At 72.4% G+C, this 56,095-nt stretch carries 54 protein-coding genes and 1 rRNA gene (1 of these 55 cut by a window edge); 16 read left to right on the top strand and 39 right to left on the bottom strand.

Annotated elements, in window-relative coordinates; genetic code table 11:
- The 3 genes from AB0Q99_RS27180 to AB0Q99_RS27170 all read right to left on the bottom strand — a co-directional run.
- Positions 1-113, bottom strand: the beginning of a protein-coding gene (locus tag AB0Q99_RS27180) for a nuclear transport factor 2 family protein (protein WP_363576055.1). Its footprint begins 367 nt before the window's first position; 113 of the gene's 480 nt are visible here — the first part of the coding sequence; the start codon lies at positions 111-113; its stop codon lies off the left edge, out of view.
- Positions 114-141: 28 nt separating this feature from the next.
- The gene (folP, locus tag AB0Q99_RS27175) at positions 142-1,047 is read right to left on the bottom strand and encodes a dihydropteroate synthase (RefSeq protein WP_363576053.1); all 906 of its coding nucleotides are present in this window, start codon (positions 1,045-1,047) and stop codon (positions 142-144) included.
- Positions 1,048-1,130: 83 nt separating this feature from the next.
- On the bottom strand, positions 1,131-2,972 hold the full coding sequence (locus AB0Q99_RS27170) for a phosphatidylglycerol lysyltransferase domain-containing protein (RefSeq protein ID WP_363576051.1): 1,842 nt from the start codon (positions 2,970-2,972) through the stop codon (positions 1,131-1,133).
- Positions 2,973-3,352: 380 nt separating this feature from the next.
- Here AB0Q99_RS27170 and AB0Q99_RS27165 point away from each other — a divergent pair, with 380 nt between their 5' ends.
- Complete coding sequence (locus AB0Q99_RS27165) at positions 3,353-4,507, top strand: alpha/beta hydrolase-fold protein (RefSeq protein ID WP_363576049.1); 1,155 nt, start codon at positions 3,353-3,355, stop codon at positions 4,505-4,507.
- A gap of 118 nt (positions 4,508-4,625) precedes the next feature.
- A complete protein-coding gene (locus AB0Q99_RS27160) occupies positions 4,626-5,414 on the top strand; it encodes a ferritin-like domain-containing protein (RefSeq protein WP_363576047.1) in 789 nt (262 codons plus the stop codon).
- Positions 5,415-5,440: 26 nt separating this feature from the next.
- On the opposite strand, the gene folE is transcribed toward AB0Q99_RS27160, so the two are convergent.
- The 6 genes from folE to dacB form a co-directional block, all read right to left on the bottom strand.
- Positions 5,441-6,046, bottom strand: a complete 606-nt coding sequence (gene folE / locus AB0Q99_RS27155) for a GTP cyclohydrolase I FolE (RefSeq protein WP_030309924.1) — start codon at positions 6,044-6,046, stop codon at positions 5,441-5,443.
- Between the two features lie 106 nt (positions 6,047-6,152).
- A complete protein-coding gene (ftsH, locus tag AB0Q99_RS27150) occupies positions 6,153-8,207 on the bottom strand; it encodes an ATP-dependent zinc metalloprotease FtsH (RefSeq protein WP_363576045.1) in 2,055 nt (684 codons plus the stop codon).
- A 227-nt stretch (positions 8,208-8,434) separates the two neighbouring features.
- Positions 8,435-8,989, bottom strand: coding sequence for a hypoxanthine phosphoribosyltransferase (hpt, locus tag AB0Q99_RS27145; RefSeq protein WP_030059589.1), 555 nt, complete (start codon positions 8,987-8,989; stop codon positions 8,435-8,437).
- 71 nt (positions 8,990-9,060) lie between these two features.
- Complete coding sequence (tilS, locus tag AB0Q99_RS27140; RefSeq protein WP_363576043.1) at positions 9,061-10,188, bottom strand: tRNA lysidine(34) synthetase TilS; 1,128 nt, start codon at positions 10,186-10,188, stop codon at positions 9,061-9,063.
- 284 nt (positions 10,189-10,472) lie between these two features.
- Positions 10,473-11,645 carry a zinc-dependent metalloprotease gene (locus AB0Q99_RS27135; RefSeq protein WP_363576041.1) on the bottom strand — a complete coding sequence of 391 codons (1,173 nt, stop codon included), beginning with the start codon at positions 11,643-11,645 and terminating at the stop codon, positions 10,473-10,475.
- Positions 11,646-11,857: 212 nt separating this feature from the next.
- Positions 11,858-13,474, bottom strand: coding sequence for a D-alanyl-D-alanine carboxypeptidase/D-alanyl-D-alanine-endopeptidase (gene dacB / locus AB0Q99_RS27130; protein WP_363576039.1), 1,617 nt, complete (start codon positions 13,472-13,474; stop codon positions 11,858-11,860).
- A gap of 76 nt (positions 13,475-13,550) precedes the next feature.
- On the opposite strand from dacB, the gene AB0Q99_RS27125 reads away from it, so the two are divergent.
- Entirely contained in the window at positions 13,551-14,042 is a 492-nt protein-coding gene (locus tag AB0Q99_RS27125; protein ID WP_363576123.1) for an inorganic diphosphatase, read from the top strand.
- A gap of 208 nt (positions 14,043-14,250) precedes the next feature.
- Here AB0Q99_RS27125 and AB0Q99_RS27120 read toward each other — a convergent pair whose 3' ends face one another.
- The 3 genes from AB0Q99_RS27120 to AB0Q99_RS27110 all read right to left on the bottom strand — a co-directional run bounded on the left by AB0Q99_RS27120 (position 14,251) and on the right by AB0Q99_RS27110 (position 16,234).
- On the bottom strand, positions 14,251-14,460 hold the full coding sequence (locus AB0Q99_RS27120) for a dodecin (RefSeq protein WP_363576037.1): 210 nt from the start codon (positions 14,458-14,460) through the stop codon (positions 14,251-14,253).
- A gap of 118 nt (positions 14,461-14,578) precedes the next feature.
- A complete protein-coding gene (locus tag AB0Q99_RS27115; protein WP_363576035.1) occupies positions 14,579-15,538 on the bottom strand; it encodes an asparaginase in 960 nt (319 codons plus the stop codon).
- A gap of 75 nt (positions 15,539-15,613) precedes the next feature.
- Complete coding sequence (locus AB0Q99_RS27110) at positions 15,614-16,234, bottom strand: ABC transporter substrate-binding protein (RefSeq protein ID WP_363576033.1); 621 nt, start codon at positions 16,232-16,234, stop codon at positions 15,614-15,616.
- A 756-nt stretch (positions 16,235-16,990) separates the two neighbouring features.
- On the opposite strand from AB0Q99_RS27110, the gene dtd reads away from it, so the two are divergent.
- Positions 16,991-17,431 (top strand): D-aminoacyl-tRNA deacylase, encoded by a 441-nt coding sequence (gene dtd, locus AB0Q99_RS27105; RefSeq protein WP_360264052.1) that lies wholly within the window; start codon positions 16,991-16,993, stop codon positions 17,429-17,431.
- 70 nt (positions 17,432-17,501) lie between these two features.
- Here dtd and AB0Q99_RS27100 read toward each other — a convergent pair whose 3' ends face one another.
- The 3 genes from AB0Q99_RS27100 to AB0Q99_RS27090 form a co-directional block, all read right to left on the bottom strand.
- Positions 17,502-18,464 (bottom strand): folate-binding protein, encoded by a 963-nt coding sequence (locus AB0Q99_RS27100; RefSeq protein ID WP_363576121.1) that lies wholly within the window; start codon positions 18,462-18,464, stop codon positions 17,502-17,504.
- 19 nt (positions 18,465-18,483) lie between these two features.
- Positions 18,484-18,948 (bottom strand): Fur family transcriptional regulator, encoded by a 465-nt coding sequence (locus AB0Q99_RS27095; RefSeq protein WP_363576032.1) that lies wholly within the window; start codon positions 18,946-18,948, stop codon positions 18,484-18,486.
- Between the two features lie 111 nt (positions 18,949-19,059).
- A complete protein-coding gene (locus tag AB0Q99_RS27090) occupies positions 19,060-19,662 on the bottom strand; it encodes an FABP family protein (protein ID WP_363576030.1) in 603 nt (200 codons plus the stop codon).
- Positions 19,663-20,020: 358 nt separating this feature from the next.
- Here AB0Q99_RS27090 and AB0Q99_RS27085 point away from each other — a divergent pair, with 358 nt between their 5' ends.
- Complete coding sequence (locus AB0Q99_RS27085; RefSeq protein ID WP_363576028.1) at positions 20,021-20,383, top strand: DsrE family protein; 363 nt, start codon at positions 20,021-20,023, stop codon at positions 20,381-20,383.
- Between the two features lie 73 nt (positions 20,384-20,456).
- On the opposite strand, the gene AB0Q99_RS27080 is transcribed toward AB0Q99_RS27085, so the two are convergent.
- The 7 genes from AB0Q99_RS27080 to AB0Q99_RS27050 form a co-directional block, all read right to left on the bottom strand.
- Positions 20,457-20,729 (bottom strand): DUF3099 domain-containing protein, encoded by a 273-nt coding sequence (locus AB0Q99_RS27080; RefSeq protein WP_363576026.1) that lies wholly within the window; start codon positions 20,727-20,729, stop codon positions 20,457-20,459.
- 126 nt (positions 20,730-20,855) lie between these two features.
- On the bottom strand, positions 20,856-21,146 hold the full coding sequence (locus AB0Q99_RS27075; protein ID WP_030059605.1) for a DUF1416 domain-containing protein: 291 nt from the start codon (positions 21,144-21,146) through the stop codon (positions 20,856-20,858).
- Between the two features lie 39 nt (positions 21,147-21,185).
- Positions 21,186-22,022 (bottom strand): sulfurtransferase, encoded by an 837-nt coding sequence (locus AB0Q99_RS27070; RefSeq protein ID WP_363576024.1) that lies wholly within the window; start codon positions 22,020-22,022, stop codon positions 21,186-21,188.
- Between the two features lie 232 nt (positions 22,023-22,254).
- Positions 22,255-22,335 (bottom strand): Ms5788A family Cys-rich leader peptide, encoded by an 81-nt coding sequence (locus AB0Q99_RS27065; RefSeq protein ID WP_350517234.1) that lies wholly within the window; start codon positions 22,333-22,335, stop codon positions 22,255-22,257.
- 260 nt (positions 22,336-22,595) lie between these two features.
- Positions 22,596-23,330, bottom strand: coding sequence for a DUF2993 domain-containing protein (locus AB0Q99_RS27060; RefSeq protein WP_363576022.1), 735 nt, complete (start codon positions 23,328-23,330; stop codon positions 22,596-22,598).
- Positions 23,331-23,558: 228 nt separating this feature from the next.
- Complete coding sequence (locus AB0Q99_RS27055; RefSeq protein WP_363576020.1) at positions 23,559-25,007, bottom strand: hypothetical protein; 1,449 nt, start codon at positions 25,005-25,007, stop codon at positions 23,559-23,561.
- A 5-nt stretch (positions 25,008-25,012) separates the two neighbouring features.
- Complete coding sequence (locus AB0Q99_RS27050) at positions 25,013-25,306, bottom strand: MoaD/ThiS family protein (protein WP_363576018.1); 294 nt, start codon at positions 25,304-25,306, stop codon at positions 25,013-25,015.
- A 686-nt stretch (positions 25,307-25,992) separates the two neighbouring features.
- Here AB0Q99_RS27050 and AB0Q99_RS27045 point away from each other — a divergent pair.
- The 5 genes from AB0Q99_RS27045 to AB0Q99_RS27025 all read left to right on the top strand — a co-directional run bounded on the left by AB0Q99_RS27045 (position 25,993) and on the right by AB0Q99_RS27025 (position 31,660).
- Entirely contained in the window at positions 25,993-26,724 is a 732-nt protein-coding gene (locus tag AB0Q99_RS27045; RefSeq protein ID WP_363576016.1) for a response regulator transcription factor, read from the top strand.
- 124 nt (positions 26,725-26,848) lie between these two features.
- The gene (locus AB0Q99_RS27040) at positions 26,849-27,907 is read left to right on the top strand and encodes a LacI family DNA-binding transcriptional regulator (RefSeq protein WP_363576014.1); all 1,059 of its coding nucleotides are present in this window, start codon (positions 26,849-26,851) and stop codon (positions 27,905-27,907) included.
- A 225-nt stretch (positions 27,908-28,132) separates the two neighbouring features.
- Positions 28,133-29,329: a trypsin-like peptidase domain-containing protein gene (locus tag AB0Q99_RS27035; RefSeq protein WP_363576012.1), complete on the top strand. Its 1,197-nt coding sequence runs from the start codon at positions 28,133-28,135 to the stop codon at positions 29,327-29,329.
- Positions 29,330-29,411: 82 nt separating this feature from the next.
- Positions 29,412-30,182 carry a response regulator transcription factor gene (locus AB0Q99_RS27030; RefSeq protein ID WP_363576010.1) on the top strand — a complete coding sequence of 257 codons (771 nt, stop codon included), beginning with the start codon at positions 29,412-29,414 and terminating at the stop codon, positions 30,180-30,182.
- Positions 30,179-31,660 (top strand): HAMP domain-containing sensor histidine kinase, encoded by a 1,482-nt coding sequence (locus tag AB0Q99_RS27025; RefSeq protein ID WP_363576008.1) that lies wholly within the window; start codon positions 30,179-30,181, stop codon positions 31,658-31,660. The genes AB0Q99_RS27030 and AB0Q99_RS27025 overlap by 4 nt, the downstream gene beginning before the upstream one ends.
- 61 nt (positions 31,661-31,721) lie before the next feature.
- Here AB0Q99_RS27025 and AB0Q99_RS27020 read toward each other — a convergent pair whose 3' ends face one another.
- From AB0Q99_RS27020 to AB0Q99_RS26995, 6 genes are all read right to left on the bottom strand, one after another.
- Positions 31,722-33,521 (bottom strand): bifunctional metallophosphatase/5'-nucleotidase, encoded by a 1,800-nt coding sequence (locus AB0Q99_RS27020; RefSeq protein WP_363576006.1) that lies wholly within the window; start codon positions 33,519-33,521, stop codon positions 31,722-31,724.
- Between the two features lie 220 nt (positions 33,522-33,741).
- Positions 33,742-35,091: an ATP-binding protein gene (locus AB0Q99_RS27015; RefSeq protein WP_363576005.1), complete on the bottom strand. Its 1,350-nt coding sequence runs from the start codon at positions 35,089-35,091 to the stop codon at positions 33,742-33,744.
- 99 nt (positions 35,092-35,190) lie between these two features.
- Positions 35,191-36,780: an SCO6880 family protein gene (locus AB0Q99_RS27010; protein WP_363576003.1), complete on the bottom strand. Its 1,590-nt coding sequence runs from the start codon at positions 36,778-36,780 to the stop codon at positions 35,191-35,193.
- A gap of 7 nt (positions 36,781-36,787) precedes the next feature.
- Positions 36,788-37,909: a hypothetical protein gene (locus tag AB0Q99_RS27005; protein ID WP_363576001.1), complete on the bottom strand. Its 1,122-nt coding sequence runs from the start codon at positions 37,907-37,909 to the stop codon at positions 36,788-36,790.
- A gap of 157 nt (positions 37,910-38,066) precedes the next feature.
- Entirely contained in the window at positions 38,067-38,891 is an 825-nt protein-coding gene (locus tag AB0Q99_RS27000; RefSeq protein WP_363575999.1) for a hypothetical protein, read from the bottom strand.
- 166 nt (positions 38,892-39,057) lie between these two features.
- Positions 39,058-39,414: a hypothetical protein gene (locus tag AB0Q99_RS26995; protein ID WP_363575997.1), complete on the bottom strand. Its 357-nt coding sequence runs from the start codon at positions 39,412-39,414 to the stop codon at positions 39,058-39,060.
- 242 nt (positions 39,415-39,656) lie between these two features.
- Here AB0Q99_RS26995 and AB0Q99_RS26990 point away from each other — a divergent pair, with 242 nt between their 5' ends.
- A complete protein-coding gene (locus AB0Q99_RS26990) occupies positions 39,657-40,847 on the top strand; it encodes a bifunctional lytic transglycosylase/C40 family peptidase (RefSeq protein ID WP_363576119.1) in 1,191 nt (396 codons plus the stop codon).
- Positions 40,848-41,105: 258 nt separating this feature from the next.
- A complete protein-coding gene (locus AB0Q99_RS26985; RefSeq protein WP_363575995.1) occupies positions 41,106-41,828 on the top strand; it encodes a phosphatase PAP2 family protein in 723 nt (240 codons plus the stop codon).
- Between the two features lie 95 nt (positions 41,829-41,923).
- On the opposite strand, the gene AB0Q99_RS26980 is transcribed toward AB0Q99_RS26985, so the two are convergent.
- Entirely contained in the window at positions 41,924-42,112 is a 189-nt protein-coding gene (locus AB0Q99_RS26980) for a hypothetical protein (RefSeq protein ID WP_363575993.1), read from the bottom strand.
- Between the two features lie 162 nt (positions 42,113-42,274).
- Here AB0Q99_RS26980 and AB0Q99_RS26975 point away from each other — a divergent pair, with 162 nt between their 5' ends.
- Together AB0Q99_RS26975 and AB0Q99_RS26970 are read left to right on the top strand one after the other, a co-directional pair.
- Complete coding sequence (locus AB0Q99_RS26975; protein WP_363575992.1) at positions 42,275-43,168, top strand: hypothetical protein; 894 nt, start codon at positions 42,275-42,277, stop codon at positions 43,166-43,168.
- 196 nt (positions 43,169-43,364) lie between these two features.
- Positions 43,365-43,553, top strand: coding sequence for a hypothetical protein (locus AB0Q99_RS26970; RefSeq protein WP_363575990.1), 189 nt, complete (start codon positions 43,365-43,367; stop codon positions 43,551-43,553).
- A gap of 85 nt (positions 43,554-43,638) precedes the next feature.
- Here the strand turns inward: AB0Q99_RS26970 and AB0Q99_RS26965 are convergent, their stop codons facing one another.
- Positions 43,639-44,028, bottom strand: a complete 390-nt coding sequence (locus AB0Q99_RS26965; RefSeq protein ID WP_363575989.1) for a metal-sensitive transcriptional regulator — start codon at positions 44,026-44,028, stop codon at positions 43,639-43,641.
- 360 nt (positions 44,029-44,388) lie between these two features.
- On the opposite strand from AB0Q99_RS26965, the gene AB0Q99_RS26960 reads away from it, so the two are divergent.
- A complete protein-coding gene (locus tag AB0Q99_RS26960) occupies positions 44,389-45,009 on the top strand; it encodes a DUF47 family protein (protein WP_030059626.1) in 621 nt (206 codons plus the stop codon).
- A 5-nt stretch (positions 45,010-45,014) separates the two neighbouring features.
- Positions 45,015-46,010 (top strand): inorganic phosphate transporter, encoded by a 996-nt coding sequence (locus tag AB0Q99_RS26955; RefSeq protein WP_363575987.1) that lies wholly within the window; start codon positions 45,015-45,017, stop codon positions 46,008-46,010.
- 205 nt (positions 46,011-46,215) lie between these two features.
- Here AB0Q99_RS26955 and pstB read toward each other — a convergent pair whose 3' ends face one another.
- The 9 genes from pstB to rrf all read right to left on the bottom strand — a co-directional run.
- Positions 46,216-46,992 (bottom strand): phosphate ABC transporter ATP-binding protein PstB, encoded by a 777-nt coding sequence (pstB, locus tag AB0Q99_RS26950; protein ID WP_363575985.1) that lies wholly within the window; start codon positions 46,990-46,992, stop codon positions 46,216-46,218.
- 38 nt (positions 46,993-47,030) lie between these two features.
- The gene (pstA, locus tag AB0Q99_RS26945; RefSeq protein WP_363575983.1) at positions 47,031-48,101 is read right to left on the bottom strand and encodes a phosphate ABC transporter permease PstA; all 1,071 of its coding nucleotides are present in this window, start codon (positions 48,099-48,101) and stop codon (positions 47,031-47,033) included.
- Positions 48,098-49,075 carry a phosphate ABC transporter permease subunit PstC gene (gene pstC / locus AB0Q99_RS26940; RefSeq protein ID WP_363575982.1) on the bottom strand — a complete coding sequence of 326 codons (978 nt, stop codon included), beginning with the start codon at positions 49,073-49,075 and terminating at the stop codon, positions 48,098-48,100. The genes pstA and pstC overlap by 4 nt, the downstream gene beginning before the upstream one ends.
- A 150-nt stretch (positions 49,076-49,225) precedes the next feature.
- Complete coding sequence (pstS, locus tag AB0Q99_RS26935; protein ID WP_363575980.1) at positions 49,226-50,365, bottom strand: phosphate ABC transporter substrate-binding protein PstS; 1,140 nt, start codon at positions 50,363-50,365, stop codon at positions 49,226-49,228.
- Positions 50,366-50,593: 228 nt separating this feature from the next.
- Complete coding sequence (locus AB0Q99_RS26930; RefSeq protein ID WP_363576117.1) at positions 50,594-51,034, bottom strand: NUDIX hydrolase; 441 nt, start codon at positions 51,032-51,034, stop codon at positions 50,594-50,596.
- Positions 51,035-51,119: 85 nt separating this feature from the next.
- Positions 51,120-52,205: a CHAD domain-containing protein gene (locus tag AB0Q99_RS26925; RefSeq protein WP_363575978.1), complete on the bottom strand. Its 1,086-nt coding sequence runs from the start codon at positions 52,203-52,205 to the stop codon at positions 51,120-51,122.
- A gap of 122 nt (positions 52,206-52,327) precedes the next feature.
- Positions 52,328-54,505, bottom strand: a complete 2,178-nt coding sequence (locus tag AB0Q99_RS26920) for an RNA degradosome polyphosphate kinase (RefSeq protein WP_363575976.1) — start codon at positions 54,503-54,505, stop codon at positions 52,328-52,330.
- Between the two features lie 409 nt (positions 54,506-54,914).
- Positions 54,915-55,931 (bottom strand): mycothiol synthase, encoded by a 1,017-nt coding sequence (mshD, locus tag AB0Q99_RS26915; RefSeq protein ID WP_363575974.1) that lies wholly within the window; start codon positions 55,929-55,931, stop codon positions 54,915-54,917.
- Positions 55,932-56,003: 72 nt separating this feature from the next.
- Positions 56,004-56,095 (bottom strand): 5S ribosomal RNA (rrf, locus tag AB0Q99_RS26910); the annotation flags it as partial.

Raw genomic sequence — 56,095 nt, 5'->3', positions numbered from 1 at the left:
TCCTCGACCGCCTCCAGGTCCCCCCGTTCCAGCGCCTCGTAGAGCCCCCGGTTCGCCGCCAGCACGGCCTCCAGGTCCGCCTCGCGGGCCCGTCCGGCCGTACCACCGCTCAACCTGCCGTCACCTGACACAGACCCTCCCTCACCCGCCCTCCTCGCCCGCCTTCGGGCAGGAGGGGCCCAACCGCGCCGCACGCTGCCAGGCGGCGACCACCCGGACGGCGTCCGCCGTGCCGGACACGTCGTGCACCCGCACCGCCCAGGCTCCGGCCCGGGCCGACAGCACCGACACCGCGGCCGTCGCGTCGTCGCGCTCCCGGGCCGGGCGCAGTTCCCCGGTTGCCGGGTCGGCGAGCAGCGTACCCAGGAACCGCTTGCGCGAAGCGGCCACGAGGACGGGACGGCCGAGCGCGGTGAGCGCGTCCAGCCGTCCGAGCAGCGCCCAGTTGTGCTCGGGGGTCTTGGCGAAGCCGAGCCCCGGGTCGAGGATCACCTGGTCCTCCTTGACCCCGGCCGCCAGCAGCGCGTCCACCCGCCCGGTCAGTTCGGCGACCACGTCCCGCACCACGTCGCCGTAGACGGCCAGCCGGTCCATGTCGGCGGACTGCCCGCGCCAGTGCATCACCACGAAGGGCGCGCCGGTCTCGGCGACCACCCGGGCCATCGCCGGGTCCGCCAGCCCGCCGGAGACGTCGTTGACGACCACGGCGCCGGCCTCGACGGCCCGCTCGGCGACCGAGGCGCGCATGGTGTCGACGGAGACCGTCACGCCGGCGTCGGCGAGCTCGCGCACCACCGGGACCACCCGGCGCAGTTCCTCCTCCTCGGGCACCCGCTGCGAGCCGGGCCGGGTGGACTCGCCGCCGACGTCCACCAGGTCCGCGCCGCGGGCGCGCAGCGCCAGCCCGTGCGCGATCGCCTTGGCGGGGTCGTGCCAGAGCCCGCCGTCGGAGAAGGAGTCGGGCGTGACGTTGACCACGCCCATCACGGCGCAGCGTTCGAGCCGCGGCAGACCGGCCGGGAGGGTGAAGGACGGCGAATCGCTCATGCTGTCCATTATCGAACGGGCCGAAAACGAACGGAGCCCCCGCCGGGGATTCCCGACGGGGGCGCGGTCCGGAGCCCGGGGCCTCAGGCGGCCTCGGTGACCTCGCGGGTCGACGGGACCGGCATCAGGCCCTGGCGCTGGCGCTTGCGGCCGAAGCGCGGCATGCCGAGGGTGATGAAGGCCTCCGCCTGCATCGCGGCGAAGCCGATCCGCGGCAGGTCCCGGGTGTTCGGGAAGACCAGGAAGCGCGGCTCCCACTCGGGCTGGAACTTGGCGTTGAACTTGTACAGCGACTCGATCTGGAACCAGCGCGACAGGAACACCAGCAGTCCGCGCCAGGCGCGCAGCACCGGGCCGGCGCCGATCCGCTCGCCGCGGGCCAGCGCCGAGCGGAACATCGCGAAGTTCAGCGACACCCGGCGGACGCCCATCGCGGGCACCGCCTGCAGGGCGGCGACGATCAGCAGCTCGTTCAGGCCGGGGTCGGCGGCGCGGTCGCGGCGCATCAGCTCCAGCGAGATGCCGTCCGGCCCCCAGGGCACGAAGTGCAGCACGGCCTTCAGGTCGTCGCCGCCCTCGCCCTCCTCCGGGTCCTTGTGGGCGGTGACCACCACGCAGTCGTCGTCCAGCGGGTCGCCGAAGCGGCCCAGCGCCATCGAGAAGCCGCGCTCGGTGTCGGTGCCGCGCCAGCGGGCGGCGGCGTCGGCGATCCGGTACTTCTCCTCCGCGGTGAGCTCGGAGACCCGGCGCACCTTGCAGGAGTAGCCGTTGCGCTCGATCCGCTTGACCATCTGGCGGACGTTGCGCATGGCCCGGCCGGCCAGCGAGAAGGCGGCGGTGTCGACGATCGCCTCGTCGCCCAGCTCCAGCGCGTCCAGGCCCGCCTCACGGGTCCAGACCTCGCCGCCGACCTCGCTGCAGCCCATCACGGCCGGCACCCAGGCGTGCTCGCGGGCCTCGGCCATGAACACCTTGATCGCGCCCGGCCAGGCCTCGACGTCGCCGACCGGGTCGCCGGAGGCCAGCATCACGCCGGAGACCACCCGGTAGGAGATCGCGGCCTTGCCGGTGGGCGAGAACAGCACGCTCTTGTCGCGGCGCAGCGCGAAGTAGCCCAGCGAGTCGCGCTCGCCGTGCCGCTTCAGCAGCTCGCGGACCTTCTCCTCGTCCTCCTCGGTGAGCTCGGGCTTCGGCTTGCCCGGGCGCAGCGCCAGGTAGGCGGTGGTGAAGGCGGTCAGCAGACCCAGCCCGCCGAGCAGGTAGGCGACCAGGTCGGACATCCGGATGTTGGTGTAGCGGATCGGGCCCTCGAAGCCGAGCAGCCCGTACCCGACGTGCTGCAGGCGCTCGGTCAGGCCCGGGTGGCCGATCTCGTACTTGGACCGGGTGCTCACGATCAGCAGGCCGAGCAGCACGCTGAGGACGCCCATGACGACCAGGTTGGCCACCGCCCGCCAGCGGGTGCGCGGGTCGGCCTTGGCGTAGAACTCGCGCCGGTGCACCAGCATCACGGCGAGGACCGCCAGCGAGACGACCGCCGGGCCGATCTGGTGCCACCGCACGAGGTGCAGCGCCGCGCTGACCGGCAGCAGCACGCAGACCACCCGCCAGGCCCGCCGCTTGCGCCGGCGCAGCGCGTGGGCGAGCGGCACCAGCAGGATGCCGACCATCAGGGTGCCGACCGCGGCCAGGCTGGTGGTGCCGCCGGGCAGCTGCCCGGCGACGGTGTGCATCTTGGTGTGCCGGAGCTTGGGGAACACCGCGCTGGCGATGTCCACCAGCCCGATCAGCAGACAGGCGTAGCCGACCGCGCCCGGGAGCCAGGCCCGCGGAACAGCGGCTGCCTGGGTGCGCAGCGTCTGCAGGCCGCGGCGACGGCGCGGCGGCTGCTCGGGGCTCGGCTCAACGGACACGGGAACGCTCATGGAAGCTCAGCGTAGAGGCTGCGGTGCGGTGTCCGGTCACTCCGGGGGAGGACGCGTGATGGACCTTCATGCCTATTCCTTCATCAGGCAATGCGCATACCAAGGAACCGGAAACGGTCGGTAAACCGGGGCCGTGGACACGCTGCGGGGTTGAGCCGGCGGCGGGAGCCTGAGGACTGCCGCCGCGTGGCGCGGCAGGACCCTCCGGGACCCGTTACGTACGGTGGACGCCGCATTCTAGGGCGCCGGTTGCCTGCGACTTCCCCCCGCCCTGCCGGTCCCGCCCGGGCGTCCGGACAGCCTAGCTGCGGTGGCCCCGCCTGACGGGCCGCCAGACGATGAAGCCTGCCCCGACAGTGTCCCACCGGAAGGCCGACCGCATGGAACTGACCAGCGACGCCTTGATGAACTCGCTGCTCGCACTCGGCGCCGCGGCCCTGGTCACCACCCTGTGGGTCTGGCCCCGGCTGGCGCGGCAGCGGCCGATGCCGGTGCTCGGCCGGATCGGCCTGCTGACGGTCGTTCAAGTCTCCATCGTGGCCGTGCTCGCGCTGTCGGTGAACAACTCGTTCGGGTTCTACACCTCCTGGGACGACCTGCTCGGCCACAGCGGCGCCAAGCTCGCCCTGACCAGCAACGAGAACCACAAGGGCGGCACCCCGGTCGCCGACGCGCTGATCCAGCCCACCACCGAGGGCGGCCTGGAGACCGTCACCAACCTGCCGAAGGGCACCCCGGAGGAGGTCGGCAAGGTCGAGTCGGTCCAGGTCAGCGGCAAGGAGACGGGCTTCTCCGACCAGATGTTCGTCTATCTGCCGCCCGAGTACTTCGACCCGAAGTTCGCCCTGGTCCGCTTCCCCGTCCTGCTGGCCATCGCCGGCTACCCGGGCACGGCGCTGAACCTGGTCAAGGACCTGTCCCTCCCGCAGACGGCGTACGAGCTGCAGCGCTCCGGCAAGATGCCGCCGACCGTCCTGGTGATGGTCCGCCCGGGGGTGGTGCCGTCCCGGGACACCGAGTGCGTGGACGTCCCCGGCGGGCCGCGCACCGAGGCCTGGTTCGCCAAGGACGTGCCCGAGGCCGTCCTCGGCACCTACCGGGTCGGCCGCACGGCCGGCTCCTGGGCCACCTTCGGCTACTCCACCGGGGGCAGCTGCGCGCTGCGCCTGGCGATGCGCTTCCCGAACGTCTTCGGCAGCGCGGCCAGCCTGCACGGCGACTTCACCGTACGCCAGGACGGCTACACCGGCGGCGACCTCTTCAACGGCGACAAGGCGCTGGCCCAGCAGCACGACCTCGGCTGGCGGCTGCAGAACCTGCCGGTGCCGACGCTCAACGTGCTGGTGGTCTCCACCCGCAAGGAGTCCGACTACCCGCAGACCGTCCAGTTCGTCGAGCAGGCCACCCAGGTCGCGGCGGCCAACCCGCAGTTCAAGGCCGACTCGCTCTACCTGGACGACGGCGGGCACAACATCGACAGCTGGACCAGGGAGCTGCCGGCCTCGCTCGAGTGGCTGGGCACCCACCTCGGCTAGCGCGTGTGAGTGACTACCCGCCGGTCGGACCGCCCGGCCGGCGGCTCGGGGGAACGTATCGCGGCCGTCCGCCCGCCGCTCCCGGCGGGCGCCGCCCCGGATCCGCGCAGGAGGCGCCGTGCTGAGCACCCGATCGCTCTTCACCGAGATCTACCGGAACGACCAGGCGTACCAGCTGTTCTGCAGCATCGCGGCGGGCGGCGAGGACCAGGGCGGCTGGGAGAACGAGCGGATCACCGCGCTCACCCGGGACCCGGTCCTGGCCCCGAAGATCGCACGGCACGGCGCCGACGAGCGCAAGCACGGCCGGATCTTCACCCAGCTGCTGAACAAGCGCGGCCTGCCCAAGGTGCCCGTCCCGGACGAGGCCGACTACTGCATGCTGCTGGAGCGCCAGGGCGTCGGCCTCTCCCACGAGCGGCTGAACAGCGAGGTCCCGCTGACCGAGCGCGAGATCATCACCTACCTCGCGCACAGCCGGGTCACCGAGCAGCGCGCCGCCGAACAGATGCGCCAGCTGGTCAAGGTGTACGCGGACAACCCCGAGCTCGACCGGGCGATGCGGATGATCTCCGCCGACGAGGACGACCACCTCGCGTACTGCCACGAGGAGCTGCTGCGGCTGCGGACCGAGGGCCACGGCCCGTACATCCGGCACACCCTGGAGACCAGCGCCCGCGGCGAGATCCGCACCCACCGGGACGTCGGCCTCGCGGTGGCCGCCCGGATGGCCCGGATCCTGCGCTGGCCGCGCTGGCAGCTGGCCCTGGTCACCCTCGGGGTGCACGCGCTCTACCTGTACGACCGCGTCTACGGCTGGCGCCGGATGGTCACCCTGCGGATGCCCGAGCGCCGCAACGCGCTGGGCACCCCGGCCCCGCCGCACGCGGAGCACGAGGTGCCCTGAGCCGTTCGCCCGTCGGCGCCGTCCGGCTACCGGCCGATGATCAGGCTCATCGCCTCGGCCCGGGTCGCCGGGTCGCGCAGCTGGCCGCGCACGCACGAGGTGATGGTCTTGGCGCCGGGCTTGCGGATGCCGCGCATCGACATGCACATGTGCTCGCACTCGACCACGACGATCGCCCCGCGCGGCTCCAGGATGCGCATCAGCGCGTCGGCCACCTGGCTGGTCAGCCGCTCCTGCACCTGCGGGCGGCGGGCGTAGACGTCGACCAGCCGGGCGAGCTTGGACAGCCCGGTGATCTTGCCGCTGGTGGACGGGATGTACCCGACGTGCGCCACCCCGCGGAACGGCACCAGGTGGTGCTCGCAGACCGAGGTCAGCTCGATGTCCTTGACCAGCACCATCTCGTCGTGGCCGAGGTCGAAGGTGGTCGTGAGGACGTCCTCGGGCTCCTGCCAGAGGCCCGCGAATATCTCCTTGTAGGCGCGCGCGACCCGGGCCGGGGTCTCCAGCAGGCCCTCGCGGTCCGGGTCCTCCCCGACGGCGAGCAGCAGCTCGCGGATGGCGTTCTCGGCCCGCTTCTGGTCGAAGGTCCCGACGGCGGGCGGACCGTCGAGCGTCACCGGGTCGATCATGCGGGCCTCGCTTACGTGTGGGAAGACTCTGGCTGAACAGCACGGATGCCGCGCCTCCAGGGTACAAACCCTGGTGACGCGGCATCCATTCCCTACGGGACCGGGATCAGCCCTCGACCGGCGGCTCGGCCGTCGGCAGCGGCGGGAGCTTCACGATGTCCACCGGAGCGGCCTCCCCGGCGGCGGCGCCGTTGGTGAGCGCCAGCTCCTTCGGGGACTGCACCGGCGGCCGGGTGGACGGCGTACGACGGGTGGAACCCGTCCAGGCCGGCCGCGCCGGGCGCTTGACGATCGGGGCGAAGACCTCGGCGATCTGCTCCTTGTTCAGGGTCTCCTTCTCCAGGAGCTCCAGCACCAGGTTGTCGAGCACGTCGCGGTTCTCGACCAGGATCTCCCAGGCCTCGTTGTGCGCGCTCTCGATGAGCTTCTTGACCTCTTCGTCGACCAGCGCGGCGACCTCTTCCGAGTAGTCGCGCTGGTGGCCCATCTCACGGCCCAGGAACGGCTCCGAGTTGTCGGACCCGAACTTGATCGCGCCCAGCCGCTCGGTCATGCCGTACTGGGTGACCATGGCCCGCGCCGTGGCGGTGGCCTTCTCGATGTCGTTCGAGGCACCGGTGGTCGGGTCGTGGAAGACCAGCTCCTCCGCCGCGCGCCCGCCCAGCATGTAGGCCAGCTGGTCGAGCATCTCGTTGCGGGTGGTGGAGTACTTGTCCTCGTCCGGCAGCACCATGGTGTAGCCGAGGGCCCGGCCGCGGGACAGGATGGTGATCTTGTGCACCGGGTCGCTGTACTGGCAGGCCGCCGCGACCAGGGCGTGACCGCCCTCGTGGTACGCGGTGATCTTCTTCTCCTTGTCGGACATGATCCGCGTGCGCTTCTGCGGACCCGCCACGACGCGGTCGATCGCCTCGTCCAGGATGCCGTTGTCGATCAGCTTCTTGTCCGAACGGGCGGTCAGCAGCGCCGCCTCGTTGAGGACGTTCGACAGATCGGCACCGGTGAAGCCGGGGGTGCGCTTGGCGACGGCCGACAGGTCGACGTCGGGCGCGATCGGCTTGCCCTTCTGGTGCACCTTGAGGATGTCCAGCCGGCCCTGGAGGTCGGGGCGCTCCACCGCGATCTGGCGGTCGAAGCGGCCCGGGCGCAGGAGCGCCGGGTCCAGGATGTCGGGGCGGTTGGTCGCCGCGATCAGGATCACGCCGCCCTTGACGTCGAAGCCGTCCATCTCGACCAGCAGCTGGTTGAGGGTCTGCTCGCGCTCGTCGTGACCGCCGCCGAGGCCCGCACCGCGGTGCCGGCCGACGGCGTCGATCTCGTCGACGAAGACGATCGCCGGGGCGTTCGCCTTGGCCTGCTCGAAGAGGTCGCGGACACGGCTGGCGCCGACACCGACGAACATCTCGACGAAGTCCGAGCCGGAGATCGAGTAGAACGGCACCCCGGCCTCGCCCGCGACGGCACGCGCCAGCAGGGTCTTGCCGGTCCCGGGCGGGCCGTAGAGCAGCACGCCCTTGGGGATCTTGGCGCCGACGGCCTGGAACTTGGCCGGCTCCTGCAGGAACTCCTTGATCTCGTGGAGCTCCTCGACCGCCTCGTCCGCGCCGGCGACGTCGGCGAAGGTGGTCTTCGGGGTGTCCTTGGTCAGCAGCTTGGCCTTGGACTTGCCGAACTGCATGACGCGGGAGCCGCCGCCCTGCATCTGGTTCATCAGGAACAGGAAGACCAGGACGATGATCACGATCGGCAGCATCGACAGCAGCAGGCTGACGAAGGTGCTCTGCTTCTCCGGGCTGACGGTGTAGCCCTCGGCGAGCGTGCTCGCGTCCTTGTCGTTGACCTGCGCCTGCAGCTTGTCGGCGATCGCGACACCCTGGTCGCCGATGTACGAGGCCTGGAACTTGCTGCCGGACGGGGTCTTGCCCGTACCGGCGGTGGACAGCGTTGCGCCGTCCTTCAGCTGGATCTTGATCGTGTTCGAGTCACCGGTGGTGATCTGCGCCGACTTGACATTGTGCGCGTCGATCGCTGCGACGACCTGACCGGTGTCCACCGTCTTGTAGCCGTTCGAGTCCGAAACGACCTGCATCAATACGATGACGGCGAGGACGGCCAGCACGATCCACATGATCGGCGCACGGAAGTATCGCTTGACGTCCATCCATGCGGGGCGTTGCCGCCCCGTCCCTCCTGCCACTCAACGGCGCCGGGTGGCTGGTGGGCCGCGGCGCATCCGAATCGGTGCTCATGTGAAGAGCGGTTTATTGGACCGTACCGCAGTCGGACCCACCGGTGGCGGGAGCGCGGCGACACGGTTTTGGTTCTTGGTCCCCCCGGTCCAACGGGCGGGAACAACCCACTGTTCCCGCCCATGACCCGAACGGACCCTCAGCCGCCGTAGACGTGCGGGGCGAGGGTGCCGATGAAGGGGAGGTTACGCAGCTTCTCCGCGTAGTCCAGGCCGTAGCCGACCACGAACTCGTTCGGAATGTCGAAACCGACGTACTTCACGTCGATCTCGACCTTGGCCGCGTCCGGCTTGCGCAGCAGGGTGCAGACCTCCAGCGAGGCCGGACCGCGCGAGCCCAGGTTGCCCAGCAGCCAGGACAGCGTCAGGCCGGAGTCGATGATGTCCTCGACGATCAGGACGTCGCGGCCGGCGATGTCGGTGTCCAGGTCCTTCAGGATCCGCACCACGCCGGATGACTTGGTGCCCATCCCGTACGAGGAGACGGCCATCCAGTCCATGGTGACCTGCGAGTGCAGGGCCCGGGCGAGGTCGGCCATGACCATCACGGCCCCCTTGAGGACGCCGACGATCAGCAGGTCCTTGCCTGCGTAGTCCCGGTCGATGCGCTCGGCCAGCTCCAGGAGCTTGGCGTCGATCTCGTCCTTGCTGATGAGCACCTTCGCGAGGTCAGCGCCCATGTCGTTCTGGTCCACCGGGGATACGTCCTCAAACGTTCGGGGTCTGTGTGGCCGGCGGTCGGCTCCCCCGGGGCATGCCTCGCCCGTCAGTCGCCCTGCCGCCGAAAGACCAGCGTGCCACACCTGCGGGTGGCCTCGACGCCCCCGGGTAGGTGCAGCGGTCCCTGGCCGCGCCATCCGGTGACCAGCAGGTCGATCGTCTCCAGGTGCCGGGCGAACAGGTCCCCGGCCGGACAGCCCGCCCTCAGCGCGGCCCGGCGCAGCACCCGGCGGCGGACGGCCGACGGCAGTTCGGCCAGTTTCACGGCGTCCAGGGCGCCTTCGCCCGTACGGAGGTCGCGTTCGGCCAACGAAGCCCACTGGTCGAGGGCGTCGGCGTCGTCGCGGAACAGCCGGGCGGTGCGGGCCAGCGCCTCGACCACGCCGCCGCCCAGGTGCTTCTCCAGCACCGGCAGCACCTCGTGGCGGACCCGGGAGCGGGTGTAGGCGGGATCACAGTTGTGCGGGTCGTCCCAGACCGGGATCGACTGCGCGGAGCAGGCCTGCCGGGTGGCGGCCCGGTCCAGCTCCAGCAGGGGGCGGCGGTAGCGGCCCTTCTGGGCCGGCATCCCCGCCAGCGAGCGGGCGCCCGAGCCGCGGGCCAGGCCCAGCAGCACCGTCTCGGCCTGGTCGTCCCGGGTGTGGCCGAGCAGCACCGCGATCGCGCCGTGGCGGTCGGCGGCCTGGTCCAGGGCCGCGTAGCGGGCGTCCCGGGCGGCGGCCTCCGGGCCGCCGGCCCGGCCGACCCGCACCGGGACCGCCTCGACCGGGTCGAGGCCGAGCGAGCGCAGCCGGTCGGCCACCTGGTCGGCGCGCTCGGCGGAGCCGGGCTGCAGACCGTGGTCGACGGTGACGGCGCCGACCCGCAGGCCGATCTTGGGGGCCTCGAAGGCGGTGGCGATGGCCAGCGCCATGGAGTCCGCGCCGCCGCTGACGGCGACCAGGACCAGCGGCGAGCCCGGCGCGGCCGGGGTACGGGGCAGCCCGGACGGGTGGCGCGCGGCGTTGCCGATCAGGGTGGTGCCGACGGCGGCACCCACCAGCGGCGCCACGGCCGGGCGCTCGCGGGGACCGCGCACGGGCGCGGTGAAGGTGGAACCGGCCTCGGCGGCGAGGTCGGTGAGCGTGCGGCGAACGGCCAGGCGTATCGCGGCGACGGCGGGGTGAGGGCCCACGGCGGACGACTCCTCGACGGAGGGGACAGGACTGCGGCGGGCGGCGGGGACCGCGCACTGCATGAGCGCCCTGTTACCGGGCGCTCACAGATGGTGGCAGAAAGTGGCGACCCGCTACGCCACCCGCGCCACCGGTACGACCACCGTCCCACGTTCGGGTGAATGAAGAAACGCTTCTTCACTCGCCATCTGCCCGATTGGACCACTCGTACGAGCGGGTTTGACCGCCGCGCGCCGCTTGCCGCCCGGCACACGGCGCGGCGCCGGCGCCGCGGCGCGTGCGCTCAGCGGGCCACCCGGGCCACCCAGGCGGCCGGGTCGTGGATCTCCTCCTTGGTCGGCAGGGTGTTCGGGGAGGTCCACACCCGGTTGAACCCCTCCATGCCGACCCGCTCCACCACCCCGCGCACGAACACCGCGCCGTCCTGGTACTGGCGCAGCTTGGCGTCCATGCCCAGCAGCCGGCGCAGCAGCAGGTCGAGCCGGTTCGCACCGCGGTCCCGGCGCTGCTGGAACTTCTCCCGGATCTCCGCGACCGTCGGCACCACCGCCGGGCCGACGCCGTCCATCACCACGTCCGCGTGGCCCTCCAGCAGCGACATCACGGCCGTCAGCCGGCCGAGGATCTCGCGCTGCGCGGGCGACTGGACGATCTCCAGCAGGTTCGACGAGGAGGCGCCCTCCCGGCCGCCGACCCCCGGCAGCCCGCCGAACGAACCCGCCGCGTCCCGCAGACGCTCCAGCAGCGCGCCCGGGTCGACGTCCGTCTCGGCGAGGAAGGCCTGCACCTCCGACTGGATGTGGTCGCGCAGCCACGGCACCGCGGTGAACTGCGTCCGGTGCGTCTCCTCGTGCAGGCAGACCCAGAGCCGGAAGTCGGACGGGTCGACGTCCAGCTCCCGCTCGACGTGCACGATGTTCGGCGCCACCAGCAGCAGCCGGCCCGGCCCGGGGCCCTCCGGCCCCAGCCGCGGCTTGTCGAACAGCGCCGCCGGGCTGTCCGGCGCCTCCAGCGAGGGCTCGGCCGGGGCGAAGGTCTCGTACTGGCCCAGCACCTTGGTCGCCAGGAACGCCAGCAGCGCCCCCACCTCGATGCCGGTCGCCTTCTCCCCCACCGCGCCGAACACCCCGGCGGTCGTGCTGTTCGCCCGGCGGGCCTGCAGCTTCTCCACCAGCGGCTGGACGACCGTACGGAAGCCCGCCACGTTGGCCCGCACCCACCCGGGGCGGTCCACCACCAGCACCGGCGTCGCCGTGGCCCGGGCCAGGCTCGACGACCGCATGCCGGTGAACCCCCGGACGTGCTCCTCGGCCTCCAGCGCGTGCCGGCGCAGCTCGGCGACCACCGCCGCCGCCTCGGCCCGGCTCACCTCCGGCCCCGGCCGGACCAGCCTGGTCGCCGTTGCGACCGCGAGGTTCCAGTCGACCATGTCAGCACCGCCACTCGCGCTCGTCATGCCCTCACCGTACGTGCTCCCCACCACCTACGGCAGCCACCCGTCCGGAACACCTCTTGCCCGGCACCCCACGACACCGCCTCCGCGCACCGGGCCGGACCCGGCCGGCCCGCCGCCCCCGGGGCGGCCGTTGCCCGGTGGCGCCCGTCGGCGGACCGGGCGGTGGGGCGGTGCGGGGCACCGGAGCCGCACACGGGAGGGGCGGGCGCGGATCAGTGGCAGCCGCAACCGGCAAGGCGGGCGGCGATCCGGTCCATGGCCGCGCGGGCGGTGTCGACAGGGGCGGGGGTGCGAGTCATGACGGCGAAGGCGAGCAGGCGCCCGTCGGCGTCGACGACGGTCCCGGCGAGGGTGTTGACGCCCCTGAGGGTGCCGGTCTTGGCGCGGATCAGGCCGGCCGCGTCGGCGGCGCCGGAGCCGCTGCCGTAGCGCTTGCCGAGGGTGCCGGTGAAGCCGGCGACCGGGAGACCGGTGAGCACCGGCCGCAGGGCGGGGTGCTGCTCGGAGGCGGCCAGGGCGAGGAGGCGGACCAGGACGGCGGGCGGGATCGCGTTGTCCGGGTGCAGGCCGCTGCCGTCGGCGAGCACCACGCCGGCCATCGGCACGCCGAGCCGGGTGAGCTCCTGGCAGACGGCGGCCGCCGCCCCCTCGAAGCTCGCCGGCTGGTGCGCGGCGAGCGCGACCTGATGGGCGATCGCCTCGGCGAGCTGGTTGTCGGAGGTGGTCAGCAGGCGCTCGACCAGCCGGGCGATCGTGGGCGAGTCGACCCGGCCGAGGACGGGAGCGTCGGCGGCGGCCGGGGCGGCGGCGGGGCCGGCCTCGCCCACCACCGTGATGCCCCGGGCCCTGAGCAGGGCGGCGAAGGCCCCGGCGGCCGCGCCGGCCGGATCGGCGACCCGGTCGGGCGCCTCCTCGCGGCTCCTCGGGTCCGCCTTGGCCTCGTCCACCATCAGCGGGACGACCAGGGCGATGTTCTGCGCGTCGTGGTTCCGGTGCCGCGGGTTGCCGGTGTACCTCGACACGTCGTAGTCCAGCGTGACCGTGGTGGTGCCGGCGGCGGCGAGGGCGGCGGCGGTCTGCCGGGCGAGATCGTCCAGCGAGGCGGGGGCGGTGTCGGCGTCGACGGGCTGTCCGCCGATCCGCACCTGGTCGGCGGGCAGGGCGGTGAGCGTCGGATCGCCACCGCCGACCAGGGTGATCCTGCCGGGGTTCGCGCCGCGGACCACCGTGGTGCTCAGCCGGGCGTCGCCGGGGATCAGGGACAGCGCCGCGACCGAGGTGGCCAGTTTGGTGGTGGAGGCGGGGGTGGCCGGGGTGTTCTCCCCGGAGCCGTGGAGGAGCCGGCCGTCGGTGGCGTCCGCGACGGCGAAGGCGACCTCGCCGAGGTCCCGGTCGGCGAGGGCTGCGGAGAGCGCCTGCCGGAGGCCCTGCGCGGTGGGGACGGCGGCCGCCGGGCCGGCCTCGGCGGCGGCCAGGACGGCGCCCGGCAGGGCGGCCGGGCCGGCGGCGGGCGCGTCGCTGCCGACGGTGGTGGGCGCGGAGGCGGCGGGCGGCACGGACCGGCGGGTGGGCGTGGCGCTCAGGCGGTCCACCGGCCCGGGCTCGGTGTCGCCCCGCCCGTGATCGCCCCTCCTGCCGTCGCGGCCGTCGCGGCCGCCGTCGTGCCCGCCGTCCGCGCCGGGCCCGGCACTGTGCCCGCCCGGGACCGGGGAGGGCTGCGCCTGCGCACCGGCCGAGGTCAGGACCGTCCCGGCGACCAGGACCGCCGCTCCGAACAGACCCGCGGCCGTCCCCCGCCGACGGCGAGCCGCCCCTGCCCCCGTGCCCACCGACCGGCCCCTTTCCCGAGCACTCACTCCCGTAGGAGACACTTGGATTCTGTCAGTCCCTACCTTGGAGGAACCGTTGGAGTTCGACGTCCTTATCGAAATCCCGAAGGGCTCTCGTAACAAGTACGAGGTCGACCACGAGACCGGCCGTCTGCGGCTCGACCGGATGCTCTTCACCTCGACCCGCTACCCGGCCGACTACGGCTACGTCGAGGGCACGCTCGGCGAGGACGGCGACCCGCTGGACGCCCTGGTCATCCTGGACGAGCCGACCTTCCCGGGCTGCCTGATCAAGTGCCGCGCCATCGGCATGTTCCACATGACCGACGAGGCCGGCGGCGACGACAAGCTGCTGTGCGTCCCGGCGACCGACCCGCGCTGGGAGCACCTGCGCGACATCCACCACGTGTCGGAGTTCGACCGCCTGGAGATCCAGCACTTCTTCGAGGTCTACAAGGACCTGGAGCCCGGCAAGTCCGTCGAGGGCGCCAACTGGGTCGGCCGCGCCGAGGCCGAGGCCGAGGTCACCGCTTCGATCAAGCGTCTGGCGGACCAGGGCGGTCACTGAGCCGTCGTTCCGATCTCGTTCGATCAGGGCAGTTCGAGGTAGGTCGGGACAGCCCGGGGCCGGGGTCCGCGGATTCGTCCGCGGGTCCCGGCCTCCGTCGTACCCGGCCGCTGTCGTGCCCGGCGCCTGTCGTGCCCGGCGCCTGTCGTGCCCGGCCGTCCGCGCCCCGCGCCGCCGCCGGGGAGGAGCCGGGCCGGGCCGCGCCGGGTCAGTCCTCCAGCCGGAAACCGACCTTCATGCAGACCTGGAAGTGCTTGATCCGGCCGTCCTCCAGATGGCCCCGGACCTGCGACACCTCGAACCAGTCGAGGTTGCGTAGCGTCTGGGCGGCCCGCTCCACCCCGTTGCGGATCGCGGCGTCGATGCTCTCGGACGACGACCCGACGATCTCGGTCACCCGGTACACGTGGTCGGTCATGGCGGACTCCCTCAGCTGTGCGACGGCCCCCGGTCCACCGTGCACCGACCCCGCGCCGCCCGCACCCCGACGGGGGGCCGACGACCCCCGACCGGGGAGTCCGGAGCGGCGCGGGAGGCTAGAAGGCCGCCCGCACCCGCCCGACCGGGGCACCGCCGCCGAGCAGCGGGGCCGCGCCGATCCGCTCGACGGTCTCCTCCGCCCCGGTCACCCCGAGCCGGCGCAGCGCGGCCGCCAGGACCGGGCCGCGGGCGCGCTCGCCACCGTCGTCGATCTTGAAGGCCAGCGCCCGGCCGTCCGCCAGCGCCACCACCTGGACGGCCTCGGCGCCCATCTTGGACAGCGCGCCCGGGACCGCCCGCATCAGCCAGGTGTCGGCCCGGCGGGTGCCGGCCACGTACTCGGGGTGGGTGCGCATCGCGTCGGCCACCCGGCGCGGCGCGGAGCCCTCGGCGGCCAACACCAGGCCGCGGTAGCCGCGGGCCAGCCCGGTCAGGGTGACGGCCAGCAGCGGGGCGCCGCAGCCGTCCACACCGGCGTGCCCGGGGGTCTCGCCGATGCCCTCCGCCAGGGCCTCGTGGGCCAGCCGCTGGATCGGGTGGGCCGGGTCGAGGTAGCTCGCGGTGTCCCAGCCGTTGGCCACGCAGGCGGCCAGCCAGCCGGCGTGCTTGCCGGAGCAGTCCATCAGGATCGGGGCGCGGCGGCCGCCGGCGCCGAGCAGCGTCTCCGCCTCGGTCTCGTCCAGCGGCAGGTCGGCCGGGGTGCGCAGGGCCGACTCGTCGAGCCCGGCGGAGGTGAGGATGGCTCGCACACCGTCCAGGTGAAACGATTCTGCAGAGTGGCTGGAGGCCGCCAGCGCCAGCAGCTCGCCCTCGATCGCCAGCCCGGCCCGCAGCGTGGCCACCGCCTGGAACGGCTTGGCCGTCGACCGCGGGAAGACCGGCGCGTCCGGGTCGCCCAGCGCGAACTCGACCGAGCCGTCGGCGGCGAGCAGCACCAGGGAGCCGTGGTGGCGGCCCTCGACGAAGCCGGATCGGATGACCTCGGCGAGGACGGGCGCGGTGGCGAGCTGCGGCATGGGGGTTGAGCCTTCCGGGGCGAGGGTGAGCCGGGGAGCGAGCCGGGCCCCACCCGCCCGCAGCGACTCACCCGGTCAGAGCGGCCCCCCTGCGAGCAGGTCGTCGACCCGTGCTTCCCCATCACGGTACCTGCGGGTGATCTCGGCATTGCAACCGTCGGCCGTGCGCAGCAGCCGCTGACGCCGTCCGGACACCTCCCGCTCGTGCGCCCGCAGCCGTTCCAGGGCGGCCAGCAGCTCCTCGGCCGGGTGCGCCGCCAGGTCGGCGAGCTGGACGTCCCCCATCAGCGCGTCCGCCTCCAGCCCGGACTCCCGGGTGCGCGGCGGGCCGAGGGTGACGTGCCGGGCCGAGCGCCGCACGGTGGAGGGCGCGTCGGTCAGGATGGCCGGCAGCCGGTCCAGCAGGTCGCCGGGGACCAGGTCCGGGCCGGACCCGCCGGCCGCCCGGACCGGGCCCGCGTCGGGGCGCCGGTCGAGCTCCGCGCGCAGGATGTCCATCCGCCCGTGCAGCAGCCGCCGCAGGTAGGAGAGGTCGGCCTCCTGCTCCATGGTCTCCCGGCGCAGCACCCGCAGCTGGTCCAGGCCCAGCCGCTCCAGATCGGGCTCGTCGTCCGCGCCCGCCGCCGGGCCGCTCGGCCCCCCGGGGGCCCGCGCCACCTGCCCGGACCGGTCCCGCGCCGCGCTGCTCGCGTCCATCACCCAACCCACCTGCCGTCGTCCGATCCCGCCCGCTCGCGGCACCCCGTCCCTGCCGCCGGTCCGGCCCGTCCCCCGCCGGGCTCGGCGCTCCGTCCGTCGGCACGCCCGGGAGGCCCCGGAGGTTCCGCGCCCCGGCCGCGACCACCCGTCGGGGCGACACCGCCGGAACACCTGACCCACCGACTCGACCACCCGGTCGAACCCGGGGCCCGACGCGGCGGACCTGATGGCGCCCCGGACCCTTCGTACGGTCCACCAGCGTGCCACCCCACCCGGCGCGCGCGCACCGCCCGTGCACCCGAACGGCCCCCTGGCGAACGGGGGTGGCTGATATGACCGGCCCTTTCCGCAGGAAGAGCGGCGCCCGACCCGGCGCAGGCGCCCATCTCACGGCGCGCACCACCCTCGTACACGCCCCTGAGGTGCGCCCTGGGGGACCTCTGTGACGCACGTGGGGGACGCGGTGCGACGGGCGGAGGGCGCACGGCGACGCGGCGCGGCAGCGGGGCCGGGCGGGTGACCGGGAGCCGGGCGGGACGGCCAGGGTGGCGCGTGTGGGGGCGTGCGGCAGCGAGCGGAGCGCGGAACGGGGACCGGGAGCCCCACGGCCCCTCCCGCCCGGGCCGCACGGCCCCTCCCGCCCGAGTCCGGCGGCCGTCAGCGAACGCCCGCGTGCTCCCGGACTGCCGAGCGCTCCCGGACCGCCGCCGGGGGCCCTCCGGGAGCCGTCCGGCCCTCCGGCACAATGACGGCATGCGAGCAGTGGTGCAGCGAGTGAGCGAGGCCCGGGTGACCGTGGCCGGGGAGACCGTCGGCGCGATCGAGGGGCCGGGGCTCTGCGTCCTGGTCGGCGTCACCCACGACGACACCCCCGACAAGGCGGCCCAACTGGCCCGCAAGCTCTGGACGCTGCGGCTGCTGCCGGCGAACGAGGAAGGCGTCGAGCAGAGTTGCTCGGACCTCGGCGCCCCGCTCCTGGTGATCAGCCAGTTCACCCTCTACGGGGACGCCCGCAAGGGCCGCCGCCCCACCTGGAACGCCGCCGCCCCCGGCCCGGTCGCCGAGCCGCTGGTGGACGAGGTGGTCGCCCGGCTGCGCGCGCTGGGCGCCAAGGTGGAGACGGGCCGGTTCGGCGCCGACATGCAGGTGGCGCTGGTGAACGACGGCCCGTTCACCGTCCTGGTCGAGGTCTGAGCAGCCCCGGGCCTGCCGGGCCCGGGCACCGAACCGGCCCGGGCACCGAACCGGCCAGGACCGGCCCGGCCTACTGCGGGACGATCACGTCCTGGGTCCCCGGCACCGTCCCGGCCAGCAGCACCGCGTCCACCGGGACGTTCCGCTTGACGATCGCCAGCGCGATCGGCCCCAGCTCGTGGTGCCGGGCCGAGGAGGTCACGAAGCCGAGCGCCCGGCCGTCCGGGTCGGTGGCCAGTCGCACCTCGGTGCCGTGCGGGGGCAGCGACTCCTCGGTGCCGTCCAGGTGCAGGAAGACCAGCCGGCGCGGCGGGCGGCCCAGGTTGTGCACCCGCGCGACGGTCTCCTGGCCGCGATAGCAGCCCTTCTGCAGGTGGACGGCGGTGCGCAGCCAGTCCACCTCGTGCGGGATGGTCCGGTGGTCGGTCTCGAAGCCGAGCCGGGGCCGGTGGCCCTCGATCCGCAGCGCCTCGTAGGCCCAGATCCCGGCCGCCGGGCCGTACCCGGCGGTGAGCTTCTCCAGGTCGGCGCGCGGGACGAACAGGTCGCGCCCGTACGGGAGTTCGCGGACGGCCGCGGCGCCCTCGACCGAGGCGGTGGAGCCGGCCGGCAGGTGGACCACGGCATACTCGGCGGTCGCGTCGGCGACCTCCACCCGGTAGAAGAACTTCATGCTCTCCAGGTAGGCGACCAGCGCGCCCTGGGTGCCCGGCTCGACGTGCGCCCAGGTGGTGGTGCCGTCGTCCACCAGGTAGAGGGCGTGCTCGACGTGCCCGTTCGGGGAGAGCACCAGCGCCTCGACGGCCTGCTGCGGCGCCAGTTCGCTGACGTGCTGGGTGAGCAGCAGGTGCAGCCAGGTCAGGCGGTCCGCGCCGGTGACGGTGACGACCCCGCGGTGCGAGAGGTCGACGAAGCCGGTGCCCTGCGCGAGGGCGCGTTGCTCGCGGAAGATGTCGCCGTAGTGGGCGGCGACGCCTTCGTCGGCCCCCTCGGCGGGGACGGCTCCGGGCAGGGCAAGCAGCGGGCTCTTCACACCGGTCATACCGGCCAGCTTACGGCCGGTCCCCGGCGAGCTTGGCGGTGCAGTCGGCGCAGCGGCCGAAGATGGCGAAGTGCTTGAGGTCGGTGTCGAAACCGTGCTGCGCGCGCAGGCTGTCGATCAGCGGCTGGGCGATCTCGGTGCCGGTCTCGGTGACCTTCTCGCAGTCCCGGCAGACCAGGTGCAGGTGGTGGTGGCGGCCGGCCAGGTGGTAGGTCGGGGCGCCGTGGCCGAGGTGGGCGTGCGAGACCAGCCCCAGCTCCTCCAGCAGCTCCAGGGTCCGGTAGACGGTGGAGATGTTGATGCCGCTGGCGGTCTGCCGAACGTGGCAGAGGATGTCATCGGGGGTGGCGTGGTCGAGGGCGTCGACGGCCTCCAGCACGAGCTGCCGCTGCGGGGTGAGGCGGTAGCCGCGCTCGCGCAGGTCAGTCTTCCAGTCGCCGGAGAGCTGGAGGTCGGTGGTGCCGGTGTCCGCCACGGTGCTGTCCCTGCCAGAGTCGGGGGTCCTGATGCAAGTGTAGGGACCGGCCGCGGGCCGGTCCCTACCTCGTGCACGGACTGTGCTGTTGCCTGATCCGTGCCCACTCGCCTACTTGAAGAAGGCGATGCCGTCGTCCGGCAGGTCGTTGATGTCCTTGATCAGCTGGGCCGGGCTGAGCACCTTCTTCAGCTGCGCGGACATGTACGGCCGCAGCGGCACGTTCGGGGCGGCCTTCTCGCCGACCCAGAGCAGTTCGCCGTTGACGAAGCCGTACAGCCGCTTGCCGCCCGAGTACTCCGGCGAGCCCTCGATCCGGGCCACCGCGTCGGTGGAGACGTCGACCTGGGGCTTGCCGTCGGCCAGCTCGCCGTACCAGATCTCGACCGTGCCGTCGTCGCGGACCGAGGAGATCTCGATGCCCCGGGCGCCACTGGTGCCACCGTGGTTGCTCGTGATGCGCCAGAACGCGTGCTCGTTCTCCAGCGGGCGGAGCTTCTCTCCCGCGCTGTCCAGCACCCAGGTGCGGGAGCGGAACTCCAGGAAGGCGCGGCCGTCGTGCCGGATCACGATCTCCTGGCCGAAGTTGCACTTCGCCGTGTCGGGGCCCCCCTCACCCGGCAGGGGCTCGTAGACGCCCGCGCCCTCCCAGGTACCGAGGAGGAAGGCAAGCGGGACGACGTCCTTGTGGAGGTCGGAAGGGATCTCGATCATGTTCCTGGTCGCTGTCGTCGTCGGTGTGGGGCTGCCTCAACCGTACGGCAGGCTCAGCGCTGGCCCTGGTACAGCTTCATCACCGAGAAGATGGCGAACCAGGTGATCAGCACGGCCATGAGGGCCAGCAGACCGTCGAAGAAGATTTCCAGACCGGACACGGGGGGCTCCCAGGCGGCGACAGTGTGGTGGATTTTGCTCCGCTCACTCTATCCGCCGGGCTACGGCCGGTCGCGGTGAGCCCCACCACGTCGCGGTTCCGCGCCGGTGTCGCCGGTGTTACCACGCCGCCCAAGCTTTGCCCAAGGGTTCCGGGGATGACGGACGGCGGGGGTGGCGGGAGCTCTATGGTGTCGCCATGTCGAAGAAACTGGTCATCAAGGTCACCGCAGGGGCGGACGCGCCGGAGCGGTGCTCGCAGGCGTTCACGGTGGCGGCGGTGGCCGTCGCCAGTGGAATCGAGGTGTCGCTCTGGCTGACCGGGGAGTCCTCCTGGTTCGCGCTGCCGGGCCGGGCGGCGGAGTTCGAACTGCCGCACACGGCGCCGCTGCCGGACCTGCTGGAGTCGATCCTGGCGTCCGGATCGGTGACGCTCTGCACCCAGTGCGCGGCCCGGCGCGGGATCGAGCAGAAGGACACCGTCGAGGGCGTCCGGATCGCGGGCGCGCAGGTCTTCGTCAGCGAGATCATGGCGGACGGCGTCCAGGCGCTCGTGTACTGATCTCCCCAGACGTCCGCAGGCATCCGCCCACGTCCGCCGACATTCGTCGACATTCGTCGACATTCGCTCGCGGCTACGGACGCTGCTCGTGGTCGGGGCGGTCCCGGTCGTGGCCGGGCTCGTCCCACTTCGGGTCCTCCCAGCGCGGGTCGTTCCACCAGTCGTCGTCCGGGTCACGCTTGTTGGCGAACACCGCGGCGGCCGGCGGGATCACCATCGCGACCACGCACATGCCGATCGCCGCGCCGACCGAGAAGAACCGCACCACGCCCCAGGCCAGCACGAACAGACCCAGGCACACACCCATCATGGCGAAGTAGTAGCGACGCCGCCGTCTTGCCTGCACCCCTCCACGGTACGGCCGAGGGCCCCTGCACGGCAGGGGCCCTCGGGGTGTCGTCCGTACTCCGGCCGACGTGTCCGCTCCGCCCGGGGCGTGGTCGGACGCGGCCGGAACCCGACCTGGACGGGGTCAGACCGCGATCGCGACCTCGACGGCGGTGCCCTGGGAGGCCACCACCTGACGGTCCACGGTCTGGCCCGGCACCAGCGCCCGCAGGGTCCACTTGCCCGGGCGGGCGAAGAACCGGAACTGGCCGGTCGCCGAGGTGGGCACCTCGGCCGTGAACTCGCCGCCCTCGTCCAGCAGCCGGACGTAGCCGTTGACCGGCTCACCGTCGCGGGTCACCGAACCCTGGATGATCGTCTCGTTCGCCACGTCAACTCCTGCCAGGTCCGGGCCGCCGGCCTTCGCACCGCACATGTCTGTTTTCCCTTCTGACTTACGGGTCGAGCCGGAGGCTCAGTTGCTGCCGAGCTCGATCGGCACGCCGACCAGGCTGCCGTACTCGGTCCACGAACCGTCGTAGTTCTTGACGTTCGCCTGGCCGAGCAGCTCGTGCAGCACGAACCAGGTGAGCGCGGAGCGCTCGCCGATGCGGCAGTAGGCGATGGTGTCCGTCGCCAGGTCGACGCCCTCGGCCTCGTACAGCGCCTTGAGCTCGTCGTCGCTCTTGAAGGTGCCGTCGTCGTTGGCGTTCTTCGCCCACGGGATGTTGCGGGCGCTCGGCACGTGGCCGGGGCGCTGCGACTGCTCCTGCGGGAGGTGGGCCGGGGCGAGCAGCTTGCCGGAGAACTCGTCGGGCGAGCGGACGTCGACCAGGTTCAGGGTGCCGATGGCGGCGATCACGTCGTCGCGGAAGGCGCGGATCGACGAGTCGACGGGCTGCGCCGCGTACTCGGTGGCCGGGCGGGCCGGGACCTCGGAGACCAGGTCGCGGGAGTCCAGCTCCCACTTCTTGCGGCCGCCGTCCAGCAGGCGGACGTCGCCGTGGCCGTACAGCTTGAAGTACCAGTAGGCGTACGAGGCGAACCAGTTGTTGTTGCCGCCGTACAGGACGACGGTGTCGTCGTTGGCGATGCCCTTGGCGCTGAGCAGCGCCTCGAAGCCGGCCTGGTCGATGAAGTCGCGGCGGACCGGGTCCTGGAGGTCCGTCTTCCAGTCGATCCGGACGGCGTTGCGGATGTGGTTCTTGTCGTAGGCGGAGGTGTCCTCGTCGACCTCGACGATGACGACCTTCGGGTCGTCCAGGTGGGCCTGGACCCAGTCGGCGTCGACCAGGACGTCGCTGCGGCTCATGGTGGTGTTCTCCATCCGAGGGCGGTTTGCGGAAGGTGCTGCTCAGGAGGTGCTGCAGGGGTGCCCGACGGGTCCGGTCCGAATCGCTGTCCGAATACTGGGACAGGGTGGGTGGACCGGTGCGACCGGGCAGGGGACTGCGGAGTACATCGGCGCCGGCCCGCTGGTACGGCCGGGAACGGTCACCGGGGAGATCGGCGGCGGGCATCAACTGCCCTGCCGGGACGCCGAGTCAGCGCATTCGACACAGACAGGCGGCCACGCGGCACAGGTCTACCGCCCGCCGCTTCGTGAGGTCCGTCTGTCGCTTCATGCCGACGATGCTAGGGACACCGGCGGCCCGCTGTCATCAGCGTGTCGGATATTGAGATGAAAACGACCACATCACGAGATTTGGTCTCGATCCGACCCTCCGGGCCCGGCCGGACCGCCCCTCGGCGGCACGCAGCGGGCGGAAACACCACCGCTCCGCGGTCCGCGCTGGACAGCGCGTCTCGCGGAGCGGAACGTTTCGGCGGCATGACGACCGAGGACCGGCGTGGACCGTGGGGGGTGAGAGCGCTGGGCGCGGGCTCACCCCAGGAGCTTGACGCCCTTGCCGTCGAAGGTCAGCTGGAGCCCCTCCGGCAGCGGCGCCACACCGTCCTTGTCGCCGTCCTTGGCGGCCAGCTTCAGCCCGGCCGGCAGCGTGTCCAGGGTGAAGCTCATCGGCTCGATCTGCTGGTTGGTGATCCCGGCGACCATCCCCACCAGGGAGCTCAGCCGGAAGCCGTCCACCGTGACGGTGTTCCCGTCGTTGTGCACGCTCCCCTCGCCGATCTCGACCGGCCCCAGCGAGGCCTTGACCTTGCCCGGGCCGCCGTACGACAGGCTCAGCCGGGCGTTGCCACCCACCGGCAGCTTGGCGCCGTGCAGCAGCTGGGAGGCCGGCGGCAGCAGCTGCGCGAGGTCCGGGTAGGAGATCACCCCGCTGCCGGTGCCACTGTCCACCGTGGCGCTGTTCATGCTGTCGCTCACCGTGACGCCGGAGAGCTTCGCCTTGAACGAGTGCAGCGCCACCTGGTGGCTGCCGTCGCCGACGGTCAGGCCGTCGGCGGATATCCGGACGTCGTCCAGCTTCATCGACAGCACCTGGGTGAGGAACGGGAAGCCCTCGATCGAGACGTCCGGGCGCTGGCTCATCCGGCCGCTGTTCACGATCCGGTCGGCGGCCTCGTCCTCGGCCACGCCGACCGCGATCCGGTCGGCGCCCACCAGGAGGCCGGAGAGCACCACCAGGCCGATCGTGGCCTTCAGCCATCCGCGCATCGTGTCCCCCGTCGTCGCCGGTCGCCGCCGTCGTTCGCTGTGGTCGTTCGCCGCTGTTGTTCGGTTCGTTGCCGTCGGTCGTTGCTCGTTGCTCGTTCGCCGCTGCCGTGCGCCGTCCGGTGGCGGCCGCCGGACGCGGCCGCTCCGCACGACCGTACGACGTCCCGCCCCGGAGCATGGTTCCGGGGCGGGACGTCGGTGGGGCGCCGGTTCCCGGCGCGGGGAGGATCAGGCCAACAGGTCGGTGGCGATCCAGATCAGCGGCGCGGACACCGCCAGCGGCAGCGCCACGCCCGCCGTCATGTGCACGAAACGGGACGGGAAGTCGTACGCCGCGACCCGGCGGCCGACCAGCGCCCCCAGTCCCGCGAGCGCACCGAGCGCCACCGGCGCACCCGCCAGCAGACCCAGCGCCACCGCCGCGACCAGGCCCAGGACCGGGCCCAGCTGCTTCGGGCCGGGCAGCGGCGCCGCGGCCAGCAGGGTGGCCAGCGCGACCGCGCCCACCCCGACCGGCACCCAGCCGGCCAGCAGCAGCGAGGTGCACAGCGCCGTCACCACGGTGGCCGAACCCAGCACGGTCAGCGCGTAGAACCGCTCCTTCGGGTCCGACGGACGGAACGTCTGCAGCACCAGGACCAGCAGGAAGAACCCGCCCAGGGTGCCCAGCACGGCCGCCACGCCGGCGTCGGAGTCCGCCAGCAGCACCGCCACGTCCGCGGTGAGCCCGGCCAGCGCGGCGAGCAGGATGCCCTGGCGGGCCGGCCACATGCCGTTCAGCCGGAACCAGCCGGCCGCCGTCAGCACCTGCAGCAGCGCGACCACCAGGGCCAGCGCCACCTGTCCGAGCGCCGCGCCGCCGGCCAGCAGCGCGGCCGCACCGGCCGTGATCAGGGCCGGCTGCAGGCCCGGGTCGATGATCGGCGAACCGGTCCGACCGCGCGGGCCGGCGGCCGGTGCGGGCTGCACCGGGACGGCCGCGAACGGCGGCGCGGCCGGCACGGCCGGTGCGCCCATCGGGCCCATCGGGCCTGCCGGACCGCCCGGGCCGGCCTGGCCGGGGGCGGCCGGGCGCGTGAGCATCATGGTCGGCGGGTCGAAGGCCTCCGCCGTCTGCTGCGCGGCGAATTGCTGCGGCGCCGGGGCCGGGGCCGGTGCCGGTGCAGGTGCAGGTGCCGCGTGCCGGGCCCGAGCCCGGGACGGCGCCTGCGGGTGCTGCGGGTACTGCGCCTGCGGGTGCTGCGCCTGCTGCGGGTGCTGCGGCTGCCAGGGCTGGGCCGGGGGCTGCTGCGGCTGCTGTTGGTGCTGCTGCCGGTACTGGGCCGGAGCCTGCCCCGGGTGCTGCGGCGGCGCGGGGGGCATCGCGCCGGAGACCACCGGCGGCAGCAGCGTGGTGGCCGCGGCGTCGTCCACCGGCGGCACCGGCGGCAGCAGCGTGGTCGCCGACGCGTCGTCGAAGGCCGGGACCGGCGGCAGCACCGCGGTCGCCTCCGCGTCCGCCGGGTAGCCGTACGGCGGCTGCTGCGGCGGGTACTGCGCCTGCTGCGGGTAGTGCGGGTGCTGCGGGTGCCCCTGCGGAGCCTGCGGCTGCGGCTGTCGGGGCTGGGGCTGCTGCGGCCGGTCCTGCCTGGGCCACTCGCCGTAGCCGCCGCGGTTCGGGTCGTTCATGTCCGTCACGCCGCTCAGCCTCCCGCGAACGGCGGGAGGACCTCGACCGTCCCGCCCTCGGTCAGGGCGACGGTCGTGTGCTCCCGGCCGCCCACCTGGGCGCCGTCGACCAGGTACGAGCTGTGCCCGAGCAGCCGGACGAGCTTCGGCCGGTCGGCGTGCCGCTCCTTGGCCCCCGCCAGCGCCTCCGCCAGGGTCGCCGCCTCGTACGGCTCCTCGGCCAGCCCGGCCTCGGACTTCGCCGCCGCCCAGTAGCGGATCGTGCCGCGCACCCGGGCGCCGCTCGCGGGCTCGGTGGTCGCGCCCATCGGGCCACCCCTTCTCGTCGTCCTCGCCCGGCCCCGGTACCCCGGTCCGGCTCGCCACCGGAGCGGCCGCCCGACCACCCGAACGATGGACCCGCACGGCGCCGCCGATGTGCGTCCCATGATGGCGGGTCCGCCGCCACGACCGGCAATCGCCCTGGCCCCGCGACTGCGGAGCGGCGCTCGAAGCTGTGTCCAGGCTCACCCGGCGTACGCCCGAAATGGGGGGACCGTCGGATCGGAACACTCCCGGCGCGGGAGGAGGTCGGCTATCCTCAACCACCAAGAGGGATCCGGGCAGAGTCGCCCCCGGGTCCTTTTGTGCTTTCAGGACGCCAGTACGGACGTTCTTGCGATTCGTCGGCCCACCCCCGGCGCGTCGCGGGGACCGCCCCGTCCGTCGCGGCACAACGACGTGCCGCGGCCGGCCGGGACGCCGCCACCCGGCACCGGGCCGCCGCCCGGAGCCGGACCAGACCGGAGGGTTTCGCGGTGATGAACAGGGCAGAAACGGTGCGCCAGGGGTTGCGGGACCCCGGGCGGGTACGCCGTCGCGCCCTGCGCGCCGTCCGCTCCCCCGGCACGCCCCTTGCGCCCGTCCTCCTCTCCTCCCCCTCAGCACGTGCGCCATCCGGCTGTGGCGGCAGCCGTAACGCGACCGCGACGACCCGGAAAGGGGACCACCGGGTATGAGTTCTCTCCTCCTCCTCACCAACGCACTGCAACCCTCGGCCGAGGTACTGCCCGCCCTCGGTCTGCTGCTGCACAACGTCCGGGTGGCCCCCGCCGAGGGCTCGGCCCTGGTGGACACGCCCAGCGCGGACGTCATCCTGGTCGACGGCCGCCGCGACCTGCCGCAGATCCGCAGCCTCTGCCAGCTCCTGCGCTCCACCGGCATCGGCTGTCCGCTGATCCTGGTGGTCACCGAGGGCGGCCTGGCCGCCGTCACCGCCGAATGGGGCATCGACGACGTCCTGCTGGACACCGCCGGCCCGGCCGAGGTCGAGGCGCGGCTGCGGCTCGCGCTCGGCCGCCTCCAGATCGACACCGACGACAGCCCGATGGAGATCCGCAACGGCGACCTCTCGGTCGACGAGGCCACCTACTCCGCGAAGCTCAAGGGCCGGGCGCTCGACCTCACCTTCAAGGAGTTCGAGCTGCTCAAGTACCTCGCCCAGCACCCCGGCCGGGTCTTCACCCGGGCCCAGCTCCTGCAGGAGGTCTGGGGCTACGACTACTTCGGCGGCACCCGGACGGTGGACGTCCACGTCCGGCGGCTGCGCGCCAAGCTCGGCGTGGAGAACGAGCAGCTGATCGGCACCGTGCGCAACGTCGGCTACCGCTTCGTCGTCCCGGAGAAGCCCGAGAAGGGCGAGCGCCCGGAACTGGCGCAGCGCCCCGCCGGCGCGCTGGACGCCTGACCCCGAGCCGGGCGGGCCACACCCTGCCCGGCTTGTCCGGTTCGTCCCGGAGCCGCCCGCCGTTCACCGGCGGCGGCCCCAGGTCGCACTGCCGCCCCGGAGGCCACACGCGTAGACTCCACCCGTGGCCAAAGTGACGCGCGACGATGTAGCCCGACTGGCTGGTACCTCGACCGCGGTCGTCAGCTACGTCATCAACAACGGGCCGCGCCCGGTCGCGCCCGCGACCCGGGAGAAGGTCCTCGCGGCGATCGAGCAGCTCGGCTACCGGCCGAACAGCGTCGCCCAGGCGATGGCCTCCCGGCGGACCAACCTGATCGGCATGGTCGTTCCGGACGCTCGCCAGCCGTTCTTCGCCGAGATGGCGCACGCCGTCGAACGGGCCGCCTCCGAGCGCGGCAAGCTCGTGCTGATCGGCAACTCCGACTACGTGGACGACCGCGAGGTCCACTACGTCCGGGCCTTCCTCGGCATGCGCGTCGCCGGCCTGATCCTGGTCAGCCAGGGCCCCTCGCAGCGGGCCGCCGAGGAGTTCGCCGCGATGGAGGGCGCCAAGGTCGTGCTGCTGCACCGCCGCCCCGAGGCGATCGACGACGTCGCGGTGGTCACCGACGACGTGGGCGGTGCCGAAGCCGTCGTGCGTCACCTGCTGGAGGTGCACGGACACCCGTACGTCGCCTGCTTCGGCGGCCCGGTCGAGTCCCCCGCCCCCGGCGACCCGGTCATCGACCACGTCGAGGGCTGGCAGCGCGCGATGGACGCGCACGGCGTCCCCACCGCGCCGCACCTGATCGACGCGCCCTTCCACCGCTACGGCGCGTACGAGGTCGCCCTCGGCGTGCTGCGCTCGCCGGACCGGCCGCGCGCGGTCTTCTGCTCCACCGACGACCAGGCCATCGGCGTGCTGCGGGCCGCCCGCGAGGTCGGCCTGCGGGTCCCCGAGGACCTCGCGGTGGCCGGCTTCGACGACGTGCCGGAGGCCGCGCTCGCCGACCCGCCGCTGACCACCGTCGCCTCGGACCGCGACGCGATGGCCCGGGCCGCCGTGGACCTGGTGCTGGACGACTCGCTGATGGTGCCCGGCTCGGACACCGAGCGGGTCCGCAAGTTCCCGTCCCGCCTGGTCGTCCGCCGCTCCTGCGGCTGCGACGGCGCCGCGCCCGGCCGCCCCGCGGCGCCGTAGCCGGCCTCCGCACGGCAGCGGACCGAGCGGAGCGGCGGACGGACCGGGTGCGCGAACCGGCGGACGGACCGGCGCGCGAAACGGCGAACGCACGACCGGAAACGGAGACGCCGACTCCGCTCCGCGACCCGCCTGACCAGGCTTTATGAGAACCCAACGGGCTTCTTTCCACCCTCTGAGCCGGTTCTCATCCAGTCCTCATCCACCGGGCGGAGCTTGGTCGGCATGAGCGAACAGCAGTGGCACCCCAGCGAGCAGTACGGCAACCAGGACGGCGGGCAGGCCCGCACCCAGTACGGCGAGCAGCACGGCGAGCAGCACGGCCCGTACGAGCCCCGGGTGATCGAGGGCACCGTGCTCGACGGCGGCGCGGGCAGCGCCGGCCCCGCCGGGTACGCCTACCGCGAGGACCACTCCGGCGGCGGCTTCGACGGGCCGCCGCCTCCCCCGCCCATGCCGCCCGAGCCGCCCACCGTCCTCGGCCCCGGCTCCCCCGACGACGGCGGCGGCCGCGGCAAGCGGGCCCGGCGCGGTCTGCTGCGCGGCCGGCTCGCCCTGGTGACCGCCGTCGCCGCGGTCGCCGCCGTGATCGGCGGGGTCACCGGCGGGGTCGTCGCCGCCGACCGGCAGGCCGGCGACACCCGGGTCGCCACCACCGCCAGCCCGGTCGCAGCCCGCAGCGACGGCAGCGCCAACGTGCCGGCCATCGCCGCCGCCGTCTCGCCCAGCGTCGTCCAGATCACCGTCAAGAACGGCAACGGCACCGCCACCGGCACCGGCGTCGTCCTGGACAAGGACGGCCGGATCCTCACCAACTACCACGTGATCGACACCGCGGCCGACGGCGGCCGGATCACCGTCACCTTCAAGGACGGCTCCACCGCCCAGGCCACCGTCACCGGCACCGACAAGTCCCTCGACATCGCCGTGATCACCGCCACCGGCGCCGGGAACCTCACCCCCGCCGTCCTCGGCGACTCCTCCACCGTGGCCGTCGGCGACCCGGTCGTCGCCATCGGCAACCCCGACGGCCTCACCGGCACCGTCACCTCCGGCATCATCAGCGCCGAGAACCGCGACGTCACCGTCCAGCTCGACGAGGGCAGCACCAGCGGCAACGGCGGCTTCGGCTTCCCCAGCCTGCCCGGCCTGCGCGGCTCCCAGCCCCAGCCGAACAGCGGCAGCACCACCACCTACAAGGCCTTCCAGACCGATGCCGCCCTCAACCCCGGCAACTCCGGCGGCCCGCTGATCAACGCCAACGGCCAGGTCATCGGCATCAACTCGGCGATGTACGCCCCGACCGGCACCAGTTCCACCGCCGGCGGCAGCACGGCCGGCAGCGTCGGCCTCGGCTTCGCCATCCCGATCGACAACATCAAGCAGGTCCTGCCGAAGCTCGAAGCCGGCCAGAACCTGTAGCCCGGAACACCCGGGGCACCGCCCACAGCACGGACAATTGCTCCCAGCAGGCCCTCCACCCGACGAGAAAGGGCAGCCGCCCATGACCCCGTCCGCCGACGACCGCACCCCCGCCGAGCCCGGCCACCCCGCCGCACGGCTCCTCGTGGTCGACGACGAACCCGCCCTCCGGGACGCCCTGGAGAGCAGCCTCGCCTTCGAGGGCTACGAGGTCGCCACCGCCACCGACGGCTACGAAGCGCTGGAGTCCGTCGAACGCGACCGGCCCGACCTCGTCCTGCTGGACATCATGATGCCCCGGATGGACGGCCTCACCGCCGTCCGCCGGATGCGCTCCCGCGGCGACACCGTCCCGGTCCTGATGCTCACCGCCCGCGACGCCGTCGGCGACCGCGTCACCGGCCTCGACGTCGGCGCCGACGACTACCTCGCCAAGCCCTTCGAACTCGACGAACTGCTCGCCCGCGTCCGCGCCCTGCTGCGCCGCAACGCCCTCGCCGCCGAGGCCGCCGCCCGCGCCGCCGCCGAGGACGAGAGCGAGGTGCTGGCCTTCGCCGACCTGCGGATGAACACCGCCACCCGCGAGGTCACCCGGGCCGGCAAGCCGATCGAACTCACCCGCACCGAGTTCATGCTGCTGGAGATGTTCCTCTCCCACCCCCGCCAGGTCCTCACCCGCGAACAGATCCTCAAGGCGGTCTGGGGCTTCGACTTCGAGCCCTCCTCCAACTCCCTGGACGTGTACGTGATGTACCTGCGCCGCAAGACCGAACAGAGCGGCATGCCCCGCCTGATCCAGACCGTACGCGGCGTCGGCTACGCCCTGCGCCCGGCAGCCGGCGCCGGCGCGTGAGCAGCATTCCGCCTCCCCCGCTGGCCCCGCCCCGCAGCCCCGGCCGGCGCCGGCGCCTGGTCCATTGGCTCCGCTCCCGCTCCCTGCGCAGTCGCCTCACCTTCCTGAGCGCGGCGGCGGTGGCGGTGGCCATCGCGCTGTCCGCCCTGGCCTGCTGGTTCATCGTGGAGAAGCAGCTCTACAACCAGGTGCGGCACGACCTCGCGAACTCACCGCTCCCGCCTGTCGTGAAGCTCACCCTCCCGTGTCCGAGCACCCCGGAGGCCGCACTCGAAGCCGCACCGTACGGGGACCAAGCCAACGGTCCGGTTTCCCGGGACACCCAGTACGTGCTGATGAATCCGACCCAGGTCTGCCTGCCGCCGAACGCCACCAGGGGGGTCGTGATCGAATCGAACGACTCCGCGGCACTTCGACTCAGGCCCAATCAGTCGATCATCCGTGACGGCCGGTTCACGAACGGCGACCCCGCCATCGTGCGGCTGTCCGTTGCGCGCGGCCCCGGCGGCCCAGCCGTGGTCATGGTGGCGACCTCCACCCAGCCCATCGAGGACTCCCTCCAGGACCTCGCGATCCTGCTCGGCTCCGTCTCCCTCGGCGGCATCCTCCTCGCCGCCCTCGCCGGCCGGCTGGTCGCCCACTCCGCCCTCAAGCCGGTCGACCAACTCACCGACGCCGTCGAGCACATCGCCCGGACCGAGGAGGTCGGCACCACCATCCCGGTCCACGGGGACGACGAGATCGCCCGCCTCTCCACCTCCTTCAACTCGATGAGCACCGCCCTCGCCAACTCCCGCGAGCGGCAGACCCGGCTGATCGCCGACGCGGGCCACGAGCTGCGGACGCCGCTCACCTCGCTGCGCACCAACGTCGACCTGCTGATCCGCAGCAACGACACCGGCCGGCCGCTCCCCCCGGCCACCAAGACCAAGCTGCTGGGCAACATGAAGGCCCAGATGCAGGAGCTCACGGTGCTGATCGGCGACCTGCTGCAGCTCTCCCGCCCGGACTCCCCCAAGGCGGGCCCGAACCTCACCGTCGTCGCCCTGCACGAGATCGCCGGGCGGGCGGTCGAGCGGGCGAAGCTGCGCGGTCCGGGGCTGGTCTTCGAGACGAGCACCGAGCCCTGGTACGTGCACGGCGACGCGGCCGGGCTGGAACGGGCGGTGATCAACCTGCTGGACAACGCGGTCAAGTACAGCCCGCCGGGCGGCACCATCGACGTCCGGCTGGACCAGGGCGTGCTCACCGTCCGCGACCACGGCCCCGGGATCCCGGCCGAGGAACTCCCGTACGTCTTCGACCGGTTCTGGCGCTCGCCGTCCTCGCGTCAGCTGCCCGGTTCCGGCCTCGGGCTGTCGATCGTCGCGCAGAGCGTCCGGGAGGCGGGCGGCGAGGTCACGCTCGGCCCGGCCACGGACGGCGGTCCGGGCGCGCTGGCGACCGTCCGGCTGCCCGGCGGACCCGCCCCCGCATAGGGAGAGGGGCGGGTGGGGCGCCCCGACAGCGCCCCACCCGCCCCTCGGGGCCGGCTCACGGTCAGTCGATGTCGCTGCCCGGGCCGATGATCTTGATCCGGTCCTGCGCCGGGGCCCGCAGCGGCGCGCCGGCCGAGCTGTGGGCACCCAGGTAGGCCGTGAAGACGTCCAGGTCGGACGCGCCGACGAGCTTGTCGGTGCCGGCCGCGAAGGCCGGGAAGCCGTCGCCGCCGCCGGCCAGGAACTCGTTGGCCGCGACCCGGTACTTGGCGGCCGGGTCGACCGGCGCGCCGTTCAGCCGGATCGAGTCCACGACCACCCGGTCCGCGCCGGTCTTGCGCATGTCCAGGGTGTAGTGCAGGTTCGACGACACCTGCAGCACCTTGGGCGCGGCGCCGTTGGAGCCGCTCACCTGCTGCTGGAGCAGCTGGATCAGCTGGGCACCGGTCAGCGTCTTGACCTGCATCATGTTGGTGAACGGCTGGACGGTGAACGCCTCGCCGTAGGTCACGACGCCGTCGCCCTCGCTGCCGGAGGCCTTGTAGACCAGGTCGGAGCGGATGCCGCCGGGGTTCATGAAGGCGACCTGCGCACCGCCCTTGTCGGCCGGGGCGAGCCCCGCCAGCTGCGCGTCGGCGATCAGGTCACCGAGCGGCTTCTCCAGGTCGCTGCTGCCACGGCCGTTGATGTCCGAACCGATGTAGCCGATCGGACGGTTGGCGATCGGGGCGGCCAGCTTGGCGTAGTGGTCGACCAGCGCCGTCATGTCGGGCGCCTTCTCGACCGTGCGGCGCACCACGTGGTTCTCGGCCTTGACCGAGGGGCGCACGATCTCGCCGGTGGTCTTGTCGAGCTTCATGTCGATCTGGGTGAAGAGCCGGCCGAAGGAGGCGGCACTGGTCACCGAGCGCGGAACGCCGTTGGGGTCGGGGATGCTGCAGGCGTACGCGTTGTGGGTGTGGCCGGTGACGATGGCGCCGACCGCCGGGTCGATCTTCTTCGCGATGTCGACGATCGGGCCGGAGATGCCCTGACCGGCCGCGCCGCAGTCGTAGTTGTAGACGCTGCTGGCCGGGTAGCCGCCCTCGTGGATCAGCGCGACGATCGAGTTGACGCCCTTGGCCTTGAGCTCGGCGGCGTACTTGTTGATCGTGGTGACCTCGTTGGCGAACTTCAGGCCCTTGACGCCCTCGGCGGTCACGATGTTCGGCGTGCCCTCCAGGGTGACGCCGATGAAGCCGACCTTCACGCCCTGGGACTTGGTGATCCAGTACGGGGCGAGCAGCGGCTTGCCGGTCTTCTCGTCGGTGACGTTCGCCGACAGGTAGTTGAAGTTGGCGCCCTTGAAGGTGCGACCGGGCTCGTAGCAGCCGTCGGTCGGGTGGCAGCCGCCCTCCTGCATGCGCAGCAGCTCCTGCGCGCCCTCGTCGAACTCGTGGTTGCCCACCGAGGTGACGTCCAGGCCGAGCTTGTCCATCGCCTCGATGGTCGGCTCGTCGTGGAAGAGCGCGGAGGTGAGCGGGCTGGCGCCGATGATGTCGCCGGCCGCGACGGTGATCGAGTCGTCGGCCGGGATCCGGGCCTTGCGCAGCTCGGTGGCCAGGTACTCGATGCCGCCGGCCGGGGTGGCGACCTCCTTGCCGGTGGCCGGGTCGATCTCCTTGATCGTGCCGGAGGAGCCGGCCGGGGGCTCCAGGTTGCCGTGGAAATCATTGATCGCCAGCAGCTGGAGGTTGACGGTCTTGTGACGCTGGCTGTTGGCGTCGGCGGCCTGGGCGGCCGTCGGCACGACCACCGTGCCGAGCAGACCTGCGGCGGCGACGACGGCGAGCGCCGTCCGTCGGGATCTGACGGTGAGCATGAGGGGTCCCCTGCACCTCGGAGGAGCACCGGCTGTGGACAGCAGCGGCGTACGGGCATGTGTTGCGCCTGTGAAGCCTAGGGTCAACGCGCGTAGCTGTCAGGACGTCGAACGTAACGAGAGGATTACCTCCTGACGAACCGTCGCCGTCCGAGGAGTGCGGAGGCCGCGGAGGAACCGTCGCCGCCCGCGGGGCACGGAGGCTGCGGAGGAACCGCCCTCAGACCCCCGGCTCGGCCGCCAAGTGCCGCTCCGCGCGCACCCGTTCGGCCACCGCGTCCTCGGTCATCGCGCGGTCGGTGTACACCAGCGGCCGCTCGGTCTCGGTGATGATGTGCTTGACCACCTGGACGTTCCCGTTGACGTCCCAGACCGCGATGCCCGGCGAAAGTGTGGGGATGATCTCCACCGCCCACCGCGGCAGGCCCAGCACCCGGCCGGTGGCCCGCGCCTCCTCGGCCTTCTGCATGTAGATCGTCCGGGTGGAGGCCATCTTCAGGATCGCCGACGCCTCCTTGGCCGCCGCGCCGTCCACCACGTCCGACAGGTGGTGCACCACCGCGACGAAGGAGAGCCCGAGTCGGCGTCCGAACTTCAGCAGCCGCTGGAACAGCTGCGCCACGAAGGGGCTGTTGATGATGTGCCAGGCCTCCTCGACCAGGAAGATGCGCTTCTTCCGGTCAGGCCGGATCCAGGTGTGCTCCAGCCACACCCCGACGATCGCCATCAGGATCGGCATCGCGATCGAGTTCCGGTCGATGTGCGAGAGGTCGAAGACGATCAGCGGCGCGTCCAGGTCGATGCCCTCGGTGGTCGACCCGTCGAACATGCCGCGCAGGTCACCGTCGACCAGCCGGTCCAGCACCAGCGCCACGTCCAGGCCCCAGGACTGCACCTCCTCCACCGCCACGCCCAGCGACTCCACCGAGGACAGGTCGGGATTGCGCAGGGTGTCGATGATGTCGTCCAGCACCGGCTGGCGGCTCGTCACCGAGGCCACCACGTGGGCGTGCGCGGCCTTCAGCGCGAACCCGGCCCGCTCCTCCAGGCCGCGCCCCATCGCCACCTCGATGATGGTGCGCAGCAGCGACAGCTGCCCGGTCTGGGTGATCGCCGGGTCCAGCGGGTTGAGCTTGACCCCGCCGTCCCGGGCGGCCATCGGGTCCAGCCGGATCGGCTTGATGCCCAGCGCGTTGGCGATCAGGTTCCACTCGCCGACGCCGTCCTCGCCCTGCGCGTCGAGCACCACGACCTGGCGGTCACGGAACCTCAACTGCCTCAGCACGTAGGTCTTCTCCAGCGCGGACTTGCCGTTGCCGGACTCGCCGAGCACCAGCCAGTGCGGGGCGGGCAGCTGCTGCCCGTACAGCTGGAAGGGGTCGTACACGTACCCCTTGCCGCTGTACACCTCGCGGCCGATGATCACGCCCGAGTCGCCCAGCCCCGGCGCGGCGGTGGGCAGGTAGACCGCCTGCGCCTGGCCGGTGGAGGTGCGCACCGGCAGGCGGGTGGTCTCCACCTTGCCGAACATCAGGCTGGTGAAGGCCTCGGTGAGGTTGCCGAGCGCCATGGGCGGCCTCCTGACGGGTGAGCGGTGGACGGGTAACGGGTGGGCCCGGACGCGGGGCGTACGGGCGCGGGACGTGAGGGCGGGGGCGTACCGGCGGGCTCAGCGGCGGATGCCGGTGGCGAACGGAAGGGTGTTGACGAAGGCCCGGTGGTGCTCCCGGTCGCACCACTCCAGCTTGAGGTAGCTCTTGCCGGCCGAGGCCCGGATGGTCCGCTTGTCGCGGGCCAGGGCGTCGGGGTTGCGCGCGGAGACCGTGATGTAGCCGACCAGGTTCACGCCGGCCGCGCCGGAGGCCAGGTCGTCGCCGCGCTGGTCCACCCGGCCGGTGTGGGCCAGGTCGCGCGGGTCGACCGTCCGGTTCATCTTGGCGGCGCGGCTGGCCTCCGCCTCGTCGTTGGTCTTCTCGGTCAGCATCCGCTCGATCGCGACGTCGGTGGGCTCCAGGTCCATCGTCACCGCGACCGTCCGGATCACGTCCGGGGTGTGCACCAGCAGCGGCGCCAGGAAGTTGACGCCCACCGGGGTGAGCGGCCACTCCTTGATCCACGCGGTGGCGTGGCACCACGGCTCCCGGGTCGCCGACTCGCGGGTCTTCGCCTGCAGATACTGCGGGTCGGTCGCGTCCAGCTCGGCCGGCCAGGCGTTGCGCCGGGACATCGCCTGGATGTGGTCGATCGGGTGGTCCGGGTCGTACATCGAGTGCAGCAGCGAGGAGAGCCGGGCCTGGCCCAGCGGCTGGCGCACCCGGATGTCCGCCTCGGCCAGCCGGGCGCAGATGTCGGTCAGCTCGCGCGCCATCACGGCCGCCAGCCCCTCGTCGTCCCGGGCCCCCCGGCCGGTGGCACCGCGGCCGTCGGCGCTGCGGCCCATCGCGTGCGCCTCGGCGGCCAGGTCCCGGGTGTAGTGCATGCAGGCCACCAGGTACGCCCGGTGCTGCTCCGAGGAGGTCGACACCATCGACTGCAACTGGTCGTACGAGTCCTGCAGCCAGCGCGGCGCGTCGTGGTCCCCGCGGCGCTCCACGTCCTTGGCGTGCGCGTCCGGGTCGGCCGGCAGGGTCCGGGCCAGGATCTGCAGCCGGGTCACGAAGCCGTCCCCGTTGGCGACGTGCTTCAGCAGCGTGCCGAACCGGTCGACCAGCGCCTCCTGGTCCTCCGAGTCGCGCAGCCCGACGCCCGGGCCCTCGATCTCGATCGCGGCCGTCACCGTACGCCGCTCCAGGTGCATCAGCACCCCGACCTCGTCCGGCCCGAACGGCGCGGTCAGCCAGCGCAGCCGCCCCACGCCGGGCGGCGGGCCGACCTCCACCTCCCGGCCGTCCAGCCGGGTGCCGGCGTCCATCACGTCCGAACGCCACACCGCCCGCCCGCTGCGGACCGTCCGGCGGTAGGTGCGGTTGATCTCGATCCACTTGTAGAACGTCCGCTTGCGGTACGGCACGTACACCGCCCCGATGGCGAGCAGCGGCAGGCCGATCAGACCGGCGATCCGCAGCGGCAGGACCGGCATCAGCAGGCCCCAGAGCATCCCGAGGAACGCCCCGAAGATGATCAGCAGGATCTCGCCGGACTCCCGGTTCCGGCCGATCGGCGCGTTCGGGCGGGCCTTGCCGATCAGGTAGGTGCGGCGCTGGTGCACGTACGGCTGGGCGTACTGGGCGCCGTACTGGCCGAGTGGTTCGCTGCTCACTTACCCGTCACCCTCCCTTCGCTGGATTGCTGTCGCGGATCGGAACCGGGGTGGCCTGCGGCGGCCCGGCCTGCGGCGGCGGGGCGGGCGTCCGGCCGGCGTGGGCGGCGATGCCCGGCGCGACCGAGCCGCCGCCCGCACCACCGCCACCACCGGCGCCGCCGGCCTGCCCGCCGCGGTCGCCGTGGGTGGTGATGCCCTGCTTCATCATGTTCGCGGTGCCGTTGATCATCGCCGAACCCGCCTGCACCGCGTTGGCCCTGGCCTGGCGCATGTTCAGGATCTCGTCGCCGAAGCCCGGCACGAAGCGGTAGATCGCGGCACTGGCGAAGATCGACAGGAACAGGATCGCCAGCCCCGACAGCACCCGGGCGAAGTCGTCACTGGCCCCGGCCCCGGTCGCGACCGCGCCCGCCAGGCCCAGGATGACCACGATGATCGGCTTCGCCAGGTCCACCGCCAGCATCACCCCGGCCCACCGGCGCACGTGCTTCCACAGCTGCTTGTCCACCAGCCCCGCGTACACCGCCGTCCCCAGCAGCGCGCCCACGTACAGCATCGCCGCCCGGATCAGCAGCTCGATCCAGAGCACCGCCGCCGCCAGCACCGCCACCAGCGACACCAGCACCAGGATCAGCGGGCCGCCGCCGACGTTGCCCTTCTCCAGCGTGTCCGCGAACCCGCTCAGGTACGAGCCGGTGTCCGTCTTCGTCCCGACCGTGATCGCCTTGGTCAGCCCGTCCGTCACGCTCACCACGGTGTACAGGATCAGCGGCGTGAACGCGGACGCCACCACGGTCAGCCACAGGAAGCCGATCGCCTCCGAGAACGCCGTCGTCAACGGCGCCCCGCGCACCGCCCGCTTCGTCACCGCCAGCAGCCACAGCACCAGCGTGATCACCGTCGACACCGCGAACACCACGGCGTACTGCTGCAGGAACGACGCGTTGGTGAAGTCCACCTGCGTCGTCCCGTCGATCGCCCCCGACAGGTTCCGCACCACCCACGCCGCGGCCTGCGCACAACTCTTCGCGAGCGCCCCGAGCGGATCGGCGACGGCCCCGACGGCGCCGCCACCCGGAAGCGAGCCACCGCCGGGCGGAGCGCAGTAGACATCGTTCCCGGGCAACGGGACTCCCGGGCAACTCGTGTTGTTCGCCCCGGAACTGGGAGTGGGCGAAGGCTCCGCCAGCGCACGCTGGGCTGTCGCCGCAACCGTGACGGCGCCCAACAGCGCCACCCCCGTCACGCGGCCCAGGGCCCGCCGGACGAGGCCCGGGTTACCGTCAGCGGGCATAGCGGAAGCCTCCGAACTGCTCGACGGCACCTGTGATCTCCTCGGCGGTCGCGGCCTGCTGGTCCGGCGGGACGGGGGCCGGACCCGACACTCGACTGAAGTCGGTGAGCTTCCAGTCCGTCCCGGTCCATCGCAGGCTGAGGTTCAGCGTGAACCACTCCTGGGACACCGGTTTGACCGAACGCTCACCGGCGAGCCCGAACAGTCCGGTGCACCACACGTCGATCTTGACGCTGTCCGCGGTGTAGCCGTTGCTCTTGGTTCCCACCGGGATCGTCCGGCTGACGAAGGTCTGCCCCTTGGGCGGCCGCCCCTGGGCATCGACCCCGAATCTGGCTGCCGTCTCGGGTGAGAACCCCTGGTCCAGCCGGCTCTGCAGGGTCGGCGCCGCGGCCGGGTCGGCGATGGTGGCGACGATGGTGTGGCGGCTGTCGGTGCGGAACATGTCCGCGGAGCCGATCGCCACCGCATAGTTGGCGGCGGCCGACTGGGCGCCCTGGTCGCTGTGCGGGAAGCCGGCCGCGATGCCGTTGACGGTGGTGCCGACGGGCTGGTCGCCGCTCGGGGCGGGGCCGGCACCGGAGGGCGCGCTGGGGGCGGCACGGTCGGCGGAGCCGCTGCCGGTGCCGCCGCTGCCGGGGGCGGGCTTGCCGCGGTTCGCGATGGCGATGGCCACGACGAGGAGGGTGACCACCACGAGGACGGTCAGCAGGGTGCGCAGCGGCCGGGACTGACGGAGGCTCGGCGGCGGGGAGGGCTGTTCGCCGACCGGCAGCCGCGTACGGGTGTGCGGCTGGTCGTCGAACGACGGCACGGCGGCCCTCCTGGTGCGGGGAGCCGGGGGCGGCTCCGGGGGCCCTCCACCCGGGGGCGGGCGCGGACGGAGGGTGGGACGGGGTGAACTCCTGGCAGGCCGGCCGCTGGAGGGGTCCGGATGGGGGACCTAACCTCGGACGGGCCGGACTACCGCTGTCCGATCGTCAGATCGCCATGCCGTAGACAATGGTGAACAGGGTGCCGAGTGATCCGATGATGAACACGCCGGTCAGTCCGGCGACGATCAGTCCCTTGCCCTGTTCGGCTCCGAAGCTGTCCCGCATCGCGGTCGCACCGATCCGCTGTTTGGCCGCGCCCCAGACCGCGAGGCCGAGGCAGACGAGGATGGCGACGGCCATGATGACCTCGACCATCACCCGGGCCTCCGACCCGAGGCTCGCGAACGGCCCCCAGTCGGGGGCGATTCCGCCGATGATGGTGTCGATACTCGGCTTCTTGGGGGGGTCCTCGGCCAGGTGGCCGACCGCATAACTGTGCACGCTGCTCAGGTTCATTTCCATCTCACCGCCCGATCAGGCAAATTCAAGGGCCCGGACCCCGCCCGCGCGAAGGGTCGGTGCCTATTCTTGGCCAGATCTGATGTCGACTTGGCTACTTCTCGCGGATTGGTCGTGAGGCATCGGACACGTACGCGAGGATGTCCACCGTACGAAGGATAGCGCTCACTCCTTGTATCTCTGATGATTGCGGTGAGCAACGCCTTCCGGGACACTTCGACTGACGGATCGTCGGGATGGTGCTGATGGTACTCCGGAAGGCCGGTACGGCCGCCGCCGCTGCGGGAGTTGTTGCGTTCGGGTTCATCGGGCTGGTGACGATGGGGACTTATGCGGCAAGTGGGACGCCGCAGCAGTCAGCGAATCGCTCCGCCCTCTCGCCCGGAACCGTTCCTGCGGCGTACCAGGAGGCGATCCAGAAGTGGGGCGCCCTGTGTCCGGAGATCTCTCCGCCGATGCTCGCGGCACAGCTGTACCAGGAAAGCGGATTCGATCCCAAGGCCCGCTCCGGTGTCGGGGCGCAGGGAATGGCGCAGTTCATGCCGGGCACCTGGGCGACGTACGGGACGGATGCGGACGGGGACGGCCGGAAGGACGTCTGGGACCCGTACGACGCGATCGCCTCGGCGGCGGTCTACGACTGCGCGCTCGCCAAGGACGTCTCGGGCGTCCCGGGCGACCCGCAGGCCAACATGCTGGCCGCCTACAACGCGGGCCCGTACGCGGTGACGAGCAACCGGGGCATCCCGCCGTACAAGGAGACCCAGGGGTACGTGCGGAGCATCCAGGCGATGGCCCGCAGCTTCACCGCGCCGACCGCGCCGCTGGAGGTGTCCGCGCAGTCGGCGGCGGCGATCTACTTCGCGCAGACCAAGCTCGGCACCCCGTACCTGTGGGGCGGTGAGGGCCTGCCCTCGCAGAACGGGCGGTTCGACTGCTCGGGCCTGACCCAGGCCGCGTACGCCAGCGTGGGCATCACCCTGCCCCGGGTGGCCAACGACCAGTGGTACGCGGGGCCGCACCCGTCGCGCGATCAGCTGCGTCCGGGAGACCTGGTGTTCTGGGCGACGGACCTGAGCGATCCGCGGAGCATCCACCACGTCGGGATCTACGTCGGCGGCGGGTACATGATCAACGCGCCGCACACCGGCGCGGTGATCCGCTACGACAAGATCGACACCAAGGAGTACATCGGCGCGACCCGGGTCACCTCGGACGGCGCCCAGGCGCTGCCGAGCCGGAACAACGACGGCGCGGTCAAAGCCCCGAGCCGGCCCGGTTCGACGACGCCGACGAGCCCCGCGGGCACCCAGACGGGCGCCCCGGCCGGTACCCAGGCCGGTGCCCCGGGCAGCGCCCCGGCGGCACCCGCCCGGCCCGCCGTGGCGGCCCCGCCCGCGCCGACCGGGCCGAGCCCCACCGGGGCGGGCCGGTAGGCCGGGCAGAGGCGGGGCACGGGCGGGACATGGACGGGGCGCAGGCGGGTCACGGGCGGGACATGGACGGGTACGGACGGGGCCACCGGGACCTGTGTGCGCCGTGTGGACGCTGAGTCAAGTTTCGATAACCGCGCGTTTCCGTGGAACGCTGTGTCCCGGAAATGACGTTTCTTCCGGTGGCCCCTCGTCAGCATTCCGCGCCGGGCGGGCCCCGGCGGGAACGTACAGGTGCAGCGGACCAGAAGGAGGTGCGGCGTGTCGACGCCGCTTGCCGACACGACCAACCCCGACCTCGGCCTGCTCTACGCCGTCAACGGCCTGGCCAAGCGCTCCCCGCAGTGGCTGGACCACCTGGTCTCGTGGATCGGCGAGTACGGCATCCTGATCGGCCTGGCCATGCTCGGGCTGGTGGCCTGGTTGCAGGCCAGACGCCGCCCGGACGCGCCGGTGGCGATCGCCGGGCTGCTCTGGGTGCCGCTCTCGGTGGCCGTCGCCGAGCTGGCCAACCTGCCGATCGCCGCGATCGTGGACCGCCCGCGCCCGTTCGTCGACCATCCCGGACTGCTGGTGCTGGTGGACGGCAAGGCCGGCACCCACTCCTTCGTCAGCGACCACTCGACGATGACGATGGGCGTCGCGGTGGCGCTGTTCCTGGTGAACCGGAAGCTCGGCTGGATCGCCGGCGGGCTGGCCCTGCTGCAGGGCTTCTGCCGGATGTTCATGGGCGTCCACTACCCGACCGACGTGATCGGGGGCTTCGCGCTCGCCGTCGCCGTGGTGCTGCTGCTGGCGCCGATCGCGATGGCGGTGCTGGTCCCGTTCTGCCACGCGCTGACCCGGACGGCCGTCGCCCCGCTGATCCGGGCACCGGAACGCAGCGGCGCGGCCCGCGGCGGAGCAGCCCCGCGCGGCCGTCGGCGCGGCCGTGGGGCGGTGCGGGCGGAGGAACAGCCTCCGGAGTCCGACCTCGCGGCCTGAACCGCCGCCCGGTGCCCCCAAAAAAACCGGCGCCCCCCGACCGGTACCTCCGACCGGTGCCCACTGGCCGGTGGCCGCAGGACGGCCCCGTGCGGTCAGTCCGGCTCGACGCCGCTCTCGGCGAGGTGGACGGCCCCCTCGCGGCGGGCCAGGTCCCGGGAGCGGCGGGCCGGGGCGTACCAGCCACAGCTGCAGCTCGCGAAGGTGAAGGAACCGCGCTCGCTGATCGCGAGGCGGTGCTCGGGCATCCGGGTGCCGGGCGCGGCCGACAGCTCACTGTGCACGTGCTTCACGGTAACGCGCCGGAGGCCCCTGCGCGACGTCCGCCGGACGGTCGGCACCCGTAACCCTTTTCCTTCCAACTCGTTTGCCCGGAAAGAGCTCTGCCCACCCGGTGGTGTCCCGGCAGGGCAGTCGGGCCCGAGGGGGTTGTGGCGAGGATGAAGATGACCGACCAGCAGTGCAGCGGGCGGCCGGAGCGCCGTCCGCGGCTGCGCTCCGCGGCCGGGGCCGCCCTGCTCACCGCCGCGCTGGCGGCCGGAGCGGCCGGCTGCTCCGGCGGCGCCGGCGTCGGCTCCTCCGACCAGCAGTCGAGCGCCCCGGACCAGCTCGCCGCGGACCCGCTGACGGCGGTGCGCAACGCCGCCGACATCACCGGCCGCACCGGCTCCGCACACGCCGCCACCGAGCTTGTCACCGAGTCCGCCGAGAAGAAGGCCTCGTTCAGCGGCACGGGCGGCTACGACTACGTGAAGCGCATCGGCCGGCTGGAGGTCCAGGTGCCGCCGGGCGCGGCGACCACCGGGAAGATCGTCGAGGTGGTCCTGCCCGGCACCGTCTACCTGCAGAACAGCGGCGCCAAGGTGCCCGAGGGCAAGTGGGTCAAGCTGGACGTGCGCCAACTGCCGGACGGCAACCTGGTCAGCAGCGGCGCGACCGACCCGGCCTCGGCGGCCGGAGCGCTGCGCGGGGCGCAGAAGGCGGAGGCGGTCGGCACCGAGTCCGGGGGCGGGGTCACGCTGCACCACTACCGCGGCACCCTGGACCTGGCCAAGGCGGCCGACGCGACCGGCGGCCGGGGCGGGGACGGCCTGCGGATGGGCTCGCAGACCTTCACCGTCAAGGAGGTCCCGTTCGACGCCTGGCTGGACGACCAGGGCCGGCTGCACAAGGTGGTCGAGGTGTTCACCTTCGCCGGGGTGGCCGGGTCCAAGGACCCCAAGGACCAGGTGAAGGTCACCTCGACCACCTCGCTGTCGGACTTCGGCAAGCCGGTCGAGGCGGCCGAGCCGTCGGCCTCGGACATCTACCAGATGAAGCCCACGGAGAGCCCCAAGTAGGCCGCCCGGGCAGCGCTCCGGCGCCGGGGCGAAACGGGGCGCCGTCGGAGCGGGTGGCCGTCCGGGGAGCGGTGGTCACCCGTTTCGGCGGCGCCGAGATGGCCCGTCCGTGCCATGTGGACGGGCCCCGGAGTGCCTAGGCTGGACGTCGGGTGGCTGCCGCCCGGGCTGGCGAGGCACTGAAGGGGTGGTGCAGGTGGTGTCGTCCACGGGCGGCCGCAGCGGCGGCCACGACGACGCGGCCCTCGACGAGATCGAGCTGGCCGGCGAGCTGATGATCGCCGCGACGGCCAGCTCCGGCGACCGGCTGCCGACCGAACGGATCGACGAGGTGCTGCTCGACCGGACCGATCCGGGCCCGGTCGACCGGGAGGCCGACGGCTGACGGTGGACGGCCGACGCACTGACGGCCGACGGCTGACGGCGGCTGATCAGCGGGGCGGCCGGGGCCGCCCGGAGTTCGGCCGGTGTCAGCTGCGCAGCAGCCGGCTGATCGCGGCGGTGGCCTCCGCCACCTTGGCGTCCAGCTCCGCGCCGCCCTGCTCGGCGGCCGCGGCGACGCAGTGCCGCAGGTGCTCCTCCAGCAGGGAGAGGGCGAAGGACTGCAGTGCCTTGGTGCTCGCCGAGACCTGGGTGAGCACGTCGATGCAGTAGACGTCCTCGTCGACCATGCGCTGGAGACCGCGGATCTGGCCCTCGATCCGGCGCAGCCGCTTGAGGTGGGCGTCCTTCTGGGCGCTGTACCCGTGTGGGCCGTGCCCGCCCCGGGGCGCCGCGGCGGCCGCGGGTGCGGTGTGGCCGACCTGCGGGTCGGTCCCCTGCGCGTCATCCGGCTCGGTGCGCGCCTGCGTCGTGGTCATCGGCCCCGCCTTCGTCTGAGTGCCTGCTCGCTGCGTCGGCCACCAGTGTCCAACACCGGGGCCTCCCGTGGTGTTCCGGCGGCCGACGCGGCACGTGCCGGAGCGTCCGCGCGGGGCCCGTCCGGGAGTTCCCCCGTCTGGGCGGCGCCCCCGTCTTCCCCATGCACGACGGGGACAATCCGGGCGAGGTTCCGTCAGACTGGGGGCCCGCGTCCGTACGTGGCGGTGCGGTCCGCGTCAGCCGGTGCGGCGACTGAACGGAAGAGGAGGTTCCGGCTCCCTCCTCGATACCCGTTTGCGCGATTGCGCTTGGTTGCACCTAGCATCGTTCAGTCCCTACCCCGCACATCGGAGATTTCCGTGCGTTTTAGCCTGACCCCGAAGGAGACGAGCTTCTACGACATGTTCGCCGCCGCGGCGGAGAACCTCGTCGTCGGATCGAAGCTCCTGCTGGAGCTGCTGGGATCAGACGTGTCGGCCCGTGCGGAGATCGTCGAGCGCATGCGCGCCGCCGAGCACGCCGGGGACGACACCACCCATGCCGTCTTCCACCAGCTGAACTCGTCCTTCATCACGCCCTTCGACCGCGAGGACATCTACAGCCTCGCCTCGTCGCTGGACGACATCATGGACTTCATGGAGGAGGCCGTCGACCTGGTCGTCCTCTACGACATCCAGACCCTGCCGAAGGGGATCGAGCAGCAGATCGAGGTGCTGGCGCGGGCCGCCGAGCTCACCGCGGAGGCGATGCCGAACCTGCGGAGCATGTCCAACCTCACCGAGTACTGGATCGAGGTCAACCGGCTGGAGAACCAGGCCGACCAGATCCACCGCAAGCTGCTCGCCCACCTGTTCTCCGGTCAGTACGACGCCATCGAGGTGCTCAAGCTCAAGCAGGTCGTGGACGTCCTTGAGGAGGCGGCGGACGCGTTCGAGCACGTCGCCAACACGGTGGAGACCATCGCCGTCAAGGAGTCCTGACCCTCGTGGACACGGCTGCACTCATCGCCGTCATCGGCGTTGCCTTCTTCTTCACCTACACCAACGGCTTCCACGACTCCGCGAACGCGATCGCCACCTCGGTCTCCACCCGGGCGCTCACGCCCAGGGCCGCGCTCGCGATGGCCGCCGTGATGAACCTGGCCGGCGCCTTCCTCGGCAGCGGCGTGGCGAACACCGTCTCCCAGGGGATCATCGAGACCCCGTCCGGCGACCAGGGGATGGCGATCCTGTTCGCCGCCCTGGTCGGCGCGATCGCCTGGAACCTGGTCACCTGGTACTTCGGCCTGCCGTCCTCCTCCTCGCACGCCCTGTTCGGCGGCATGGTGGGCGCGGCGCTGGCCGGCGGGACCGAGGTGATCTGGAACGGGGTCATCGACAAGATCGTCATCCCGATGGTGGTCTCGCCGGTGGTCGGCCTGGTCGGCGGCTTCCTGGTGATGCTGGCGATCCTGTGGATCTTCCGCCGGGCCAACCCGCACCGGGCCAAGCGCGGCTTCCGGGTCGCCCAGACCGCCTCGGCCGCCGCGATGGCCCTGGCGCACGGCCTGCAGGACGCCCAGAAGACCATGGGCATCGTGGTGATGGCCCTGGTCATCTCCGGCGAGCAGGCCACCTACGACATCCCGGTCTGGGTGAAGATCTCCTGCGCCACGATGCTCTCGCTGGGCACCTACGCGGGTGGCTGGCGGATCATGCGGACGCTCGGCCGCAAGATCATCGAGCTGGACCCGCCGCAGGGCTTCGCGGCCGAGACCACCGCCTCGATCGTCATGTACATCACCTCGTTCGTCTACAAGGCGCCGATCTCCACCACCCACGTGATCACCTCGGCGATCATGGGGGTGGGGGCCACCAAGCGGATCCGCGCGGTGCGCTGGGGCGTCGCGAAGAACATCGTGCTCGGCTGGTTCATCACGATGCCGGCGGCCGCCATCGTCGCAGCGCTGGTGTACTGGTCCATCCAGCTGTTCTGGGGGTGATCCCGCGCGGGACACCTCCGGACGGCACGGGACCGCACGGACCGCACGGACCGCACGGACCGCACGCGGGACATGACAGGGCCCGCCCCCACATCTCGGGGGCGGGCCCTTCTTCATGTCCCGCGGCGGCACCGCCATGCAGCACCACGGGACAGCTCGTGTTCCGTCACCCGGCGCGGTGCCGCGCGGCGTGACGGGGTCCGGTCTAGCCGAAGCGGCCGGAGATGTAGTCCTCGGTCGCCTGGACCGACGGGTTGGAGAAGATCCGCTGGGTGTCGTCCAGCTCGATCAGCTTGCCCGGCTGGCCGACGCCGGCCAGGTTGAAGAAGGCGGTGCGGTCGCTGACGCGGGCCGCCTGCTGCATGTTGTGGGTCACGATCACGATGGTGAACTGCGACTTCAGCTCGCCGATCAGGTCCTCGATGGCGAGGGTGGAGATCGGGTCCAGCGCGGAGCAGGGCTCGTCCATCAGCAGGACCTGGGGCTCGACCGCGATGGCGCGGGCGATGCAGAGCCGCTGCTGCTGACCGCCGGAGAGGCCGGCGCCCGGCTTGTTCAGCCGGGTGTGGACCTCGTTCCAGAGGTTGGCGCCCTTCAGCGAGCGCTCCACCACCTCGTCGAGGACGGACTTCTTCTTCACGCCCGCGAGCCGGAGGCCGGCGATCACGTTGTCGTAGATCGACATGGTCGGGAACGGGTTCGGCCGCTGGAAGACCATGCCGATCGAGCGGCGGACGGCGACCGGGTCGACGTTGGAGGCGTACAGGTTCTCGTCGTCCAGGAGGACCTTGCCCTCGACCCGGGCGCCGGGGATCACCTCGTGCATCCGGTTCAGGGTGCGCAGGAAGGTGGACTTGCCGCAGCCGGAGGGGCCGATGAAGGCGGTCACCGAGCGGGGTTCGATGCTCATCGAGATGTCCTCGATGGCCTTGGTGGTGCCGTAGTAGGCCGACAGTCCGCTGACGTCGATGCGCTTGGCCATGATCGTTGCTTCTCTCGTCTGTCTCGTACGTCAGTCGGTCAGTGGCCGGTCTTGGGCGACCGCCAGCGGGCGATGCCGCGGGCGATGAGGTTGAGCGCCATCACGAAGGCGATCAGCACCAGCGCCGCACCCCAGGCACGGGCGTAGCCGTACTGGTTGTTGACCTGGGAGTACTGCGTCCAGATGTACATCGGCAGGGACTGCTGCGGCCCGTCGAACGGGTTGTTGTTGATGTAGTCGGCGCCGAACACCAGCATCATCACCGGGGCGGTCTCGCCCGTGATGCGGGCGACCGCGAGCATCACACCGGTGGTGATGCCGCCGATCGCGGTGGGGAGGACGATCCGCAGGATGGTCTTCCACTTCGGCACGCCGAGCGCGTACGAGGCCTCGCGCAGCTCGTTCGGGACCAGCTTGAGCATCTCCTCGGTGGACCGGACCACGACCGGCATCATCAGGATGGCCAGCGCGAGGCTGCCCGAGAAGCCGGAGTAGCTGAAGCCGAGGGCGAGGTTCCAGAGCGAGAGGATGAACAGACCGGCGACGATCGACGGGATGCCCGTCATGACGTCGACGAAGAAGGTGACGGCCTTGGCGAGCTTGCCGCGACCGTACTCGACCAGGTAGACGGCGGTCAGCAGCCCGATCGGGGCGGCGATCGCGGTGGCCAGGGCGACCTGCTGCAGGGTGCCGATCAGCGCGTGGTAGATGCCACCGCCGGGGCCGGACTGGAGCACGCCCTTCATCGAGTGGCTCAGGAAGTTCCCGTCGACCACCGCGATGCCCTGCTGGACGGTGTACACCGTCAGGGCGACCAGCGGGACGACGGCCATGATGAAGGCGACCCAGACCACCGAGGTGGCGAACCGGTCCTTGGCCTGCCGGCGGCCCTCGACCCGGGCCGCGAGGCCGTAGCTGATCAGGAGGAACAGCGTGCCCGAGAGCAGGCCCCACTGCAGGTGGCTGGCCAGGCCGGCGGCGGCGCCGATCCCGCAGCCGAGGGCGATCGAGCCGACCGCGACGGCGGCCGGGGCCCACGTGGGCAGCCGGTTGGCGGTCAGCGGACGGCCGACCGGCCGGGCGTCATCGACGATGGCGGTGACGGTCATGCGTTGGCCCCCGAGTACTCCTTGCGGCGGGCGATGATCAGTCGCGCGGCACCGTTCACCAGCAGGGTGATGACGAACAGGACGAGGCCGGAGGCCATCAGGGCGTTGCGCCCGTTGTCGCCGGCCTCGGCGAACTTCAGCGCGATGTTCTGCGCGAAGGTGCCGCCGCCCGCGTCCAGGATGTGCAGCGACAGGATGTTGCTGGAGGAGAGCACCACCGCGACCGCGATGGTCTCGCCGAGCGCGCGGCCGAGGCCGAGCATCGAGGCCGAGATGATGCCGGGGCGGCCGAACGGCAGCACCGCGGTGCGGATCATCTCCCAGCGGGTCGCGCCGAGCGCGAGCGCCGCTTCCTCGTGCATCCGCGGCACCTGGCGGAACACCTCGCGGGAGACCGCGGTGATGATCGGCAGGACCATGATCGCCAGCAGGATGCCGACGGTGAACAGGTTGCGCGGGGTGCCGGACTTGGTCTGGTCGAAGACGTACGTCCAGCCCAGGTACTCGTTGAGCCAGCTGGTCAGGCCGTCCATGTGCGGGACCAGGAAGAGCGCGCCCCACAGGCCGTAGACGATGCTGGGGACGGCGGCGAGCAGGTCGACCAGGTAGGCGAACGGCTGGGCGATCCGGCGCGGCGCGTAGTGCGAGATGAACAGCGCGATCCCGATGGCCACCGGGACGGCGATCGCCATCGCGATGACCGCGCTCACGATGGTGCCGACGACCAGCACCGCGATGCCGAAGACCGGCTTCGGGGCGTCCGGCGCCCACTCGAAGGAGGTCAGGAAGTTGCCCTCGTTCTTGCTGAGGGCGAGGCCCGAGCGCCAGGCCAGGAAGCCGGCGATCGCGGCCATGATGACCAGCAGCAGGATGCCCGAACCCCGGGCGAGGTTCATGAAGATCTTGTCGCCGACCCGGCTGTCGCGCGGCCGGCGTTCCCTGCCTCGCGGGGCGGCAGGGGAGGATGAAGTCATTGGTCTACTCCGGTCTGGTGGTGCCGCCCCGGAAGGGGGACGGCACCATGGCGGCGGTGCCCCGGACGTGGTGCTGGGTGTGGTGCGTTCCGGTGGGGCGGCCCCGGCCCCCCTCGCTCACGGGGCCGCCCCACCGGTGGTCCTGTCGGGTCAGGCCAGGGTCGGGATGACGGCGTTGACCTTGTCGGTCAGCTCCTTCGGCAGCGGGACGTAGCCCTTCTCGCCGGCCGCCTTCTGACCCGCGTCGCTGGCGGTGTAGGTCAGGAAGGACTTCAGGGTCTCGACGGTGTCGGCCTTGTTGCCCTTGTCGCAGACGATCTCGTAGGTGACCAGGACCAGCGGGTAGGAGCCCTCGTCCTTGGTCGCGTAGTCGAGCTTCAGCGCCAGGTCGCTGCCGGTACCGGCGATCTTGGCCTTGGCGAAGGTGTTGGCGGCGTTGGCGGCGGTGGCCTCGACCGGCTTGGAGGCGCCGGTGTTGATGGCGGCGCTCTTCAGGCTGTTGGTCTGGGCGTAGGCCAGCTCGACGTAGCTGATCGAGTTCTTGACCTGCTTCACCTGGGCCGCGACACCGGCGCTGCCGTTGGCCGACTGGCCGCCCTTGGCCGCCCAGGTCTTGCTGGACGGGTAGGTCCAGGCGCCGTTGGCGGCGGCGGCGAAGTACTTGGTCAGGTTGTCGGTGGTGCCGGAGTCGTCCGAGCGGTGGAAGGACTGGATGTCCGCGTCCGGCAGCTTGGCGCCCGGGTTCAGGGCGGCGATGGCCGGGTCGTTCCACTTGGTGATCTGCGAGTCGAAGATCTTGGCCGCGGTCGGGGCGTCCAGGACCAGGTTGTCGACGCCGTCCACGTTGAAGACCAGCGAGATCAGACCGCCGGCCATCGGCAGGTCGATGCCCTGGCCACCGGTGCAGACCGCCTTGGTGGCGTCGACCTCGGCCGGCTTCAGGGCCGAGTCGGAACCGGCGAACTGGACCTTGCCCTGGGTGAACTGCTGGATGCCCGCGCCCGAGCCGACACCCTGGTAGTTGATGGTGGTGCCGGAGCAGGCGCCGCTGAAGTTGGTCTTCCAGACGTCGATCGCCGTGCCCTGGGCGGTCGAACCGGCGGCGATCAGCGAACCGGACTTGCCACAGTTGATCGCGGCACCGGCCGCGGCGGAGCCGCTGGCGCCGCCGGCCGCGGTCGAGCTGCTGTTGTTGTTGTCCGAGCCGCAGGCGGCGAGCGACAGCGAGCTGACGAGCGCCATGGCACCGATCGCGAGGGCCTTGGAGCGGCCGTTCCGCTGGAGCTTCACTGGGGTGTCCCTTTCTGAGGCATTGCCCGGCGCACGGGCCCGTACGAGTACGGCGGAGCGCGGGATCTGCTGTGGTCCGGGGCCCGTTCGGCCCTCCGGTGGTCCCGAAGTTAGGCCGGGGAAGTGACACGACAGCCGGTCGCAAGTGAACGGGGAGTGAACCTCGAAAGGATGACAGGAAACTACGTCAGGTAGTAACGGTTGCGTCACGGCAAGGGCGCAGGGAGATCACTTCCACCGTTCCTTCACGGGCGCGGAGCCGGTCGACCGCACCGGCTTCGCCCCCAGGATCGCCAGCAGCGCATCGATCAGCAACCGGTCGTGCTCGTAGGTGAGCCGGGCGCGGGCCTTCCCGGCCGGCAGCCACTCCATCCGGTCCACCTCGCGGTTGGGCCGGAAGGCGCCGTTGGACGGCACCGCGGCCCAGTACCGCACCTCCTTCGGGCGGCCCTGCACCTGGTAGTGCTGGGCCGGCAGCTCCGGGCCGAGCAGACAGCGGAAGCCGGTCTCCTCCCACACCTCGCGCAGCGCCGCGTCGGCCATCCCCTCGCCGGGGTCGAGCTTGCCCTTCGGCAGGCTCCAGTCGTCGTACTTGGGCCGGTGGATCACCGCGATCCGCGGCCGCCCGAGCCGCCCGCTCTTCTTCGGCCGGCCCGGCACCCACAGCACCGCGCCGGCCGCCAGGACCACCGGGCCGCGTCCCGCCGCGGCCGTGTTCCCCGTCGCCCGTCCGCCTCCCGGACGCCCGCCCACCTCAGACCGTCCTCGGCGCGGCGGAGTGGCCCCAGCCCTCGACCGGGACCTCCAGCCAGCCGTCCGGGGCGGGCGGCAGATCCGGCCACCGGCGGCCGAAGGCGTACCGCGCCGACTCCACCTCCAGCCGCTGGTCGGCGTGCACCACGCCCAGCACGTAGGCGGTCGCGGGGGTGATCCGCGGGGTGCGCGCCGCCGTGGCGGCGGTGACCGCGGCGTCCGCGGCCTCCTGCTGCCGGTCCAGCACCGCGTCCAGCTCGTCCAGCTCGGAGGACGGGCGGCCGCACACCTCCAACGCGTACCGGCCGCGCTTCACCAGGATCCGCAGCCGGGCCCACGGGGCGTCGTCGGCCGCCAGCGCCGCATCCGCGTCCACCACGCCCCGGGCCGCCGGAACCGCGCCCAGCCGCCGCAGCCCGTTCCCGCCGTACGGCGTCGCGGCCCGGTGCAGCGGCAGCTGCTGGGCGGTCGCGGCCAGCGCGGCGAACGCGGCGGCCGCCTGCGGCAGCAGCACCGTCGCCGCCCGGCCGCCCGCCGACTCCAGCAGCGGCGCCTCGCCGACCAGCAGCGTCATCCGGTCCGCCAGCGCGTGCAGCCGGGCCGAGCGGAGCTCCTGAAGCACCGTGGAGTGCGCCCTGGTCCTGGCCAGGGTCAGCTGCCGGTCCAGCAGCGCCCGCGCCTTGGGGGCGCCCGCGTGGCCGGCCAGCATGCCCGTCCCCTCCGGGTCGCTGCCGCTCAGCGAGTCCAGCGCGCCCAGCAGCCGGGCCGACCGGCGGACGTACCCGGGCTCCAGCGCCAGCAGGTTGAGCAGCCAGCGCAGCTCGGTGCGCGACTCCTGCGCCCAGCTCTGCTCGAAGAGCGAGCCGAAGGTGTGCAGCAGTCCGCCGATCCGCCGGACGGTCCGCAGCAGGTCCGCGGTACCCGCCGCCGGGACGACCGAGACCGCCCCGGGTCTGGCGCCGACCTCGCCCACCGCCAGCGGCAGGGCGCGCAGGAAGGCGCCGGCCTGGGCGGTGAGGCGGCGGGAAAGGATGTCCCCGGCGGTCGCGGTGGAGGCCGCCTGGGCCGTCATCGGCGCATCGGTCATGGCGTGGTAGATCCCCGTTCCCCCGGGGCCGTTCCCCGGAGCTGGTCGCCGACCGCCGGAGCGGCCGGCCCTCGTCGATCCCGAGGGCCGTCCGCTCCGGCGGCTTCGCATCAGTGGACGCGTCAGCGCGAGGTGGCGGCCCGGCGGCGCTGGCGCGAGTCGATCAGGAGGTCCTGGACGTGCCGGAGCTGCCGGGCCTCGGCGTCCTGGGAGTGGCGGGTCCAGGCGCCGTCCGGCCCCAGGTGCCAGGACTCGGTCTCGTCCGACACCCCGAGGTCGATCAGCCCGGACAGCTCGGCGCGGTGCGCCGGATCGGTGATCCGCAGCAGCGCCTCGATCCGGCGGTCCAGGTTGCGGTGCATCATGTCGGCACTGCCGATCCAGACCTCCGGGTCGCCGTTGTTGCCGAACACGAAGATCCGGGAGTGCTCCAGGAATCGGCCCAGGATGCTGCGGACCCGGATGTTCTCGCTCAGCCCCGGCACCCCCGGGCGGATCGCGCAGATCCCACGCACCCAGACGTCCACCGGGACCCCGGCCTGCGAGGCCCGGTAGAGCGCGTCGATCACGGCCTCGTCGACGATCGAGTTGAGCTTGAGCTTCACGTACGCCGGACGGCCCGCCCGGTGATGGGCGATCTCGTTGTGGATCCGCGAGACCAGCCCGTCGCGCAGGCCGCGCGGGGCGGTCAGCAGCCGGCGGTAGGACTCGCGGCGCGAGTATCCGGAGAGCCGGTTGAAGAGGTCCGACAGGTCCGCCCCGACCTGCGGGTCGGAGGTGAGCAGGCCGAGGTCCTCGTACAGCCGGGCCGTCTTCGGGTGGTAGTTGCCGGTGCCCACGTGCGAGTAGCGCCGCAGGGTGTCGCCCTCCTGGCGGACCACCAGCGACAGCTTGCAGTGCGTCTTCAGCCCGACCAGGCCGTAGACCACGTGGCAGCCGGCCTCCTCCAGCTTGCGGGCCCACTTGATGTTGGCCTGCTCGTCGAAGCGTGCCTTGATCTCGACCAGGACCAGCACCTGCTTGCCGGACTCGGCCGCGTCGATCAGGGCGTCCACGATCGGCGAGTCGCCGGAGGTCCGGTACAGCGTCTGCTTGATCGCCAGCACGTCCGGGTCGGCGGCGGCCTGTTCCAGGAAGGCCTGCACCGAGGTGGAGAAGCTGTCGTACGGGTGGTGCAGCAGGACGTCGCGCTCGCGCATCGCGGCGAAGATGTCCGGCTGGGAGGCCGACTCGACGTCGGTGAGCCCGCGGGCGGTGCCCGCCACGAACTTCGGGTACTTCAGCTCCGGGCGGTCCAGCTCGGCGATCCCGAACAGCCCGGTCAGGTCCAGCGGCCCGGGCAGCGGGAAGACCTCCGCCTCGGTGATGTTCAGCTCCCGCACCAGCAGGTCCAGGATGTAGGGGTCGATCGACTCCTCGACCTCCAGCCGGACCGGCGGGCCGAAGCGCCGCCGCATCAGCTCCTTCTCCAGGGCCTTGAGGATGTTCTCGGTGTCGTCCTCCTCCACCTCCAGGTCCTCGTTGCGGGTGACGCGGAAGGCGTGGTGGGCCAGCACCTCCATCCCCGGGAAGAGCTCCTCCAGATGCGCGCCCATCACGTCCTCCAGCGGGACGTAGCGCTGGGGCGAGGCCTCCAGGAAGCGGGCCAGCGACTGCGGCACCTTCACCCGGGCGAAGTGCTTGTGCCCGGAGACCGGGTTGCGCACCACGACGGCCAGGTTGAGCGAGAGTCCGGATATGTACGGGAAGGGGTGCGCCGGGTCGACCGCCAGCGGGGTCAGGACCGGGAAGATCTTCTGCCGGAACAGCGTGTGCAGCCGGGCCTGCTCCTTCTCGGCCAGCTCCGACCAGCGGACCACCTCGATGCCCTCGGTGGCGAGGTCCGGCAGCACCTCCTGCTGGAAGGCCGCGGCGTGCCGGGCCATCAGCTCACGCGAACGGGTCCAGATCAGGTCCAGCACCTCGCGCGGCTGGAGGCCGGACGCGCTGCGCTGGGCGACGCCGGTCGCGATCCGGCGCTTGAGGCCGGCCACCCGGACCATGAAGAACTCGTCCAGGTTGCTGGCGAAGATCGCCAGGAACTTGGCCCGCTCCAGCAGGGGGATCTCCGAATCCTCGGCCAGCTCCAGGACGCGCTCGTTGAACGCCAGCCAGCTGCGTTCGCGGTCCAGGAAGCGACCCTGCGGCAACGCTTCGTGCTCCTGCTCGTCCGTGGCCGGCAGCTCCGGCGGGATGCCCAGCGCACTGGACATCCGGGCCGTCGGCGACAGCGCGGCAGAGACGGGGCGGGGGATGCTCATGGGCTCCAGCTCCTCCAGCAGCAGGACGGCGTCCGGACGCGTGTGGCTCTGCGGGCCGTCGCCCTCGCCCCGGACCGTTCCCGGGAACAGCGCCCATCCGCCGGGCGCGGTCCGTACAGGACCGGCCGGTGAGTGGCGGTCGACTCTGCACGAGCGAGACACTACGGACTTCATCCTGTGATCTTCGCGGCAGCAATTGAATCCACGGTAAACACCGCATGGCCAGGAGGAAAGCTGAGTCGGTCGGGGCAAGGGCCGGCGCCGCCCCGGCGCTCGCCCGTGACCGCTCCGGCTCCTCGGCGGTGACCGCTCCGGCTCCTCGGCGGTGACCGCTCCGGTTCTCGGTGGTGGCCCCTCCGGGCCGGCTCCGTGGCCTCCGGGAGGCGGCCGGACCGTGGCGGGGAGAGGGTCAGGCCGACCGGTTCTCCTGGTACTGGGCTCGGTACATGAGGTCCACCTCGTGAACGGTGAATCCCAATCGTTCATATACCCGAACGGCGGCCGGATTGTCGGCGTCGACGTAGAGGAGCACGGTTTCCAGTGCACGCTCGCCCGGGCCGGGACCCGTCAGATGACGCAGGCCCGCCGCGGTCAGCGCGCGGCCGAGTCCGCTGCCCTGCTCCGCCGGGTCCACACCCACCACGTACACCTCACCGAGCTCCGGCTCGGTCGCGGTGGCCGGGTGCACCTTGGTCCAGTGGAAGCCGACCACCTTGCCGGCGCGGGTGGCGAGGAAGAAGCCGGCCGGGTCGAACCACGGCTCGGCGATCCGCTCCGCCAGGTCCTGCTCCGTCCAGGCGCCCTGCTCCGGGTGGTGGGCGAAGGCCAGGGCGTTCAGCCGCAGCCACTCCGCGTCGTCCTCCCCCGGACGGAAGGTGCGGAGCTCGATGCCCTCCGGGACGGCGACCTCCTCGGTCTGCCGACCGGTGCGGCGCATCTGCCGCAGCTCGCGGACCAGCTCGGCGCCGTACGCCCCGGCCAGGTGGCGGGCCGCCGGGTGCCCGCCGTGCACCCAGAAGTCCACCGCGTCGTGCCCCGCCCGGTGGGCCTGCGCGAGGACGGCGTCCACCAGCGGGCGGGCCAGGCCGCGGCCGCGGGCGGCCGGGTCGACGACCAGCTCGGCGGAGGGGTTGGCGGCCGGGTCGGCGGTCAGGCTCTGCGGGACGTCCAGCTGGCCGTAGCCGAGCACGGCTGCGGCTTGGGCGCCGGACTCCGCTGCGGCTGCGGTCTCGGTCTCGGTTTCGGTCTCGACCAGGTGGATGACGCCCGGGCGCGGGGTCTCCGCGGCACGCAGCCGGAGCCGGCCCTGCTCGGACACGGCGGCCCGGCCGTCCACCGCCTGGGCCTCCGCCAGAACACGGAGGGCGCCGTCGCGCTGCCCGGTCCGGAGCACGTTGTTCGCAATGACCGCTGTCTGCTCGTCCATGCCCTGACGATACGTCACCGGAAATGCGAAGAACCCCTGATCCGAATGGATCAGGGGTTCTTCTGAATGATTGTTCGGCGGCGTCCTACTCTCCCACAGGGTCCCCCCTGCAGTACCATCGGCGCTGTAAGGCTTAGCTTCCGGGTTCGGAATGTAACCGGGCG

Origin of the sequence: Kitasatospora sp. NPDC086791 (assembly GCF_040685975.1) — a bacterium.
In the GTDB taxonomy this organism is placed as follows: Bacteria; Actinomycetota; Actinomycetes; order Streptomycetales; family Streptomycetaceae; genus Kitasatospora.
Note: the sequence above shows the minus strand (reverse complement) of the source record. Positions and strands in the feature narration are given on the sequence as shown.

Bases quoted from the DNA above. Each gene is read 5' to 3' on its own strand.
- folP (WP_363576053.1), bottom strand. From the start codon at position 1,047: ATGAGCGATTCGCCGTCCTTCACCCTCCCGGCCGGTCTGCCGCGGCTC.
- AB0Q99_RS27170 (WP_363576051.1), bottom strand. From the start codon at position 2,972: ATGAGCGTTCCCGTGTCCGTTGAGCCGAGCCCCGAGCAGCCGCCGCGC.
- AB0Q99_RS27165 (WP_363576049.1), top strand. From the start codon at position 3,353: ATGGAACTGACCAGCGACGCCTTGATGAACTCGCTGCTCGCACTCGGC.
- folE (WP_030309924.1), bottom strand. From the start codon at position 6,046: ATGATCGACCCGGTGACGCTCGACGGTCCGCCCGCCGTCGGGACCTTC.
- ftsH (WP_363576045.1), bottom strand. From the start codon at position 8,207: ATGGACGTCAAGCGATACTTCCGTGCGCCGATCATGTGGATCGTGCTG.
- AB0Q99_RS27135 (WP_363576041.1), bottom strand. From the start codon at position 11,645: ATGACGAGCGCGAGTGGCGGTGCTGACATGGTCGACTGGAACCTCGCG.
- AB0Q99_RS27120 (WP_363576037.1), bottom strand. From the start codon at position 14,460: ATGACCGACCACGTGTACCGGGTGACCGAGATCGTCGGGTCGTCGTCC.
- AB0Q99_RS27115 (WP_363576035.1), bottom strand. From the start codon at position 15,538: ATGCCGCAGCTCGCCACCGCGCCCGTCCTCGCCGAGGTCATCCGATCC.
- AB0Q99_RS27110 (WP_363576033.1), bottom strand. From the start codon at position 16,234: ATGGACGCGAGCAGCGCGGCGCGGGACCGGTCCGGGCAGGTGGCGCGG.
- dtd (WP_360264052.1), top strand. From the start codon at position 16,991: ATGCGAGCAGTGGTGCAGCGAGTGAGCGAGGCCCGGGTGACCGTGGCC.
- AB0Q99_RS27090 (WP_363576030.1), bottom strand. From the start codon at position 19,662: ATGATCGAGATCCCTTCCGACCTCCACAAGGACGTCGTCCCGCTTGCC.
- AB0Q99_RS27085 (WP_363576028.1), top strand. From the start codon at position 20,021: ATGTCGAAGAAACTGGTCATCAAGGTCACCGCAGGGGCGGACGCGCCG.
- AB0Q99_RS27075 (WP_030059605.1), bottom strand. From the start codon at position 21,146: ATGTGCGGTGCGAAGGCCGGCGGCCCGGACCTGGCAGGAGTTGACGTG.
- AB0Q99_RS27070 (WP_363576024.1), bottom strand. From the start codon at position 22,022: ATGAGCCGCAGCGACGTCCTGGTCGACGCCGACTGGGTCCAGGCCCAC.
- AB0Q99_RS27065 (WP_350517234.1), bottom strand. From the start codon at position 22,335: ATGAAGCGACAGACGGACCTCACGAAGCGGCGGGCGGTAGACCTGTGC.
- AB0Q99_RS27060 (WP_363576022.1), bottom strand. From the start codon at position 23,330: ATGCGCGGATGGCTGAAGGCCACGATCGGCCTGGTGGTGCTCTCCGGC.
- AB0Q99_RS27050 (WP_363576018.1), bottom strand. From the start codon at position 25,306: ATGGGCGCGACCACCGAGCCCGCGAGCGGCGCCCGGGTGCGCGGCACG.
- AB0Q99_RS27045 (WP_363576016.1), top strand. From the start codon at position 25,993: ATGAGTTCTCTCCTCCTCCTCACCAACGCACTGCAACCCTCGGCCGAG.
- AB0Q99_RS27035 (WP_363576012.1), top strand. From the start codon at position 28,133: ATGAGCGAACAGCAGTGGCACCCCAGCGAGCAGTACGGCAACCAGGAC.
- AB0Q99_RS27030 (WP_363576010.1), top strand. From the start codon at position 29,412: ATGACCCCGTCCGCCGACGACCGCACCCCCGCCGAGCCCGGCCACCCC.
- AB0Q99_RS27020 (WP_363576006.1), bottom strand. From the start codon at position 33,521: ATGCTCACCGTCAGATCCCGACGGACGGCGCTCGCCGTCGTCGCCGCC.
- AB0Q99_RS27015 (WP_363576005.1), bottom strand. From the start codon at position 35,091: ATGGCGCTCGGCAACCTCACCGAGGCCTTCACCAGCCTGATGTTCGGC.
- AB0Q99_RS26995 (WP_363575997.1), bottom strand. From the start codon at position 39,414: ATGGAAATGAACCTGAGCAGCGTGCACAGTTATGCGGTCGGCCACCTG.
- AB0Q99_RS26990 (WP_363576119.1), top strand. From the start codon at position 39,657: ATGGTACTCCGGAAGGCCGGTACGGCCGCCGCCGCTGCGGGAGTTGTT.
- AB0Q99_RS26975 (WP_363575992.1), top strand. From the start codon at position 42,275: ATGACCGACCAGCAGTGCAGCGGGCGGCCGGAGCGCCGTCCGCGGCTG.
- AB0Q99_RS26965 (WP_363575989.1), bottom strand. From the start codon at position 44,028: ATGACCACGACGCAGGCGCGCACCGAGCCGGATGACGCGCAGGGGACC.
- pstB (WP_363575985.1), bottom strand. From the start codon at position 46,992: ATGGCCAAGCGCATCGACGTCAGCGGACTGTCGGCCTACTACGGCACC.
- pstA (WP_363575983.1), bottom strand. From the start codon at position 48,101: ATGACCGTCACCGCCATCGTCGATGACGCCCGGCCGGTCGGCCGTCCG.
- pstC (WP_363575982.1), bottom strand. From the start codon at position 49,075: ATGACTTCATCCTCCCCTGCCGCCCCGCGAGGCAGGGAACGCCGGCCG.
- AB0Q99_RS26925 (WP_363575978.1), bottom strand. From the start codon at position 52,205: ATGACCGATGCGCCGATGACGGCCCAGGCGGCCTCCACCGCGACCGCC.
- AB0Q99_RS26920 (WP_363575976.1), bottom strand. From the start codon at position 54,505: ATGAGCATCCCCCGCCCCGTCTCTGCCGCGCTGTCGCCGACGGCCCGG.
- mshD (WP_363575974.1), bottom strand. From the start codon at position 55,931: ATGGACGAGCAGACAGCGGTCATTGCGAACAACGTGCTCCGGACCGGG.